The organism is Leptolyngbya sp. Heron Island J, assembly GCF_000482245.1.
Classification (GTDB): Bacteria; Cyanobacteriota; Cyanobacteriia; order Phormidesmidales; family Phormidesmidaceae; genus Leptothoe.
The window spans coordinates 1-42,306 of sequence record NZ_AWNH01000044.1 but is presented as its reverse complement, the minus strand read 5'-3'; the positions used below and the strand labels follow the sequence as shown (position 1 = coordinate 42,306).

Annotated in this window: 41 protein-coding genes and 1 pseudogene; 19 read left to right on the top strand and 23 right to left on the bottom strand. The window is 48.5% G+C overall.

Annotation, left to right across the window (positions count from 1 at the left end; all coding sequences use genetic code 11):
* Positions 1 to 45 precede the first annotated feature (45 nt).
* From N836_RS52675 to N836_RS52620, 14 genes are all read right to left on the bottom strand, one after another.
* Complete coding sequence (locus tag N836_RS52675; RefSeq protein ID WP_023072362.1) at positions 46 to 540, bottom strand: phycoerythrin alpha-2 chain; 495 nt, start codon at positions 538 to 540, stop codon at positions 46 to 48.
* A gap of 72 nt (positions 541 to 612) precedes the next feature.
* Positions 613 to 1,167: a C-phycoerythrin subunit beta gene (gene cpeB, locus N836_RS52670; protein ID WP_023072893.1), complete on the bottom strand. Its 555-nt coding sequence runs from the start codon at positions 1,165 to 1,167 to the stop codon at positions 613 to 615.
* 325 nt (positions 1,168 to 1,492) lie between these two features.
* A complete protein-coding gene (locus tag N836_RS0138100; protein ID WP_023072892.1) occupies positions 1,493 to 1,876 on the bottom strand; it encodes a hypothetical protein in 384 nt (127 codons plus the stop codon).
* Complete coding sequence (locus tag N836_RS52665) at positions 1,860 to 2,474, bottom strand: chromophore lyase CpcT/CpeT (protein ID WP_023072891.1); 615 nt, start codon at positions 2,472 to 2,474, stop codon at positions 1,860 to 1,862. Before N836_RS52665 ends, N836_RS0138100 begins: the two co-directional genes overlap by 17 nt.
* Before the next feature lie 341 nt (positions 2,475 to 2,815).
* Positions 2,816 to 3,154, bottom strand: a complete 339-nt coding sequence (locus N836_RS74165; RefSeq protein ID WP_023072890.1) for a phycobilisome-associated family protein — start codon at positions 3,152 to 3,154, stop codon at positions 2,816 to 2,818.
* A gap of 130 nt (positions 3,155 to 3,284) precedes the next feature.
* Positions 3,285 to 3,812: a phycobiliprotein lyase gene (locus N836_RS52660; RefSeq protein WP_023072889.1), complete on the bottom strand. Its 528-nt coding sequence runs from the start codon at positions 3,810 to 3,812 to the stop codon at positions 3,285 to 3,287.
* 225 nt (positions 3,813 to 4,037) lie between these two features.
* A complete protein-coding gene (locus N836_RS52655; protein ID WP_031292764.1) occupies positions 4,038 to 4,277 on the bottom strand; it encodes a phycobilisome linker polypeptide in 240 nt (79 codons plus the stop codon).
* A gap of 134 nt (positions 4,278 to 4,411) precedes the next feature.
* Complete coding sequence (locus tag N836_RS52650) at positions 4,412 to 5,164, bottom strand: phycobilisome rod-core linker polypeptide (protein WP_023072887.1); 753 nt, start codon at positions 5,162 to 5,164, stop codon at positions 4,412 to 4,414.
* Positions 5,165 to 5,284: 120 nt separating this feature from the next.
* Positions 5,285 to 6,046, bottom strand: a complete 762-nt coding sequence (locus tag N836_RS52645; RefSeq protein WP_023072886.1) for a phycobilisome rod-core linker polypeptide — start codon at positions 6,044 to 6,046, stop codon at positions 5,285 to 5,287.
* A 478-nt stretch (positions 6,047 to 6,524) separates the two neighbouring features.
* Entirely contained in the window at positions 6,525 to 9,479 is a 2,955-nt protein-coding gene (locus N836_RS52640; protein ID WP_023072885.1) for a phycobilisome rod-core linker polypeptide, read from the bottom strand.
* A gap of 280 nt (positions 9,480 to 9,759) precedes the next feature.
* Positions 9,760 to 10,500: a phycobilisome rod-core linker polypeptide gene (locus tag N836_RS52635; protein WP_023072884.1), complete on the bottom strand. Its 741-nt coding sequence runs from the start codon at positions 10,498 to 10,500 to the stop codon at positions 9,760 to 9,762.
* A gap of 117 nt (positions 10,501 to 10,617) precedes the next feature.
* On the bottom strand, positions 10,618 to 11,478 hold the full coding sequence (locus N836_RS52630; protein ID WP_023072883.1) for a phycobilisome linker polypeptide: 861 nt from the start codon (positions 11,476 to 11,478) through the stop codon (positions 10,618 to 10,620).
* A 506-nt stretch (positions 11,479 to 11,984) separates the two neighbouring features.
* Complete coding sequence (locus N836_RS52625) at positions 11,985 to 12,674, bottom strand: ankyrin repeat domain-containing protein (protein ID WP_023072882.1); 690 nt, start codon at positions 12,672 to 12,674, stop codon at positions 11,985 to 11,987.
* 24 nt (positions 12,675 to 12,698) lie between these two features.
* A complete protein-coding gene (locus N836_RS52620) occupies positions 12,699 to 13,274 on the bottom strand; it encodes a phycobilisome protein (RefSeq protein WP_023072881.1) in 576 nt (191 codons plus the stop codon).
* A gap of 111 nt (positions 13,275 to 13,385) precedes the next feature.
* Between N836_RS52620 and N836_RS52615 the strand changes: the two genes are divergently transcribed.
* A complete protein-coding gene (locus tag N836_RS52615; protein WP_023072880.1) occupies positions 13,386 to 14,045 on the top strand; it encodes a HEAT repeat domain-containing protein in 660 nt (219 codons plus the stop codon).
* Positions 14,046 to 14,412: 367 nt separating this feature from the next.
* Positions 14,413 to 14,946 (top strand): phycobiliprotein lyase, encoded by a 534-nt coding sequence (locus N836_RS52610; protein ID WP_023072879.1) that lies wholly within the window; start codon positions 14,413 to 14,415, stop codon positions 14,944 to 14,946.
* Between the two features lie 69 nt (positions 14,947 to 15,015).
* On the opposite strand, the gene N836_RS52605 is transcribed toward N836_RS52610, so the two are convergent.
* Positions 15,016 to 15,846: a pentapeptide repeat-containing protein gene (locus N836_RS52605; RefSeq protein ID WP_023072878.1), complete on the bottom strand. Its 831-nt coding sequence runs from the start codon at positions 15,844 to 15,846 to the stop codon at positions 15,016 to 15,018.
* Positions 15,847 to 15,949: 103 nt separating this feature from the next.
* Between N836_RS52605 and N836_RS52600 the strand changes: the two genes are divergently transcribed.
* The 7 genes from N836_RS52600 (at position 15,950) to N836_RS52570 (ending at position 21,580) form a co-directional block, all read left to right on the top strand.
* Entirely contained in the window at positions 15,950 to 16,540 is a 591-nt protein-coding gene (locus tag N836_RS52600) for a phycobiliprotein lyase (protein WP_023072877.1), read from the top strand.
* 114 nt (positions 16,541 to 16,654) lie between these two features.
* Positions 16,655 to 17,383: a 15,16-dihydrobiliverdin:ferredoxin oxidoreductase gene (locus tag N836_RS52595; RefSeq protein ID WP_023072876.1), complete on the top strand. Its 729-nt coding sequence runs from the start codon at positions 16,655 to 16,657 to the stop codon at positions 17,381 to 17,383.
* Between the two features lie 66 nt (positions 17,384 to 17,449).
* Positions 17,450 to 18,193, top strand: coding sequence for a phycoerythrobilin:ferredoxin oxidoreductase (locus N836_RS52590; protein WP_023072875.1), 744 nt, complete (start codon positions 17,450 to 17,452; stop codon positions 18,191 to 18,193).
* A gap of 577 nt (positions 18,194 to 18,770) precedes the next feature.
* Positions 18,771 to 19,289 (top strand): phycocyanin subunit beta, encoded by a 519-nt coding sequence (locus tag N836_RS52585; RefSeq protein WP_023072874.1) that lies wholly within the window; start codon positions 18,771 to 18,773, stop codon positions 19,287 to 19,289.
* Positions 19,290 to 19,406: 117 nt separating this feature from the next.
* Positions 19,407 to 19,895: a phycocyanin subunit alpha gene (gene cpcA / locus N836_RS52580; protein WP_023072873.1), complete on the top strand. Its 489-nt coding sequence runs from the start codon at positions 19,407 to 19,409 to the stop codon at positions 19,893 to 19,895.
* 195 nt (positions 19,896 to 20,090) lie between these two features.
* Positions 20,091 to 20,930, top strand: a complete 840-nt coding sequence (locus tag N836_RS52575) for a HEAT repeat domain-containing protein (RefSeq protein ID WP_023072872.1) — start codon at positions 20,091 to 20,093, stop codon at positions 20,928 to 20,930.
* On the top strand, positions 20,930 to 21,580 hold the full coding sequence (locus tag N836_RS52570) for a HEAT repeat domain-containing protein (RefSeq protein ID WP_023072871.1): 651 nt from the start codon (positions 20,930 to 20,932) through the stop codon (positions 21,578 to 21,580). The genes N836_RS52575 and N836_RS52570 overlap by 1 nt, the downstream gene beginning before the upstream one ends.
* A gap of 120 nt (positions 21,581 to 21,700) precedes the next feature.
* Here N836_RS52570 and cysC read toward each other — a convergent pair whose 3' ends face one another.
* The 5 genes from cysC to N836_RS52545 all read right to left on the bottom strand — a co-directional run bounded on the left by cysC (position 21,701) and on the right by N836_RS52545 (position 28,502).
* Positions 21,701 to 22,243, bottom strand: a complete 543-nt coding sequence (gene cysC / locus N836_RS52565; protein WP_023072870.1) for an adenylyl-sulfate kinase — start codon at positions 22,241 to 22,243, stop codon at positions 21,701 to 21,703.
* Positions 22,244 to 22,394: 151 nt separating this feature from the next.
* The gene (locus N836_RS52560; protein ID WP_023072869.1) at positions 22,395 to 24,194 is read right to left on the bottom strand and encodes an SLC13 family permease; all 1,800 of its coding nucleotides are present in this window, start codon (positions 24,192 to 24,194) and stop codon (positions 22,395 to 22,397) included.
* 314 nt (positions 24,195 to 24,508) lie between these two features.
* Positions 24,509 to 25,657: an AI-2E family transporter gene (locus N836_RS52555; protein WP_023072868.1), complete on the bottom strand. Its 1,149-nt coding sequence runs from the start codon at positions 25,655 to 25,657 to the stop codon at positions 24,509 to 24,511.
* A gap of 41 nt (positions 25,658 to 25,698) precedes the next feature.
* Entirely contained in the window at positions 25,699 to 27,066 is a 1,368-nt protein-coding gene (locus N836_RS52550) for a TldD/PmbA family protein (RefSeq protein ID WP_023072867.1), read from the bottom strand.
* Complete coding sequence (locus tag N836_RS52545) at positions 27,063 to 28,502, bottom strand: TldD/PmbA family protein (RefSeq protein WP_023072866.1); 1,440 nt, start codon at positions 28,500 to 28,502, stop codon at positions 27,063 to 27,065. The genes N836_RS52550 and N836_RS52545 overlap by 4 nt, the downstream gene beginning before the upstream one ends.
* A gap of 238 nt (positions 28,503 to 28,740) precedes the next feature.
* On the opposite strand from N836_RS52545, the gene N836_RS52540 reads away from it, so the two are divergent.
* The 5 genes from N836_RS52540 to N836_RS52520 all read left to right on the top strand — a co-directional run bounded on the left by N836_RS52540 (position 28,741) and on the right by N836_RS52520 (position 36,739).
* Positions 28,741 to 29,187: an Lrp/AsnC family transcriptional regulator gene (locus tag N836_RS52540; protein WP_023072865.1), complete on the top strand. Its 447-nt coding sequence runs from the start codon at positions 28,741 to 28,743 to the stop codon at positions 29,185 to 29,187.
* Positions 29,188 to 29,245: 58 nt separating this feature from the next.
* Positions 29,246 to 29,851, top strand: a complete 606-nt coding sequence (locus N836_RS52535) for a LysE family translocator (RefSeq protein ID WP_023072864.1) — start codon at positions 29,246 to 29,248, stop codon at positions 29,849 to 29,851.
* Positions 29,852 to 30,151: 300 nt separating this feature from the next.
* Positions 30,152 to 31,828: an AAA-like domain-containing protein gene (locus N836_RS52530; protein ID WP_023072863.1), complete on the top strand. Its 1,677-nt coding sequence runs from the start codon at positions 30,152 to 30,154 to the stop codon at positions 31,826 to 31,828.
* A 460-nt stretch (positions 31,829 to 32,288) separates the two neighbouring features.
* Positions 32,289 to 36,065 (top strand): tetratricopeptide repeat protein, encoded by a 3,777-nt coding sequence (locus tag N836_RS73330; RefSeq protein ID WP_023072862.1) that lies wholly within the window; start codon positions 32,289 to 32,291, stop codon positions 36,063 to 36,065.
* Positions 36,066 to 36,193: 128 nt separating this feature from the next.
* A complete protein-coding gene (locus N836_RS52520) occupies positions 36,194 to 36,739 on the top strand; it encodes an REP-associated tyrosine transposase (protein ID WP_023072861.1) in 546 nt (181 codons plus the stop codon).
* A 72-nt stretch (positions 36,740 to 36,811) separates the two neighbouring features.
* Here the strand turns inward: N836_RS52520 and N836_RS52515 are convergent, their stop codons facing one another.
* Positions 36,812 to 37,027, bottom strand: coding sequence for a hypothetical protein (locus tag N836_RS52515; RefSeq protein ID WP_023072860.1), 216 nt, complete (start codon positions 37,025 to 37,027; stop codon positions 36,812 to 36,814).
* Positions 37,028 to 37,187: 160 nt separating this feature from the next.
* Here N836_RS52515 and N836_RS52510 point away from each other — a divergent pair, with 160 nt between their 5' ends.
* The gene (locus N836_RS52510) at positions 37,188 to 37,445 is read left to right on the top strand and encodes a hypothetical protein (protein ID WP_023072859.1); all 258 of its coding nucleotides are present in this window, start codon (positions 37,188 to 37,190) and stop codon (positions 37,443 to 37,445) included.
* Positions 37,446 to 37,595: 150 nt separating this feature from the next.
* Here the strand turns inward: N836_RS52510 and N836_RS52505 are convergent, their stop codons facing one another.
* On the bottom strand, positions 37,596 to 37,955 hold the full coding sequence (locus N836_RS52505; protein ID WP_023072858.1) for a DUF952 domain-containing protein: 360 nt from the start codon (positions 37,953 to 37,955) through the stop codon (positions 37,596 to 37,598).
* A gap of 139 nt (positions 37,956 to 38,094) precedes the next feature.
* On the opposite strand from N836_RS52505, the gene N836_RS52500 reads away from it, so the two are divergent.
* The 3 genes from N836_RS52500 (at position 38,095) to N836_RS52490 (ending at position 40,876) form a co-directional block, all read left to right on the top strand.
* Positions 38,095 to 38,751, top strand: a complete 657-nt coding sequence (locus tag N836_RS52500; RefSeq protein ID WP_023072857.1) for an SOS response-associated peptidase — start codon at positions 38,095 to 38,097, stop codon at positions 38,749 to 38,751.
* A 232-nt stretch (positions 38,752 to 38,983) separates the two neighbouring features.
* The gene (locus N836_RS52495) at positions 38,984 to 40,138 is read left to right on the top strand and encodes a murein hydrolase activator EnvC family protein (protein ID WP_023072856.1); all 1,155 of its coding nucleotides are present in this window, start codon (positions 38,984 to 38,986) and stop codon (positions 40,136 to 40,138) included.
* Between the two features lie 21 nt (positions 40,139 to 40,159).
* Positions 40,160 to 40,876: a hypothetical protein gene (locus N836_RS52490; protein WP_023072855.1), complete on the top strand. Its 717-nt coding sequence runs from the start codon at positions 40,160 to 40,162 to the stop codon at positions 40,874 to 40,876.
* A gap of 38 nt (positions 40,877 to 40,914) precedes the next feature.
* On the opposite strand, the gene N836_RS52485 is transcribed toward N836_RS52490, so the two are convergent.
* On the bottom strand, positions 40,915 to 41,601 hold the full coding sequence (locus N836_RS52485) for a response regulator transcription factor (protein WP_023072854.1): 687 nt from the start codon (positions 41,599 to 41,601) through the stop codon (positions 40,915 to 40,917).
* Between the two features lie 166 nt (positions 41,602 to 41,767).
* Between N836_RS52485 and N836_RS52480 the strand changes: the two are divergent.
* A pseudogene (locus N836_RS52480) lies at positions 41,768 to 42,306 on the top strand (IS4 family transposase); the annotation flags it as partial.

Sequence of the window (42,306 nt, the reverse complement as noted above, 5' to 3'; positions counted from 1 at the left end):
TTTGACTAACTCAAGGTAGTCAAGCTCTTAATCGTAGTCAGATGACTAGGAAAGAGAGTTGATTACATAGTCAACCAGTGCGTTGTACTCAGTCAGAGCCTGAGCAGACATGTCACGAGGAGCGCAACCACGATTACGAGCAAAGCTTAGAGCCGCTACGTAAGGAGCAGTAGGCAGGTTCAGAGCACGGTATACTTCACGCTGACCGGCAATTCCCCACTCATCCAGAGGACCAGTACCACCCACAACTAGGCTGTAGCTGATCAGACGCATGTAGTGCTTCACGTCACGTAGGCACTTTGCCTTGAACGTGTCAGTGGAGTTAGCTTCACCCGCATTGTTCAAGTAGGGGTACTTGGAGATGCAAGCATCGTAAGCTTCTTTAGCCACGTTGTCCAAGTTGCCAGCTAGCTTCTCAGCGGCTTCCAAACGGGCAGCAGCACGCTGTAGGCTACCTTGTACGGACTCTAGGTCAGAAGTGGAAGGAAAACGACCAGCTGCATCTGCAGCAGCGATCACAGTAGTAACAACAGATTTCATTTCGTATTTTCTCCAGTAGTTAAATTGATCGTGATTCAGTTCAGAGCAATCTCGCTAAGTTGTCTAAAGAGACTAACCTAGAGCAGAGATAACGCGATCAAAGTAGCTAGAAGCTTCAGCAACCAAAGATGCACAACGATCTTCAGTTACAATGGAGCCCATCTTACGTAGACGAGCACCAGCACGAGCTTCGCTAGGCTCATCCTTAATGTGAGCAGCTGCTTGAGCCTTCATGATCTGTACCGCGCGTACAGTGGAAGTTGCAGGTACGCCTAGAGCCGCGTAAGTCTCTTTGAGACCGTTCAAGCAACGATCATCGAGAACAGACGCATCACCAGCTAGCAGAGCGTAGGTAACATAGCGCAAGATGATTTCGCCGTCACGTAGGCAAGCCGCCATACGACGGTTGGGGTAGCAGTTACCACCAGCTTGGATCAAACCCTGGTTCTCACAGATCATGCCAGCGATAGCATCGGATACCATGCAGCTAGCGTTGGATGCAATTGCGTTTACAGCATCTAGACGACGGTTGCCGCTAGCAACAAATGCCTTAAGAGCAGCTAGGTCACCTACGGGTGCAGTACTGGCATCAGCGGATACTACCGCTCTAGAAAAAGCGTCAAGCATTGAGCTCTCCTTGTTTTGTTAAAAACTTTTGTTGGTGACAACAAACTCGCTTCGTTTGCGTTTCTCACCATAGAAACAATAGGGAATTGTGGTGACACATGTCTCAATTAGTGAAAACAAAGCAACATTCCGTTACAAGAGACACAGTTTTCTAATTTACAAGCCTTTGCCAACAACCCGCTTCGTCGGTCAAGAGGAGCTGGCCACCTCCAAAAGGATATTGCTTCACGTGGGTAAACCCTGACTGGGAAAAGGGTAGAAGCTCAACTAATTACGAGTTAGCAACTGACTCGTTTGATTTTCAGGGCAGCGACTATCTCAGCCCCTATGCTCGTTCGTCAAATCGTGTATGAAAGCTACCGTACTTGATCCAATATTGCTGTAAGTCGTGATGGGGAGTGTGTAAACTGGCTTTTGCACGATACAAAACCACCCGCCGATGATCACCGATCCAGATCTTTTTGACAGGCTCAACGCAAATCAATGCCCCGCCCAAAGCTTTCAGACAGTCCTGAAACTTTTCCACCGTTGAATACTCAACCGTTTCAAAAATAAAGAAGTTGCCTGAACGAATGAGGTGGCGACTACGGATCCACGCCTTCATCTTTTTTTGTGCTTGGGGAGGCAGCATGGACATCCGAATCGTCTTAAGTTCTTTTTCTAAATCTACGTCCGTATCCGTTTCAACTTCTTCAGAAAGGTAATTCATTATCAAAACTGGCCCGCTTATGGAACTTTAAAATTCCCTCAGTCGAGCCCCATACATATTCATCGGTTTCAACATCCATGCCCTGGTCAATGCTCATCCATGTGCTTTCAGTGATTTCCACATGACTGGTGAGATAGGTCATCTTGCCTTTCTTGGGAATAATGCAAGCTTTACCAGGTTCTACGCTGCCAATAAACGCATCGCCCTCACGCTTAAACACCATCGAACAGCCTTCTCGTCGTTCGATACAGTCAGGGGTAATGGTCTTTAGAATATCTAGATTATGGCCAGCTCCGGCATAGAGTAACCGATCCTTGAGACCATAATTTTCAATGTAAACATGCTCCCCTTGATCAACAAGACGATGTACACCTTGTCGATAAGGACTCCATAGGTCATAGTCCTGAGTTTGCTCAGAATATAGCCCGACACCCGAAAAGAACTCGTAGGGAAGGGGACGAAAAAAGATCCGAATGTGGGCAAATTTTCTGGGATCGTCAAACGCTTGCTGTTGATTACTAAAGTCCCCGGACATCCAACGAGCAAGGGTTGTAAAATCCTGTGAGTAAGAGACGTCAGTATTGCCGGAAAGCACCATTTCTTAAAATTTCTTAAGTTTATTTAGTTCAGTTCTTTTTAATTTAGAGCAACATCGTTATTTTACGGACTGTTGCGATCGCAACAGTCCTAGCTTGGCAGCTCGAATTCGCTCTTATATACCCATTGATTGGTCTAATACCCCACTATTCTTTAGTGTAAGCAAGCAATGGGAATAGACGCCAGTCCAGTGGGTGTAATCGGCTGATAGATTATCAACATTTGATGACGCTGCTCAACACACTACCAAAAGAGATGGCCTCCATAGCTTTAACCTAGCAAACACAAGAAAAGCCGGGCTAGCCCGGCTTTTCTTGTGTTAATCAGAATACCTTACAGCCCCTAAGACGTTTTCTTAGACCGTCGCCCTTTCCGACCAGTTAAACGGGAGATTATATTTTTCGCCTTATGAGCAACTTTCTGATCGCTAGCTGGAGCAGCTGTTCCTGAAGCCGTCGGCTGAACAGCATCCTGTGATTGCCCCCCTTGAATGTCAACATTGACCACCTTGCCACCCTGGCACGAAATAGTATGAAGCGCTGCTGACAGCTGGCTAAAAGGAACCTTGACTTGGTAATTACTAACTCTGGAAATCGTCTGATTTGCCATGCCAGCTACCTCAATCACGACCGATCGTGAACGATAATCACTTAAGGCAGAGCCGCCGGTAATACCTACCATAGGAGTTTCCTCTGAATAGAAAGTGTCTCCAAGGATAGCGCCATTTGCAAAAATCGCAGGTCTACTTGACAAAACTGCAAGTCTCTCAGTAGTAAAGTAATTTCTGAGAAATTAACCATGCCACTAGTGGTCAGCTTTTAACCCCACGTCTGACTTCTGATGAGAAACTAGCTGTAGTCACCCCTTTGCCACTGCTAGTCTTAATTAAAGAAACCCGAAATCGTAGGTTCGGAGTCGCAAACCAAATCTTTTCTTCCGCCGCCGCCCGGTCGTAGGCCGTAGTCAAAATAAACGTCCCATCATCGGTCAGGCAATAGGAACCAACCGACTCCATGGTTTCTGCATAGCCCTGCTCGCGCAATAGCTTACCGGTCGTTGCACTATCGGGTACAGGTACTAGAATAGTCGATCCTTCGATCACCTGCTCTTCATCCCAGTCCGACTCCCCTTCCCAACTCATTTTGAAAGGACTGACAATCACCTCAGGAGAAACCTCATAACGCTGACACAGATCTATCACTCCGGGATCATCAATGGTTAGCGATTCAATATTGATAGTGGAGCGGACTTCTTCAAAATGACTAAATGCCAAGTGATGGGCACTACGCTGCGATCGCCATTCACCGAGTGAGCGTTCGACAAAGGTTTCAATATCCATTGAGGTAAAACATCTTTTGAATGAGCTTATAATTTTATCCCTTAAGGTAAAGCCTCCAACAGAAGGCTTGCCTAGAATGGCGTTTGTACATTAACCAGATACTGCCAACAATAAAACCTTCAGATGGGCAGCTTGCACAGCTACGCCTAACTTCTGAAGGCTTTGTAGTTATGATAAATCCACTGCTATCCAATCAATCGACAGACAACAGCCATAAATGGTGAACTAGCCGTCTGAGCTATCAGAACTCGCTGCAGCGCCACCGGCTACAGACACCCCTACAACCTTGCCACCCAGCTCAGCGATATTACGCATTGTGCGGGACATCTGGCTAAAGGGAACCTTCACCTGATAAGTACTAGACTTTGCTACATCTTGACGAGCAACGCTGGTTACATCGATTGTTACCGAACGGGCATTATAGTCACTGACGCCAACACAACCCGTTGTTGTCATTCCAGCCATGATCATTACCTCGTAATCAAACCTACTTTTTAAGACATATCAATTAGGCAAAGAACCTCCCACGATTAAGGGCTCAGATGCTGAAACCACCAAACCATGGGAGATATTTACACCTAAGGGTTCAGGGCGTTTGCTTATACCTCTGAAATGCTGACAATCTTGGCACCAGAACGCTGCATGTTCTGAATTCGGTTAGAGAGCTGGCTAAAACCAACTTCTACACTGTAGTTACTCTTAGTCACCCGAGCGCCAAAGTTGGCCTTAGTGGCAACAATGCGGAAACGCTTACCAGTATTGCTATAGGCACCTGAACCAGTAGCAGGTGACTTGATTTTAGTGCCTAAATTACCGGCAACATCACTAATCAGCTTGGCTCCCTTGCCAGTGTCATTGGCTGCGTAACCACGATCTAGAGCAAACAAGCGGTTAAAGGCAACGTTCTTAACACCAGTCTGGCTAGTACCACAGGCGTAGGGAACAACGTTCTCGCCAAAGGTAGACAGATATTCATCACTGTCTAAATAAGAATCGATTTCGGCATCATAGCCAGCCGTATTGTAAGTTTGTACATGCTCAGAAATTTCCGATTGATCCTGAGGAGCACGACCCAACAAGTGCTTAAAGTTCAGCTCAATAAAGCGGTAGGAAGAGGAGTTGTCAAAGCAGCGAGCTTTATAGATATCTGAGGTAGCCACTGCCCGCACGAAACCACGAACAGTAATTTCACCATTTTTGAGCATGGATTCTGCACTGGCTAGACGCTGACTATCTAGAACGTGTGCATTACCCAAAACCTGCTTATAGGTTGCCCGAATAATGACCTGAAAGTCCTCTTCAGTGGCATTGGGGCGCAGCTCAACTGCTTCGTTATTAATCCAGAGGGACATAACCGTTTCTCCTAAACAATAGTGATGATTAATGAATCCGTAGTTTGAAACATACGGAACTTTTGACAACACAACACCAGCAGAGAAGACGTTCTCTGCTGGTGCATCCGCAAGTTAAACCTAGTTGGTTTCGGTGACGCTCAGAATTTTTCCACCCGTCTTCAGAATGCTCTGAATACGTTGGGACATCTGGTTGTAAGAAACAACGTATTCCTGCTTACTAACGCGACCCAAGGCAGCTGAAGACTTGGATGTGCTTGCTGTGATCCGGAACCGCTTGTTAGTGCTGCTACGACCAGTACCTCCTTGGGGAGCGGTAATCTTAGTTGCCAAGTTACTGCCAATATCACTAATTAACTTGGCTTGGTTGCTACTATCGCTAGTAGCATCACCACGCATCAGAGCAAAGGTACGGTTAAAGCCAACGTTCTTTACACCGGTTTGGGTCTGGCTACCGCGCACAAATGGAACACGGTCTTCACCAAAGTTGGCAGTGTACTCATCACTGTCGATGTAAGAATTAATTTCGGCTACATAGCCATGCTCATTATAAAGAGCGACATGATTAGCAATTTCTGCTTGGTCCTGAGGAGCACGACCGAGTAGATGCTTAAAATTTAGCTCAATAAAGCGGTAAGCCGAAGAACTCTCAAAAAAGAGGGAGCGGTATAGCTCAGACTGGGCTACTGCCCGGACGAATCCTCTAACTGTGATATCGCCATCACGCAGTAGGGACTCAGCGCTCGTTAAACGCTGAGTCTCCATCACATGCTGGTTGCCTAAAACTTGCTTATATACAGCACGAATAACCGTTTGCAGGTCATCCTCAGTTGCATTAGGGCGAAGTTCAACGGGCACAGCATTGGTTACCCAAAGTGCCATGGAACAATCCTCCGAAAAATTAATTTGAGTTTGCTAAAGGGCTTACCGCTAGAGCCAATGGAGCAAACGGTGCTCATTAGATAACGGATAGCGGGCTAACTAAGTACTCGAACCATCAGTCTTGATAGGCATAGACCAGAGTTAGTCACGGGAAAAACCCCCGTTCGATCTGGGCATAGCTATAGCCACCAAAATCGACGTTCGATAACAGTGCCCTATTTAGACAGATATCGGATTTTGAGGGGCAAATGAGAACAACTTTTTTTTTCTTAATGATCTGGGTGATATATTTAGTGAGAAAAGGTAATACAAATAACAACTCAAAGGTAGATATCCATTTAGAGGATGCGATCGCACACACTGTCCTACCTCTGAAAAATCATGAATATCTCTAATCAGATTAACCCCCTAGACTTTCCAATTCTGAAAAGCTTAGGGGGTTAACAGTATCTATTACTTTTTCTCTGCGGATCTGCTGTTAAATTAGCCCAAACATCTTCTGAATCAAAAGATTACCGTCAGTGACAGGCTGAACTTTTGCAGGATTCTCATAGGAGAGGCGTTTTTCTACCCGAGCTTGATTAGAGCCTGCTTTATCACTAGTGGAAACGCTAGTGAGCATATCGAACATATTGATATAGCCCAACAGATTTTTGCCAGTCTGAGTTTTATAACCGCGATAGAAAGGAACAATATCCTCGCCAAAGGCGGTTCGATATTCTTCACTATCAATATAGGCATCAATGTCGGCATCATACCCCTGATTGTCGACAATAGCGCTGTGATAAACAGTCTCATCGTAGCTCTCGGGAGCACGGCCTAAAAGATGTTTGAAATTCAACTCATGGCAGCGATAGCGAGGTGAGTTCTCAATAAAGAGAGACTTGTACAGGTCTGATTTAGCTAACGTGCGCACAAATTCACGTACAGTCAAATCGCCATTGCGTAGCTGGGATTCAGCCTTGGTCAGTCGCTCACTTTCCATAACGTGAGCATTGCCTAAGACCTGTTTATAGACAGCTGCAATCACTAGTTCCACATCTTCGTCAGATGCGCCAGAGTTAAGCTTGACGGGAGCCGTATTGGCAAAGGCGCTATATTGTCCCTGCCAAATGGCTGTGCGCTCAACAGTCGATAGGGAACTGGTCGCCTCAAGGTTAAAGGAATAATCAGGACTGACCACTGGAACGGGGGGCTGGGTCTGTGGGCGCGTATCGGCTACTGGTACGGTCTGCTCAGAGATATTAGGAATCCGGCTGGACTTATTGCTAAGGATGGCCTGGTCCACAGCAGCACCACCATACTGACTCAGCTGCTTATCACTACTGGAAGCACCGCGCAGTAACTGGAAGGAATGGGTGTAGCTAGCCATGCCTTTGCCCATCTGCGTCTGATAGCCCCGGAAGTAGGGAACGATGCTAGCGCCAAAGGTCTGGAAATACTCATCGCTATCCAAATAGGAATCAATTTCAGCGTAGAAGCCTTGCTCAGCCAAGATTTGAATGTGTTTCGAGATTTCTGCACCACTCTCAGGAGCACGACCCAGCAAATGTTTGAAGTTCAACTCAACGGTTTTTAAGTTGGTGCATCGTTCATAGAATAGGGTGCGGTATCGGTCTGACTTTGCCAGAGAGCGCACAAACTCTAGAACAGTGATGTCACCGTTGCGTAGTTGTGATTCAGCAATGGGAAAACGCTCACTTTCCATCAAGTGGGCATTGCCAAACACCTGCTTATAGGCGGCTTCTATAACCAAATCGATCTGGCCAGTACTATCACCCGCAACCAGTTCAATAGGTTTTTGGTCAGCAAAGGAATCAGTATAGGCCGTAATGATAGAGGGCGAACCAGCATCCTGTTTGGCGACAATAACAGGTGCGCCAATGACTTTGGCCAACTGGAAACCCTTGGGGTTGAAAACGTTTTCTTGCTTTACTTTGAAGGTCTTAACTAGATCTTTTTGTAGCTGAGATCGCTGACTGGTCTGAATCGAATCAGAGATAGAGCGATCGCTACTGGACAGCCCTTTAACCAGCTCAAAGATGCGATTGTAACCGGCAACATTCTTACCCGTTTGCGTTGCATAGCTCACGTAGTAAGGCACCGTATCCGCACCAAAGTTCTGGTCATACTCTGGGCTGTCAAAGTAGGAATCAATTTCAGCTCCTAGACCACCTTCAGCAAGGATACCAAGATGCTTAGAGACTTCCTTAAAATTGTCAGGAGCACGACCCAGTAAATGCTTGAAGTTCAATTCAACCGCTCGAACATTAGAGCAGCTCTCAAAAAACAGAGCCCGATAAGCATCCGACTTAGCCAGGGCACGCACAAACTCCTTAACAGTCAAAGTCCCATCTTTAAACTGGGACTCAGCCGTGAGCAGGCGTTGGCTTTCCATCAGATGAACATTACCAAACACCTGTTTGTAGGCTGTGCGAATCAGAATCTCCTTATCTTCATTGCCAGCCCCTGCATAGAGCTTGACGGGCTGGCTAGAGCGAGCCGCAGGGAAGGTAGCCGCCGCCTGCTTAGCGTTATACTCTTTAACCCACTCGCTGGGGGTAACCGGCTTTGCCAAAAATGAAGCTGACTTATAAACAGGAATATAGTCTTCCTTAGTCAGTTCCTTCTCAGGCTGCTTATATTCCTGTGGTGGAATGACAGGTGTGGAGAATGGCAGTGTGGCCAGTGGCTTAATCTCAGTCGGCGTACCACCTAGCAGTCCAGCTTGAATTTGCGGCGCGGTATTACTCTCAATGGACTTATCGCTACTAGATGCCCCTTTAACCAGCTGGGAAGAATGGGTAAACCCAGAAACTGACTTACCCGTCTGCGTTTTATGGCCACGATAGTAGGGGACAATATCTGTGCCAAAAGCCTGAAAATATTCGTCGCTATCCAGATAAGCATCAATTTCGGCATCAAAACCGCCCTCGGCCAAAATTTGAATATGCTGAGAAATTTCGGCATTATTTTCAGGGGCACGCCCGAGCAGATGCTTAAAATTTAATTCCACCGCCCTGATGTTAGGGCAGTTTTCAAAAAATACAGCACGGTAGCGATCGGACTTGGCCAACTGGCGAACAAATTCTAATACTGTAATTTCGCCTTTACGTAGCTGAGATTCGGCGATGACAGCCCGCTCACTTTCCATCAGATGGGCATTGCCAAATACTTGCCTGTAGGCAGCACGAATGACTACATCTAGGTCTGAAACCGATGTCGTGCTGATACATTCTACAGGCTGAGTATCTGAAAACGATGTTATGTAGTTTTTCTGGACATCGAAGTCAGCCGTGGGAGGAGTCGCCGCTTTAACCGCTTCAGCTGCTTTTCGCTTCTTTAGAGCCGCGGCTAGATCAAAGCCTTCAGGATTAAACTTTTTTCGGTTAGCCTTGATGACTGTAGGGCGAAACAAAGTGTTATTAATCATGCGCTTGTCGGTACCTTCCTTCCTCTAAAACGGCAATGCCTTGATTAAGCGAACTCTATCTATATGAATTAGAACCATCCATGGATTCCATGGAAAATCACCTGAAGCTCGAAAATCCCTATATAGAAGACCCCATATAAGAGACTCCTGAGCTTCCAATCAGGAATAATAACGCCCGATGGATTCGTCCGGCCCGCTTAGACAACAACTTCAAAGAGCTAGTTAAAAAAGAGCCACCTCAATAAACAGGGTGGCCCTTTGGGACTCATTTCACGTAAGACTACACAATCTCAGTGATGCTAACGATCTTGGCACCTGTGCGGTGAATACGCTGAATCTGCGGCGTCATCTTATCAGCCGATACGATGTACTCGTTCATACTGACGCGACGAGGAGCATCAAACTTAGCTGCTGTCGTCTTAATCTTGAAGCGTTTGGTTGTTCCGGAATTCAAGTTAGTTGCCGCAGCCTTAACCTTGTTACCCTTCTCAGTACCAGCCACTTGAGCCACCAATTGAGCTGATTTAACAGCACTGCTCACCTGAGCGGGACCGCGGTCAATTGCAAAGATGCGGTTGTAGCTAACCTGGGACTGACCCACTTGAGTCAGATTCGCATTGTAGAACGGCACCACATTCTCACCAAAGCGAGCCTGGTACTCATCGCTATCGATGTAGGAATCAATTTCAGCATCGTAGCCTTCTTCTACACAGCGACGAATATGCTCAGAAAGCTCTGCTTGGCTCTCAGGAGCACGCCCCAAAAAGTGCATGAAGTTTAGCTCCACAAAGCGATAAGGAGCACACTTCTCAAAGTAGCGACTGCGGTAAAAATCAGACTTACCAACTGCACGAACAAAACCTCTAACAGAGATAGTGCCATCACAAAACTGAGACTCAGCGCTTACCAAGCGCTCACTGTCCATTACGTGGGGGTTACCCAAGACATGGCGATATACAGCACGAATAATTGCCTGCTTATCTTCGCTGCTGCTCGCAGGCCACAACTCATACGTTGTCATTGGAAATCTCCTACTGTTGTTTTGAAAAGATGTTCTCAACACATAAACGATCTGAAACAACGACCAGAGACAAGGGCAAATACAGCCCTGTCTCTGACCGATTCAGATCAGCTTGAGCTAGGAAACGAGAGTGATACTAGCAATCACACCACCCTGCTTATGGATCCGCTTATACTCATCAGACAATTTGTCAAAGGGAACCATATATACCTTATTGGCGCGACGGAACTTAGACACGCGGTTAAAGGCATTGGAGCGATAGCTAGTGACCTCGACTCGATAAATCTTCCCATTAGCACTAGCACCAACACCATGGCGAGTACGAGAAGAATCAGGAGGAGTCTGGAAGGTCCCACCAGCGGACAGCGGAGAGAGGACAGGTGCTGGTATAGCGTTGATTACCAATGAGTTCAGACGAGGCTTCTTACCATTGACACTCCCTTTCAAAGAGCTACTGGAAGCACCGCGTACTAATTCAAAGGTATGGGTGAAGCCAACCATATTGCTTGCTTCAGTCTTGTAGCCACGAATATAGGGGACAAAATCCTGTCCAAAGACATCCTGATACTCGTCACTATCAATGTAAGAATCAATGTCAGCCTCAAAGCCTTCTGTATCTAAAATGGCGCTATGAGCCTTCATTTCTTCAAAACCGTTCGGAGCCCGACCAAGCAAATGGCGGAAGTTAAGCTCAATATTGCGGTAACGGGGGCAGCTCTCAAAGAAGCGGGCGCGATACATGTCAGACTTAGCCACGGCACGCACAAAGTCCCGCACAGTCAGTTCACCACGCTTAAACTGGGATTCGGGTACAGCGAGGCGTTCGCTTTCCATCACATAGGCATTACCTAAAACCTGTCTATAGACGGCTTTGATAATAGACTCGAAGCCCTCACTATCAAGGCCAGGAACCCACTCGACTGGAGGGGTCTCGTCGAAAAGGCTCACGCCCAATCGTGAAGCTGGTCCAAAAGCCATTAATGCTATCTCCTAGATGACAACAATGGTCTAAATATTTTATCTCGGAATGTTAAGAAGCTTAGGGTTGACTGTGTCCATACAACACCGCTGACACTGCTAGCGAATTTAAATTTGCAAATGCAAATTAACTAGTTTAAGCAGGACAGCGCAAAAAAAGCCTTACCAAAACTGAGCATAAACACTCTCTGCCGTTCATCTTCGTATATAAAAGCGGCCTCTAATCATCAAGAATTATGAACCTAGTTGAGATGACGGTGTCAGTGCTACGGATCAGACATTTAGACGGCGACCAGAAATCGCTTAAGACCTTTCACAGCAAAACTTTCGGTCTATTTTCAGCAATCCATAACACTGTGGTCACACCACGTCAGACTGCAACCTTAAAGATACAAAACTATACAATTAGCTAATATGGCCGACAAAACTTACAAACGCAAATCCAAGGCTTTCAGACCATTTGTTTGCTTATCTTTACATTTGCAACTTATTTTCTCATTAAAACTCTATTCAGCCCCTGCCTGCCTTAACATGGCCACGGCTTGACTAGACCGAAATGACTGCTGGGCTTCGCTCAGAGCAGTGCCTCCCCAACGATTTGTGGGAGTCACATCAGCCCCCTGGGCCAGGAGCATTTCTATGATGTCAATATCGCCTCGGGCAGAAGCCATCATTAACGGTGTCCAGCCACCAATATTGGCCGTATTTACATTGGCTCCCAGCTTGATCAAACTGGCAACTGTGGGTGCATGGCCGTTGTTAACGGCCAAATATAAGGCAGTGTCACCAATTTTGTTGGTGTGATGCAGGTTGTCCCCCCGCTGAGCCAGTCGTTCCACGATATCAGCATGACCCTGCCGTGCCATTAACAGTAAAATCGTCTCTTCATAACGATTACAAACACTGGCATCCGTCTGCGCACCGTGATCAAGGAGGGTGAGTACAATATCGCGCTGATCGGTCTCAGCGGCGTAAAGGATGGCAGTGTAATTCACCTCATTACGCGTATTCACATTGGCTCCCACCTGCAGCAGTAGCTCTACGACCGGTAGATAACCTTCAGCCGCAGCCCACATTAACCCAGTGCAACTGCGCCAAATTCCTTCAACATCTGCACCATCCACTAGGTGTTGCTTGACTACAGCTAAATCACCACGGATACAGGCATTGACGAAGGATTCATGGATAGACGGCATCGGAAATATGGATTAAACAAAACATTAAGTAACTGCTTGAAAACGACTCAGGGCAATAATGAGATGCTCAAAGTAAGGCTCTATCTGCTCGTCAGTGATGGTAAATTCCAGCTTAGCGAGTTGCTCTTTACTAGCAGCTTGCAGAGCTTGAAGACCGTAAACCATGGCATCCAAAGGCACCTGGAGTTCTTGATAAAGCTGCTCCAGGTAGGATAGACCAGTGGCGCTAGTGTAATCGGTACGTTGAGCTGCTATGCCATAGGTGATACAGCGCAAAAAATGCCAGAAATCTCGCCAGCAGGCTTCCGCCCTTGCCACTGGATATAAGCCACCACCTGACTCGGTAATGCCAGGAAACTGAGCCAAAACCTGGGCTCGGGCAGTATCCACAATGGCATTCGCATGATCACGCAGATAACGGGAAATCTTGCCAGCTGGCATATCTTTTAAGCCCGCATCATCTAAGTAAACTCGTTCATCATCAGCCGACTGGAGTAGCGCGATCGCACCCTCTCCAAATTCATCCTGCCAGCCATCAAAACTGACAATCCGTGCCTTAACAATGAGTTCTTTGACCCGAGGACTGAGGGACGATGACATGATTGGTTTTACACTCTCTAATTATTGTTACACAATGTTACAATCGAGGTAAGCTCATGCTGATGTAACGCGTCATAAGTGGTCCGCTGCTAGCAGTTCGCACACTCAACTATGGAACTTTCCGAAATTCAAGCCATCCTTGAACACCCCGATTCACAGAAGCGCCTGAAGGGCATTGTCGCCCTCAAAGATTATGACTCTGAGACGGCCAGCCCGCTACTGCTAAGTAAAAAAAACGATTCTGAATTTTTAGTGCGTTCCTTTGTAGCCATGGGTTTGGGGCGTAAGCGTAGCAACACCGGCTTTGAGGCCCTACTGGCGATGATTGACAACGATCCAGACGCTAACGTGCGAGCAGAAGCGTCTAACTCTCTTGCCATGTATGGTGAAGCGTCGATTCCCCATCTGGTTGAGACATTTCACAGCAACAGCAACTGGCTGATTCGGCGTAGCATTCTTGCCGCCATGATCGACCTCAACAGTCCCACAAACATGCTCGACATTTGTTTGGCGGCCATCAATGACAGTGATCTGACCGTAATTAACGCAGGTATCGACCATTTGAGCACATTAGCAGACACCAACCAGGCAGAGGCCGCGCTAGCCGCAATATTGCCTCTAAAGACGGCAGAGAACTGGTATACACGTATGCATGTTGCCTATGCCCTCAAGCGCTTCGATGCACCAGAGGCAAAAGAGGCCTTGATAGAGCTGCGCCAGGATCAGCAGCATAAGGTTGTCGCCGCCGCTCTAGAAGGATTAGTGCCCTAAGCTCAGGGGTCTACCACCATCAGCCGCCCCTATGCTGACGAAACTGACGAAACTTGCGGCATCCCATCAACGTCATCGTAAGTACAGACAAGCCTATCCAGAAAAATGGGCAATCAGACTGCAGCCTCTACGACTAGCCAATCTAGATATGGAACGGTAGGTACGGCTACAGCTGCAAGCCCGCAGCTCTGTTAACTTTTCTATCGGTGGCAAACTAATCGTATCCACCCACTATAGGCACCAAATTTAATAAATGCTTTATTGCCGTTTACCTAGATTTTCGCTACCTTAAATGTAAATAAATATAAACTTGTTTGCTTATAGCTTGATTTCGAGTGCATCGCTTAAATTTAAGGTCCTAGATTTTATGTCATTGTCTGTGATTACCACCCCTGCTGAAAACCTGGAAACCTTGGCAGCTAATTTCTTTGCAAATTCTGCCGGTCGATGGACTTCCCAACGTCGTTACTACACTCTCCAGAATGGTCAAGCTCAGGAAGTTGTGAGCGAGCTAACTATTGAGCTTCTAGAGGCTAATCACCCAGAACTAGTGGCATTAGAAACGATGCACGGTTTGGACAAAGCCATTATTTGTGGTGTGAAATCTTCTTGGGAAAGTAACTACATCAGTCCCAGCCGGAAGCAAGCCACCGGCTCTACGGTTTTTGGAATTCAAGGCAATATCCTGTATCGCGATCGCGGATTTGCCACGACCAAGCCTGTGTTTGCCACCTATCAGCTGCGCGATCGCAACACCATGCAGCTCCACACTGAATACGGCGGTTCCGCTTTTGACGAAGAACTCAAGCTCGTCGGCGACAACCACCGCACCCGCCAGACCATCATTTCGAGAGCTGGTCAAGAAATGATGATCGGTCAATATTTGGAGACCCGGAAATAATAGAGGCCCAGCAATAATGTGGGCACCGCCCACTAAGTTTTGAGTCCTAAATTTCCCTAAATTTTCAATTTACTCAACCTCTAAACTGCGTCGTGTCGTGTTGCGGGTCAGCCCATTCCACACATCCAGTTCACTCGTCGAATGGCCCAGAAGCTGACCTCTTGAGTTTTTAGTTAGCCCCTGGGCCATAGTGAAATCTGCTCCGGCAATACTGCCCACCATGTCAAACTCGACGCCGGTTAAATCAGCCGCTCGCAGGTCAGCTCTTTGCAACTCGGTACCACTGACCCGAGCATTACGCAAACTGGCTCCGGTCAAAAATGCTCTCTGCAAATTAGCACCGCTCAAGCTAGCATCATCCAAAATCGCACCCGTTAAATCGGCACCACTGAGATAAGCCCCTAAAAGCTTTGCCCCCCGTAGGTTTGCCCCCCGCAAATAGGCCGTATTGAGAAACGCACCATTGAGTACGGCTTCTGGCCCAATAGCTCCAGAGCTTTTGTAGCGAAAGCCTTCTGGCCATTGGGTATGGTCATCGTAAAGGGCAATGTTTAACTTAGCCTCGGTCAGCACTGTATCGGCAAAGTTTGTTCCCCGTAGATCGGCACGGTGAATAAACGCTCCGGTGAGATCGGCCCCGGTCAGGTTCGCCCCAGTCAGTTCTACACCCCGCAAATCAGCTTTTTGCAATTGCGCCCGACTCAGGTTGGCTCCCGTGAGGTTAGCACCAATCAACGTCACCCCTTGCAGACAACTACCGGCTAAATTTGTCTCTGATAAATTAACTCGATACAAATCAAAGCCACGCAAATCTTTGCCTGAGAGATCGGCCCCTGACAAATCCTGTTGGACTGACAAGCGCTCTAACAAAGATGCGCTTGGAGTTTCGAGATGGCTCATAGATAGCTAAACTTTGTAATTAAAACCGTGTTCTTTAAGGCCAGTGTAACAGTGCCATTGGACACACTTCTTAGCAACCGACCCTTTAAAACGGAAAGATCCCATGCCATTTCAAACTCCCATGACCATGATGGATTTCTTTCGCAAAAGCGAAGGCATCTGGTTTATTCAGCGAGCCGTACATCATTTTGACTCGGTGGCCGATGAATCGGGAGAGTCTAATTTAATCGTGGATGTGATCGAGGCCCAGGACCCACGGATTGCAGAAATTTGTCAAAGTCAGGGCGTGGACCCCAGTAAAGCGTCTGGAGGAGCCCAGTTTTCCTGGCAGTCAAATACCAAAGAATTTACCTACGACTCTAAGTACGCCGCTATTCTTGTCGATATTCCCAATAACGATCAAGGACGAACAGGCCAGATTCTGCGGGACCGAGGCTATGTGGAAAATATGCCTGTGGTCGGACGATATGGCTTTGCTGACGATGGTGTCCTCACCATTGACAATGAATATGATAAAAACCAGGGCCAAGAACGCTGTTGGTTCCTCTCTGATGACTTCCGCGTACGTGTGAGTACAGCCCGTTTAGCTAATGGGATCAACCTGATGACCTACTGCTCAGAACGGCGATTTGTCACTGAAGATGACCTCACAACCATGGTCGAGGCCAATGCTGCTCGATTGCGAACAGCATGATGTAACGGAATGTGTCTTTGTTTTTAAGAATAGGGACATGGCCCTCAGATATCTCCTATGCTGCAAATGGCAGAAGGTATCTGTCGTAACCGTTATTAATTAAGGCGAAGACACATGTACCGCCCTTTTCTAGAGCATTTAGAAACCTCCTTAAAAGAGAGATTTGAACTACAACCACGGGCTATTCCAGAGGGACTAGAGTGCAAAATTAGTGAGCGAGGGCGGATCCCAGCATCGATTCAAAGTTGGTGTTATCAGTCACCTGAACTCAGAAAAATTCGCTACACATATATTGACGCTGGCAAAGGCGCACAGATATTTAATGGCGTCCTTTACCCTAACCACTGCTACGACGTTCCTCTACTAGGAATTGACTTTTTGTCCTTTGGTAAGGTTAAGAACTTAATTGTTCTCGACTTTCAACCCTTGTTCCAGGATGAGGCTTACGAAGCTAAGTACCTGATGCCGCTTAAGACGCTACGGGACAACTACGCTGAGCTGGCCCAGGGTTTGGAAATGAAGTTCTATGATGCTAATCAGTACTTCTCAAAGTATTTATTATTTGCTAAGACAGATACTGAAACTATCTCTACGCGAGTTTTGTCTGCATTTAAAGACTATCTCGATCTTTATTGGAAGATCTTAGGTGATACAGAACCGCTAACAAACGAGGTAGAAATTGCCCGGGTTAAAAAGGCTCAGATTGACTACGATCAATACAGTGCTGAGCGTGACCCGGCCCACGGTCTATTTACCAGCTATTTTGGTTCAGAATGGGCCGATCGATTTCTGTATGAGTTTTTGTTTGAGGATGCTGTTCCTCTAGCCGTTCAGACCCATTAGGTATTTAGACCACGTTCATTACGCAGTTATAGGGCACCCACATGCGGTGCCCATACCCTTTTTTATATGACGTTGTATCAGCCGTTTTTAGACTATGCGATCGCAACTCTCCAAGATCGCCTAGACCTTTCTCCCTACCCAATTCCTGCGGGGTTTGAGAGCAACACAGCCACCACCGGCAAGGGCAAGCGTGAAGTCACCGTGCTCACCACTAGCCACGGCTACTGTTCTCCCAAGCTGCGACAGATTCGGGCAGCCCATGTGCAAGCAGGCGACAGTTTGCAAGTCCTTAACTTTGTCATCTTCCCTCGGCTAGAGTATGATCTGCCCTTTTTTGGTGGAGACTTGGTGACCTTACCTGGTGGCCACCTGATCGCCATTGACATGCAACCCCTCTTCCGCAATAGCAAGGACTATCAGGCTCGCTATAGCGAGCCCATTATGCCTATGTTTGAGCGCTATCAGCAGAAGCTCCCTTGGGGAGGTGACTTTCCAGAAGAAGCACAACCATTCTTTTCCCCTGCATTTTTGTGGACCCGACCCACTGAATTAGAAGACGTTACCACCCATGTGTTTAACGCCTTTAAAGACTATTTGGACGCCTACCTAGGCTTTGTGGAAGCCGCTCAACCCATCACTGACCCAGAGCGGCTTAAGGCCATTGAAGATGCCCAACTTAGCTATATTCGCTATCGTGCTGAGAAAGATCCGGCACGAGGCATGCTAACCCGCTATTACGGCGCTGAATGGACTGAAGAATATATCCATGGTTTTCTGTTTGACTTAGAGCGCCATCTACAAGTCGCTTAAGCAACACAAGCCCTTGTAAGCAGAGGGTTTTGACCATTACTGAAGAGTGGGCGAGACCTACAGGTACTTCTGTCGTATCTAATCTTTTCTCTTAGAATGATTAGATTGACAGAGTAACGACATCATGCGTCATAGAGAGCCACTGATTCTCTAGACAAGCTGGCTTAGGTTAAGTCAGTAAATCTATCGCATTTTTGATTGTTATATCTGTTACCAACTCCCCACAACCCTTATAATTCGTAATATATTGCGCCCCCATCGCGGTATATAAAATAGACTGATGGCTTGTGCTAGACAGGTTTACAGCTATTTTCTATAGATGGTCAGCAGTATCACATTGCATGAGGTAAAGTTTCTTTAACTTTCTTAGATTCGTACCTTATTCGCTTTAATCTTCAAGTTGGGGATAGCGAAGTTTGCTGAGATGATTGCTGACTTCTGTGAAAGATGTTTCAGATTGTCTGCACTCGCCTATCTATAGTTTGAAACTGTTTTTGATGCAGTTGCTTGACGGGTTCTCGTCCCCACTTTTTTTTGGAAACTTATTTCGACGAATCAAATTTAGGAGAGTCAATCTATGTTTGATGCGTTTGCTAAGGTCGTCTCCCAGGCTGATGCAAGAGGCGAATATCTCAGCAGTGCTCAATTGGACGCTTTATCGGCAATGGTTGCTGACAGCAACAAGCGTATGGATGCGGTTAACCGTATTACCAGCAATGCGTCCGCTATCGTAACTAACGCCGCTCGCGCTTTGTTTGCCGAGCAGCCTTCACTAATTGCTCCTGGTGGTAACGCTTACACTAGCCGTCGTAACGCTGCTTGCCTACGCGACATGGAGATCATCCTCCGCTATGTGACTTACTCTGTTTTCACTGGTGACGCTAGCGTACTGGATGATCGCTGCTTGAACGGTCTTCGTGAGACTTATCTGGCTCTTGGTACTCCTGGTGCTTCAGTTGCTGTTGGTGTTCAGAAGATGAAGGAAGCTGCCATTGCGATCGCTAATGATTCCAATGGTATTACTTCGGGTGACTGTTCCAGCCTGATGGCTGAGATTGCCGGTTACTTTGACCGCGCAGCAGCAGCAGTTGCTTAAGCTAATTCTCTAAATAGCTTTTAGCGAGTTTGGTAATTGGCAGATAATGGGAGTTCTCTAATCAATACCTCTCTTTCTGTCCATCGATTTAGAAAACTTTGGGAGATATCTCAAGCAATGAAAACCCCTCTGACTGAAGCAGTATCCGCTGCTGATTCGCAAGGTCGTTTCCTGAGTTCCACCGAAATCCAGTCTGCTTTTGGTCGTTTCCAGCGTGCTAGCGCTTGCTTGGAAGCTGCTAAGGCACTGTCTGGAAAGGCTGATAGCCTCTGCTCTGGAGCTGCTCAAGCGGTCTACAGCAAGTTTCCTTTCACAACTACTACGCCCGGACCTAGCTTTGCTTCAGACCAGCGTGGTAAGGATAAGTGCGTTCGTGACATTGGTTACTACCTCCGCATGGTCACCTACTGCTTGGTAACAGGTGGCACTGGCCCCATGGACGAGTATCTGGTTGCTGGTCTAGATGAGATTAACCGTTCCTACGAGTTGTCTCCTAGCTGGTACATTGAAGCACTCAAGTACATTAAGTCTAGCCATGGTTTAAGTGGTCAGCCTGCTACTGAGGCGAATGCTTACCTTGACTATGCAATCAACGCTCTTAGCTAGTTGAATCTTTAGCCTCGCAGCAGCAGGCTGCGATGGTTGAGTTTCAATGCTTTCCCAGGGGTATTTGGAGACGTTAGGATGACTGGCGTTTTCTCCTACTCCTGGGATTTGTTGTATTTAGCCCTTGAAGAGACGTTCCATGGAACGTTTGTATATCAAGTCAGCAGACATTCTGTCTATTCTTGAGGTTACGTTGTGAGTGGAATTCCCCACAATCCAGATGGCCAACCGCTAACAACCGAGCAAGCCCTGGTCAATATTAATCAAACTGCTGATCCAGGGTTGCGATATTACGCCGCCTGGTGGTTGGGTAAGATGCGTGTACGCCAGCCTGAGGCCATCGATGCCTTACTTCTGGCCTTAGAGGATGATACCGATCGCTCACCCGACGGTGGCTATCCACTACGTCGTAATGCCGTCACGGCGCTGGGAAAAATTGGCCAGGGCGATGACAGGGTGGTGCCTGCCCTGACTAATTGTCTCCGTTGCGATGACTATTATGTGAGAGAAAAAGCTGCCCAGTCCCTTGAAAGTTTAGGTAACTCGGTTGCTGTCCCTCCTCTGGTCAATCTGCTGGATGGCGGTGTGGCAGCAGCGGTGCAGGTTGACGGTAAGCCCCATCTGGTGCAGCCCTACAATGCCATTTTGGAAGCATTAGGTACCCTGGGCACAGCAGAACTGGTCTCAACCATTGCCCCTTTTTTGACCCATGGGGTGCCTCAAGTCTGTAATGCGGCGGCCCGAGCCATGTATCAAATTACTGGGGAATCTCAGTATGCTGAGCAATTGGTTAAGGTTTTGCAGCATGACCAGCTGCAGCTACGTCGGGCTGCGCTGATGGATTTAGGGGCCGTTGGCTATCTGCCAGGAGCAGATGCGATCGCAAATACCCTGGCAGAAAATAGCATGAAGCTGATCGCCCTTAAAGGCGTGCTTGAGCACCACATTAATCTTGAGCCTCCATCCGCATCAGAGGCCCTTACCCTTTCTGCCGACAGCCGTCGGATAATGGAATTAATGGATAGTTTGTTGTAATGGTCGCCTCACTAGATACGTTCGACAAATATTTGCAGGCTGTTAACGATGCCGATTCTGCCCAAGGATTATTGGATGCCGTTGAGGATTTGAGTAGCCTTGAGGATGAACGGTCAATCCCCACGCTAATTCAAGTGTTGGGATTTAACAATCCGGGAGCCGCTGTCGCCGCTGTCGAAGGATTAATTGGCATTGGCATTCCGGCGGTATCTCCCCTCTTAGAAAAATTAGATAACTATAACTATGGTGCGAGGGCCTGGGCGATTCGAGCCCTGGCTGGCATTGGTGACCCACGAGGTCAGGAATTGCTGTTAGATGCCGCAGCTAATGATTTTTCCTTAAGCGTTCGGCGGGCAGCGGCGCGGGGGTTAGGCACAATTCGGTGGGCCGACATCGCCGACCATGAACGTCAGGATGCCATGGTGCGATCGCAAACAGCACTGTTGCAAGTGACCCATGATGAAGAATGGGTAGTACGCTATGCCGCCACAGTAGGGCTTGAAGCCCTTGCTCTACAGCTCAGCGAAACAACAAAAATCATCCAGTGCCTTACACAGCTAGTTCACCATGACGACACATCTGTTGTACAAGCCAGAGCTCAGTGGGCTTTAGAGAACCTCAGCCAACAACAGTCAGGGATAAAAAAGTAATAAACATCAAGGCACCAACAACAAGATACAAGCCACAAAATACAAGCAACAAGAAAGGGATAAAAAGACACACGGTCTTTCTATCCCTAATATCCCAAAGAAGACAATTTATGAGTTGCGTTAAACCGCTACAGGGGTGATGTAGCCAAGCTCTTCCAGCTTTGCCATCACCTTATTAACCGACTCTTCAAGAGTCTCTTGTTCAGTCTCACAATTTACCTCGGGGGTTAGGGGTTCTTCGTAAGGATCGCTAATGCCCGTAAAGTTTTTGATTTCACCACTCCGTGCCTTCTTATAAAGCCCCTTCACATCACGGCTTTCACACACTTCCACCGATGCATTAGCATAGACCTCAACAAAATCCCCAATCCGCTGACGCACCTGGTCACGGACGTCACGATAAGGAGAAATGGCCGACACCAGAACAATCACACCGTTGCGAGTCAGCAGGTTGGCGACAAATCCGATCCGACGTACATTTTCATCGCGGTCTTCTTTGCTAAATCCCAACCCTTTCGTGAGATTAGTGCGAACAATATCCCCATCTAAAATTTCAAGTTTGGCACCTGCCGCCCGTAGTTTTTTCTCTAAGGCCTGACTAATAGTCGTTTTACCCGAGCCACTCAGACCCGTAAACCAAACGGTTACTCCACGATGTTGCATATAAAAAATACTCCTAAAAGCTATAGTTGAACGCTACCCATATTTACATGGAAGCATTATACGTTACCAATCTTTATAAGCTGCCAGCATTGGGAACGTTGATCAAGTGGCCACCCAGTGGTCACCCAGTAGCCAACACCAGGCTCAGCCCCTAAAGACCATACAGCCAAATGGCTAATGGGGGTGTGACCAAGGCTAACACCAAGCTCAGCGGACCGCCCACCCTCACAAAATCTAAAAACCGATAGCCCCCGGCCGTGTAGACCATAGTATTGGTCTGATAGCCGATGGGGGTCATAAAACTGTTAGAGGCAGCAAAGGTAATCACAAACATCACTGTAAACACATTTAGTCCCAGTTCGGATGCCACCCTTAAACCCACTGGCAACAGTAATATTACCGCCGCACTATTGGACAGGATGCTAGATAACACTGTTGTCAGCACATACAGCATACTCAGCAAACCATAGCCTGATAGGCTGCCACCAATGGCAATTAGCTGCTGTGCCAGTAATGCCGTTGCGCCAGAGCTTTCCATGGCCGTGCCGAGGGGAATCAGACAGGCAAGTAGAAAGATCACATCCCAACGCACCGCCTGATACAGTTCTCCAGGCTTAAGACAGCCGGTCAGGATCATCAGCAGCACACCCGCTAAGGCTGAGACCAAAATATTGATTGGGGTGAAGGCTGCGATCGCAACCACACCCACGCCAATTCCCATGGCCACATTCGCCCGATCCGACCGCAGACTTTCCAGATCGCGCTGTTCGAGTACCAGCAAATCACGACTCGTTTGCAATCCCAGCAAACTCTGTTTTGGCCCCTGCACCAGCAGCAAATCACCAAACTTTAGCCGCACCTTACCCATGCGTTCACGCACCAGATCTTGACCGCGACGAATCGCCAACACCGTGACGTTATACCTTTGCCGAAACCGTAATTCCTTTAACGTAGACCCCACCAAGTTTGAATTAGCGATAACCAGTGCCTCGGCCACCCCCTCCTGACCCGAACTCAAATCCGCCTGCCAGGACTTTTGGCCAAATTGCACATCCGGCAAAATCTCAATGCCCTCACCGTCTCGAATTTTTAGCAAGTCATCCCGACGACTCCGCACCAGCAAAATATCGCCAGCACATAGCGACTTGTCCCCTAGGGGCTGAGGAAAATGGTTACCATTGCGAATAATTTCCAGCACATCCAGGTCAAATCGACGCTGCAGCTGACTATTCTGCAACGTCTGTCCCACCAAACTAGAGCGCGGCGTCACTACCACCTCACTGACATACTCCTTGAGACCATACTCCTGGCTCAGCGTACTCCCAGACACATCCCGATTGGGCAACAGCACCGGAGCAATAAACATCAGATATAGCAGACCCACCACAAAGATGGCCGCCCCCAGCTCCACAAACTGAAACAAAGAAAACTCACCGTAGCCGAGCTGATCCGACAGACCGCTGGCCAAGACACTGGTGGAAGTCCCCACCACTGTCAGCATACCGCCCAAAATTGTGGCAAACGATAGGGGCATCAACAGCTTTGAAGGCGACAACCGATGCTGCTGACAGAAGTCTTCAATGATGGGCAAAAACACCGAAACCACCGCTGTGTTATTGATCAACCCAGAGATGGGGCCAACGATCAAACCCAGAGCAAAAATTTGACGACGACAGGTTTTGCCTCCCCACTGCATCAGCCAGGTGCTTGCCTGTTGCAAGGCTCCCGTGCGGGCAATGCCAGCACTGAGAATAAACATTGCCATCACCGTAATCGTAGCCGAATTACTAAAGCCAGCAATGCCTTCCTGGGGACTGACCAGCCCTAGCAGCATCAGCGTCACCATTACCCCCAGGGCCGTGATATCCGCAGGTAGCCATTCCACCACAAATAGAATTAGAGCAACTAGAGTCACCCCAAAGGTCATAAGTATTTCAATATCGATAGCCATACGTCGCTAGTCAGACTGATCAAAAAGCCGTAGCGTCAAAATTAATCTCTCAACTATAAAAAGCCTGCAATAGAAGGCCAGCAGCCCATTAGAAGATCCATCAGAGCTGGTCCCCAAAAACATTAAAGACATTAGAAAATATATCCGTATCCATCGTTTGGATACACCGCAGAGCTGTGGGTAGATGTTGCCCAAAGTTGCCCAACCTCAGGGTAGGGGCTTGAGTTAACCTACGGCAAGACACACACAGAATTACCTGGGTCTGAGCACATTACCCAGACATCTGATGCTCGCCATTCTTACAACGGGTTGAGTTAACTATCCGTCTGAAAACCGGCCAACTCGGGTAAGCCCCCATTGCGCCGCTGCTGTCGTTCCATGATTAATTTTGGACGCAGATACAGATTTTCCAATAGCACAGCACTGCCTGCTACCCAGGGCGGCACAATTAGCGCCCCAATGATCCCCAACACCTGGGCTCCCCCCAAAACCGCCAGCAGCTGATACAGCGGATGTACACCCACTGAAGACCCCACCAGCAGGGGGTCCAGAATATAGGTTTCAAGATTTTGAGCGATGACATAGAGCAGCAGCACCCAGAGAAATGTCCACCCGCCCTGGGGAATGGACACCAGCAAGGCTGGAACTGCCCCCAAAATTGGCCCTAAAAACGGAATTAAATTAGTCACCCCCGCAATTGCCCCCAGACCCACTGCCAAGTCTTTTAACCCTAGTAGGCTCAATCCAACGCTAGTGGCCACTGAGAGCAGGGCAGACACCAAAATACGCCCCCGCAAATAGCCGCCAATACGCTGACCCATGTAGGGCATCTGCGCCAGAATCTTTTCATCCCAGGGACTGGGCAACAATCGGGTTAAATTTTTGACCAGGGTGCGACTGTCAGTCACCATATAGCCAGACACAAACAATGACAGGACCAAACTCAGCACCCCACCTAAAATGCCTGTTGTTACCCCATAGGAGCGTACAAGCAACTGCTGGCTAGATTTAATCACCCAGCTGATCAACCCCTGGACATCAATCAGCTGAGTAAAGAGTTCGTTAGTGGTCAAGGAGCGCGTATCGGTAAAGGCCGTCAGCCAGGCATCCGCTTCATTGAGCAAACCGCGTAGCGATACGGGCACCCGACGAATAATCCGTTCTATCTGCTCAAATACTGTGGGCCCAATCAGCACACCCAACAGTACCAGCCCCCCAATCAGCGTTAAATACACCAAGATGACGCCGAGCCAGCGGGGTACGCGATATTGCTCAGCCCAATCGACAACTGGGGCAATGGAGCACGCTAACACCACCGCAATCATCACCAGCAGCAATAAGCTCTTTAGCTGCCAAAGCAGGACCAGTAGAGGGATAGCCGCTATTAGCAACAAAACACTGCCGATTGAAATAGTCAATCGCTGTGATGAGTCCGACGTTTCGACCCAGGATTCTTTGGCCATACAGGCAATAAAGGAGAATTTTCTCTTTAGTCTACTGGCCTTTATAGCGTATAGGTAAAGCCCTCTGCCAAAATCCCTGGCACTCGGCAGTCGCCAAGCCCCCGTCGATCATAGGTATCAATGTTGGGAATGGTGTCCTGAAAGTCAGTCAGCTCTAGCAGTCTCTCGCCAAAGCAGTCGTACAGGCTTTCATCGAAACGCAGGTTTTCAATCGGAGCGACAATTTCCCCATGTTCCACCCAAAAGCAAGCATAGCGGGTCATCCCAGTCACTCGACCATTGGGGTGATCGCTCCAGTTGAGATAGTGCAAGTTGGACAGATATAGGCCCCGGTCTAAGCTGGACAAAATGCGATCCGCTGCCAGTGTCCCTGGCAAAACTTCGGGAGCCCGCAGATGCTCGCCTCGACTGGCATAGTTAGAGGGCACCTGATATTCCTTGGCACTGCGCGAACTGACCAGGCTGTTGACGAGCTGACCTTGCTGAATAATCGGTAACCGCATTGGGGCGACCTCGCCGTAAGTATTAAACCGGGGCATATTCGCCTGCTCAAAATTTTCCTGCAGGGTAAATTTAGGTGATAGCTGGCGTTTGCCCTGGCGGAGCAGGCCAAAGGCGCTGTTGCCCTGCTGCAGATCGGCCTCGCCCACCCCGCCCCAGGAAAACATATGCAGTAATTCGGCTACAGCTGCCGGGGCCAAATAGGTACGATATTGCCCCCGTTCAATAGTTTTAGCAGGACGGCCCATCAGTGCCAGCTGCTGTTTAGCTTGGTTGATTTTGTCGAGAAATTTAGCCTGCTGCCACTGATTACCGGCAAAGGTGCCTTTAACAGCCCGGTTTTGGGGATCAAACAAAGAGAAATCCAGGCTGTAGTTGCTACTTTCAAACCAGTGGCGCTGACCGGCTGAGTCGGCATAGCCACGGAAAATCAGCCCACCGGAGTAGATACCCGTAAAGTCAAGGGTTTGTAAGGGTTCAAGCAGAGTGGCTGCGATCGCATCCGCTGCCAACAGGGTCCCCTGATTAACCGTCCGACTGGTGGCCGCTCCCGTCGGCAGGACGACAAACGGATCTACTGGCAGTTGGGGTACCATCGCCTGCAGCTGATCCCAGGCTGTTTTTAACAGCGACCAATCAACCTCAAAATTTCCCACAAACGGCACCGTCGCCGCCGCCGTGCGCTCATCCTGCATCAGGGTCAGGGTCAGGTTACCATCACTTACCTGCCCCGTTTGCCGTACACGGGCGCGATTAAACCGAGTAAACTGGCTATCTTCGCCGCTCAAGGTGAGGGTGAAATGGGTGGATGAACTCAGCACAGCCGCGATCGCATCCGCTAGCTGACCAAAGATCGCCTCCTTATCCGTCACCGTCGCTTGTATCTTTGCTGCTATGGCACTGCTCATACCGCACCCCCAAATACTTCAATATCTTTAAACGCACAGACCGGAGAACCATGCCCCACCCGAATCAGCTGATTGGGTTCTCCCTTGCCGCAAAAGGGCGTGCCATACATTTCCCAAGTGCTGCCATCGCCCACCTGGGATAGGCTATGCCAAAACTGGGGAGTAACAGATCGATAATTAGGATTCTTCAGTGTGCGGGTAAGTTTGCCATTTTCGATCAGCTTGCCGTATTCACAGCCAAATTGAAACTTGTGGCGCTGATCGTCAATAGACCAGGAGCGATTGGTCTCCATGTAAACACCATGCTCAATGTTGGCAATGATTTGCTCAAAGCTGCGATCGCCTGCCTCTAAATTAATATTCGCCATCCGGTCAATCGCCGGTCGATTCCATGAAGACGCCCGAGAATTTGCCACCCCTGGCACCTGCGATCGCTGCTGACTTTCCAACCCTCCTAGACCTCGCTCCAGCTTGCCCTCACGGATCAAATACTCACGGGTAGCCGGAGTACCCACATCATCAAAGCTATAGCTAGCTAGCTCGCCTGGCACCGTGGGATCAAACGTGACATTCATCAGCGGTGAACCATACTCCAGGGTGCCAAAATCGTCCAGCTTAATAAAGCTACCCCCGGCATAATTACGCTCATCCCCCAAAATCCGATCCAGCTCCAGGGGGTGACCAATGCTCTCATGGATTTGCAGCATCATCTGGTCGGGAGCCAGCACCAGTGTTGTCGCCAGATCGGGACAGTTATCCGCATCCAGCAGTTCCACCGCCTGTTCCCCCACCTGCTGCACCCGCTGCCATAGATCCAGACCGGGAAATAACTCCCAGCCCCCCTGATAGCTATTGGCCAAATACCCATGATCGGTGCGTAGCTGTGTCGTCGGTCCATCCTGAGCGATGGTGCCAAAGTGGGTCTCCACTAAATAATCACGCTGATAAATCTCCGACCCGTTGCTGCTAACAAACCAGGTTTCAATCTCATGGCTGCTAGCTGACGCACTGGTCTGCGCAATGTTGTCAGACACCTTAAGCCGGTCACACACCTGTAGCAGAATCTGATTTAATTCAGCTGGCGATAGGACATCTAACCCCTTGCGATGGGGAGAAATATAGTTGCCTGTAGCCTTTGGTCGAGCAGCGGTAGTAAACCCATGCACCGCCCAGGTACTGGCAGCCACCGCCTGGTCATAGGCTGCCACAATCGCCTGAGCCAGGGATGTCGCACTGAGATTATTGGTGGCGCTATAGCCAAACTGACCGTGGGCCAATACTTCCACCATGGCCCCATGGCTAAACTGCTGAGAATTACGCTCCGGATGAGCATCCCGGATAGCACAGGCTTTAGTGATGTCTTTAACGGCTCGAATACCGATCCAGTCGGCCGATACCGCTGCAGCTGTGACGACGTCAGAAAGAAGTTTAAACATAAAATTTTCGGTAGTGCAGACCAAGCGTATAGCAATCCTGCGTGCAGCACCCTGTCTTGATAGTAGTAATTCTCACCGATCATTCCCCCGAATGGGGGGGATGACCCTACACAGGGAAATAGTGCTTATTTTAATTCGAAGCTTAATTCAGTATTTTTATTTTTATTTTTATCTAAAAACACTTTTTTCTTTAAAAGGAAAGCTAGAATTGACTTAAAGGTTATTAAAAATAATTTTTATGGATGACCTTGATAGCAAAATTCTAGAGACGCTGATGACAGATGGGCGGATCACCTGGTCTGACCTGGCCAGTCAGTGTGGGGTATCATCCCCAGCCATTGGTGAACGGGTACGACGCTTAGAGAAGCGCGGCATTATTCAAGGCTATGGGGTGGTGGTTGATCCCGTGCAGCTGGGCTACGACATCACGGCATTTGTGACGGTGGTGTTAGAGCATCCCAACTATCGCCAGGATTTTTTGGACTATGTGCAGATCACATCAGCCATTCAGGAATGCCATCACGTGGCCGGTGATGGAGACTATTTGCTCAAGGTGCGGTGCAGCAGAATGGCGGATTTGGAACGGATTCTTAGCGAGGAAATTAAGGGGCTGCCGGGGATCTTGCAGACGAAAACATCGATTGCGCTATCGACGGTGAAGGAGACAACGGCGCTGGCGGTTTGAGAGGAGTGGATGGAGGGGTAGAGGGGTAGAGGGGTGAGTTTATAGGGATGTTTTTGCCATGATTTCTTTGTTTTTTCGGGGGTTGATTTTGGGGGTATCGATTGCTGCCCCTGTTGGCCCGATTGGGTTGTTGTGTATTCGGCGAAGTTTGTCCTATGGGGCAGTTGCAGGATTGCTGTCAGGGTTAGGCGCGGCGACGGCGGATGGGGTGTATGGTGCGATCGCAGCTTTTGGTCTTGCCTTTGTGTCAAGTTTCCTTAGGGAACAGGCCCGGTGGCTTGGCATTATCGGCGGTTTATTTCTCTGTTATCTCGGGATCACCACATTTTTAAGCAAGCCTGCCAAAAAATCAGCTGAAATAAGCAGAACGGGTTTGGCCGGGGCCTATCTGTCTACCCTGGGTTTAACCTTGACCAATCCAGCGACGATCTTGTCCTTTGTGTTTCTGTTTGCTGGCTTTGCGCCAACAGGGTTGGCCTATGGTCAGGCGGTGGTAATGGTCGGTGGTGTGTTTTTGGGCTCAGCGCTGTGGTGGTTGCTGTTGAGTAGTGGGGTATCGCGATTGCGCCATTGGTTAACGCCGGGGCGATTGGTTTGGGTGAATCGGGTGTTTGGATTGTTGATTACGGGGTTTGGTGTCGTAGCGCTGAGTTGGCGGGGATGAGTTTTAGAGTGGATGGGTAGATAGTACGGTTAGATCAGCAGCGGATTCAGGCATTAGAGGAAAAATTGCGGGAGCTGGGCGTTAATCCAGAAGCACTTTAGATTAGGCAAAAATGGAGGATTGAGCGAAGTCGAAACCCGGTTTGTGGCAAAGCTCACCCTGATGGGTAATAGACGCTCAGCAGCAAGCTATATCAAGATATTTAGTTAAGCTGCCGATAATATCTTGTCGTCAGAAACTAGAGTAAAAACAGGCTTTCGCATCACCCGACTTATTAGCCCCCCAATTTTGCCAAGCACCATGGCAGCCAAAACGATCCTAATCTTGACGGCTAATCCTTCAGATACCAGCCGTTTACGTTTAGACGAAGAAGTTCGTGAAATCCAAGAAGGGTTGAACCTGTCAGCAGAACGCGACAGCTTTAAGGTAGTGTCACAGTGGGCAACTCGACCAGACGACTTACGCCGTGCCCTACTCAAATACAAACCCGAAATCGTCCACTTCTCAGGTCACGGAGCTGGCACCGAGGGACTGCTTCTAGAAAGCGATACCGGTTCAGCCAAACCTGTAAGCGGGATCGCCTTATCACGTCTATTTAGTCTTTTTCCAAAGGTAGAATGCGTCCTTTTTAATGCCTGTTATTCCCAGGTACAGGCAGAAGCTGTTGTCGAGCACGTCGACTATGTAGTCGGCATGACCGACGCCATGGGGGATAGAGCAGCCATTGAATTTGCCGTCGGATTTTACGATGCCCTGGGCTATGGCCATCCAGTACCGTTTGCCTACAAAGTTGGCCTCTCAGCCATTGCCCTCGAAGGAATTGATGAAGTCAGCCCGCCTATTCTGAAAGTGCGTAAAGGGTTAGCAGAAGAACCTGACATATCGCAAAAGCTACCTAAATCAGAATCTGCCGCCACAGAAGCAACGGACATAGATAAAAGCCCAGCTCCTGCTGAAAAGTCCGTAACACTTGAAGAACCAGAAGGCTTAGTACCGTTAGACTCACCCTTCTACATAGAACGGTTACCGATTGAAACCGACTGCTATGAAACCGTATTGCGACCCGGTTCGTTAATTCGGATTAAAGCCCCCCGACAGCTAGGTAAAACATCGCTATTGGTCAGAACGTTATCCCATGCCAGATCTCAGGGGTTTGAAACCGTACGTCTGAGTTTTCAAACCTCCGACAACGAAACCCTCAATGACCTGGATGAATTTCTACAGTGGTTTTGCTGCAGCGTCACCGAGGAACTAGACCTAGAAGATCGACTAGCAGACTATTGGAAAGGAGCACGGGGCATTGTACGTCGCTGTCAGCGGTACTTTGAAAAGTACTTGCTACAGGAGCTAGACCAGCCCCTGGTGCTGGGTCTAGATGAAGTAGACCAGGTATTTGAGCATCCTCAAATCGCCACAGACTTTTTTGGCATGTTGCGGGTATGGCACGAAGAAGGCAAAACCAACCCGATCTGGCGCAAGCTAAATCTGGTCATTGTCCATTCCAAAGAGGTTTACGTTCCCCTCAGTATCAACCGCTCACCGTTTAATGTAGGTCTACCGATTGAGCTGCGGGAGTTAAATACGGACGAAATCGAAACACTGATTTCGCGTCATCAGATGAGCCTGACCTCCTATCAAAAACAACAGCTAGTAGAACTGGTGGGAGGACATCCTTATCTACTGCGAGCAGCCCTTTACCAGCTGGCACGAGGACGCATAAGTCTGACCCAGCTGATGGAAGAAGCACCCACCGAAGGAGGTTTGTACAGCGATCATCTGCGGCGACATTTGCTCAATCTAGAAGCTGATTCGGATTTGCTTAATGCTTTTAAGCAGGTTATTCCCAGCTATCAGCCAGTGCAAATTGGCTCAACGGAAGCGTTTAAGCTGCACAGCATGGGCCTGGTGAAGTATGACGGCAATGCTGTAGTCCCTTTATGTGGTTTGTACCGGCAATATTTCCAATCTCGTTTGTGAGGTTAAGTAATTGAACGTTAATCAAATCCGTAATAAAAACTCTTTGAGTAACATCCTCCCCTTAGTAAGGGGAGGTGCCGAAGGCGGAGGGTTCCTCGATCATTGGTGCAAGCTCTCCAGACCCCTCCCTAACGGTTCCCCTTGGCAAGGCTACCGTGTACACACATCTCGGACTCAAGCTCAAAATCCTGCATTGGCCCCCCTTAGTCCCCCCAATTCTGGGGGGGAATCCAACTCAAAGTCCCCCAGAATTGGGGGATTTAGGGGGCTTTCAGAAGCTAAGCGACTTTCCGATGACTTGTGTGTAAACCGTAGCCTTGGCAAGGGGAACCAAATATCGCTGAACCTCACAACGCAGTTCTTATTCTCGCGCACATCCCTAAACGATCCCTTAGACTCCGCTCAAGGGAAAACGTTTGTAAGACGGTTACTTTCCTGATGCAAACACCCTGAAAAGACCATGGCTGAGTATCGATATCAAGTGGGCGGTAGCCTCCCGCCAGATGCACAAACCTACGTTAAGCGTGCGGCAGACGAAGAATTTTACCAGGCGCTAAAAGCAGGGGAGTTTTGCTATGTACTCAACTCTCGACAAATGGGCAAGTCGAGTCTGCGGGTGCGCACCTCTAATCGATTACAAGCAGAAGGAGTAGCCTGCGCATCGTTGGATATCAGCGGCCTGGGCACCACGACTATCGAACCAGCAGAATGGTATTTCGGTGTGATCGACAGTCTGGTGGATCGATTACAGATCGACCAGCTGACTCCAGACTTTGACCTGGATGACTGGTGGGAAGTAAACCATCATCTGCCACCAGTGCGTCGATTTGGGAAATTCCTGAGCAACGTGTTACTGCAGACAATTGCTCAGCCCATTGTTATTTTTCTAGATGAGATCGACAGCGTTCTCAGTCTGGAATTTGACGCCGATGATTTCTTTGCCGTGATTCGGGAGTGTTACAACAATCGAGCTGATCATCCTGAATTCAATCGGCTAACGTTTGCGCTGATCGGTGTAGCCACACCCACAGATTTGATCCGAGCCAAAGAACGAACTCCGTTTAACGTTGGTCGAGCCATCCAACTGACAGGGTTTAAGTTTAATGAGGCCGCACCGCTGCTGCCAGGATTAGCAACAGTGAGCAATCCAGAAGCAGTGCTACAGGCGGTGCTGCATTGGACTGGAGGACAACCCTTTTTGACCCAGAAAGTTTGCCAGCTGGTGATTCAAGCAGCACAACGGCAGCAACATAGCCAGCTCAATGCTGATGAGTTGGTGGCCCAGGTGGTGCATACCCACATTATTGATAACTGGGAAATACAGGATGAACCGCCTCACTTAAAAACCATTCGAGACCGATTACGAAACAATGCACGGGCAGGCCAGTTACTGAGCCTGTATCAAGAGATTATTCAGCAAGGTCAGATTCCTCAGGATGGTAGCTCAAAGCAAATGGCACTGCGGTTATCCGGCTTGGTGGTGGAACAGCACGGGGCCTTACAAGTGTATAACCCCATTTACAAGGCAGTCTTTACCCAGGATTGGATACAGGATGCGTTAACCAGTATTCGGCCCTATGGGGAAAAGTTAAACGCCTGGGTGGCAGCCCCGCAGGATAGTTTGTTGTTGCAGGGAGAAGAACTGACTGACGCGCTGGATTGGTCGGAATCTCGTAGTTTGGGTAAGCAGGACTATGAGTATTTGGTAGAGAGCCAGAAGCTGGGATTACGGGCTGAACTGGCGGCGGTGCAGACAACAGTGGCGCAGCAGACGCAGTTGTTGAATACGAAGAATAAAGCAATTCAGCGGGCTGATGATGAGTTAGCGGATGCTAAAGCAGACCTCAAGCGTATTAATCGACAAGCTCGCTGGACTACTGGAATAGGAATAAGCCTAGTAAGTATGGCTTTAGCAGGAGCATTTTGGTCTGGGAACCATGCACTTGCCCAGGGAGAGGAAGCCCGTAGAGCGAGGGAAATTGCTAAAGACTCAGAATTAGAGTTGTTAACAACTCAAAAATCACTCGAAAGATTAGAGATACGAAATACTGATCTGCTTGAAAATAACGAAGATCTTTCAGAAGTAAATGAGCAGTTAACTGAAGTAAATGCAGAGGTTACTGAAGAGGCAACAATAGCATTAGCAGACGCAGAAACAGCCAAACAACAAGCTGAAACTATTCGTGAACAGGTTACGGGGCTTAATCAGAATTTAGACGCTAAAAATAGCCAGTTGGGACATATTCAAATCCAGCTAGCAGGAGCTCAGTCTGAACTTGATTCACTAGAACAAAATGTCAACGACTTAGAACAAGAGAGAATTATCCAGGAGGATAATCTACAAGAAACCAACAGGCTACTTAATACGACGGTTAGGCGTAGAAATGAAGTTCAAGAAGCGTTACGGTTTTCTATTGGTACGTTGGGATTACAACGGTTTAGAAATACTTTTTATGAACTGGGTGGCCTGAGAGATGCAATTGATTATCTAGAGGAGGGATTAGAAAAAACTCAAAAGACCCAGAATAAGAGAGGAGAGGCCTACTCCCATGGCAATCTGGGAGAAGTGCATAACATTCTTGGTCGTTATCCCGAAGCACTAGAGGCTCATGAGAAGCACTTAATTATTGCAACGCAAATTCAAGATCGACAAGGAGAGGCGCAAGCTCTAGGAAACAAGGGTGAGGTGCTGTATAACCAAGGTAAATATCCACAAGCTTTGGAGTTTCATCAACAGCATTTAGAAATCACACGAGAGATTAAAGATAAATTAGGAGAGAGTCAGGCTCTGATGAATTTGGGGCGTGTTTATTTAGCCACAGGAAAGCCAAAGCAAGCTTTAGAGACCCATCAGGAGAGTTTAGAGATTGCCATAGCTATCAAAGATCGAATTGGGGAAGGCCAAATCCTCAGTTACATGGGGGATGTGTATGACTTTCAGGGGCAGACAGATAGGGCTCTAGAGCATTATAGACAGGCAGTAGAAATTGCTGAGGCTATTGAAGATAGTTTTGGAGAAGCCGAACTGCTTAGAAAAATAGCTGATATTAAAAGACATCAGGGTGATGATAATGAGGCTCTAGGTATCTATGAATATACTCAAGAATTGTCTAGAGTGATTCAGGATACTAAAGGTCAAAGTGACAGTTTGCGAGGTGTTGGACAAATCAGAGCTGGACAGTATGACTATGATGCAGCCCTGAATAACTATCGTTTGGCTTTAGATCTTTTGTATGAATTAGGAGATAAAGCGGGCGAGGGCGACATGCGTCTGACCATTGGTCAATTATATGAGGATCAAGGCCAACCTTTGGAAGCTTTAGGCTATTACGAGCAAGCACTGGATATTCATCAGACGATCAGTAACCGTAGTGGAGAAGCTGTTAGCCTGAACCAGATTGGAGACACATATCTAAATCGATCTCTATATTCAGAGGCCCTAAGCTATTACCAACAGTCCTTAGCCATTCGTCGCGAGGTCGGCGATCGCGCTGGCGAAGGTAACACTCTTAACAATATTGGCTTAGTCTATGACAATCAAGGAAACTATGGCGAGGCCCTCAGGTATTACGAACAGTCCTTGGCAATTCTTCGTCAGGTAGGCGATCGCGCCAGCGAAGGAATCATCCTCAACAACATTGGCAGCATCTATCGTGCTCCAGGAAACTATGGCGAGGCCCTCAGGTATCTCGAAGAGTCCTTGGCAATTCTTCGTCAGGTAGGCGATCGCGCCGGCGAAGGCGTCACTCTCCAGAACATTGGCAAAGTGTATAACAATCAAGGGAAGTATGGTGAGGCATTGGCCTATTACGAAGAGTCCTTGGCAATTCTTCGTGAGGTGGGCGATCGTGCTGGCGAAGGAATCACCCTCAACAATATTGGAGGTATCTATCGTGCTCAAGAAAACTATGATGAGGCTCTGAGTCATTACAAACAGGCCTTAGCAATTCATCGTGAGGTGGGTAATCGCACAGAAGAAGGGACCACACTTTGGAATATCGGAGATACTTTGGCTAGGCAAAAGAATAGTATTCAAGCTCTATCTCCTCTGTACGATGCTTTCAATGTTTATGAGTCCCTGGGCCTTACATTCAGAAGTGATAGTGTAATTGAATGGATTCAAGGTGTGCTTAGAGATATTAGAAACACTGCACCAGAAGCCGAGTACCAACAACAATGTCGTAATTCTTCTCAAGCGACCAGCATCCCTTTAGCCGAGCTTTGTCCAGCAGAGTAGCCTGGGAGATCCCCGGTTTCTAGTCGAATTCCGAAGCTTAGGCAATAGGGCAAATCTAGAAACCGGGGATCTATGCAGAATCCTCGTCTAAAGGGAACTCTAGACCTATAAATTCATCAGGGTCGACGATGCCACGGCGCAAGACAGCATTCTTACCAGGGCAACACTATCACCTATACAATCGAGGTAACAATCGACAAAAGATCTTCTTTGAGCGAGAGAACTATCTCTTTTTCCTGAGACGATTTCGCTATTACCTCGTGGATAGCACCTTGGATGTCAACGCCTATTGTCTGATGCCGAACCACTATCACTTTTTAGTGTATTTACGCCAGAGTGACTTTTCCAAAAAAATGCAGGCATTTACATTGTCCTACACTAAGGCGATGAATAAACGCTATGGACGCTGCGGCTCAATCTTTCAAGGTAGATTTCAAGCAATCTTGGTAGATAGTGATGCCTACTTGCTACATTTATCTCGGTATATTCATTTGAACCCAGTGAAGGCAGGCTTAACAGAACGCCCTGAAGAATGGGAATTTTCCAGTTATTCGGACTATTTGGGATTACGGCAGGGAACTTTGCCAAAAACAGGCAACGTGCTGAAACAGGTTGGCTCAGCTCGGGCCTATCAGCGTTTTGTCAGCGCGGAACACACTTTGATGCTGGATTAATCGAGAACCCCGGCTTCTACAAATCCCGTATTGCTGAGATCCTGATTTTGAAAGAAACCGGGGTTCTTTGCGTTAAGTTTCTTCGATGACTTCAACTAATTCTTCGACGGAGACGCCTAATACTTCGGCGATGCGCATGACGGCTGGGATATCTGCTGTGGCCATGCCAGGAGAACCAGCATAGGTTGCTACTGTCGAATACGGTACATTTGCCTGTCTAGATATCGCACGGAGAGCTAGCCCTTGCTGCTTAGCCAATTCTCGAATACGTAATCTAAACAGACCCATCGCAGGCTTGACAAAATCAAATGCACGTCCATATGCTATCGATAGGTGTTTGGTCGACTATTCGACCAAACACCTATCTAACCAAAAACAATCGCCCCCCGGCCTCAGAAACTGAAGGGCGACTGTCCAATTCAACCGAAACAAATTCGGAGATACCCCAATGATATCAGTCCAACCGCCGCCTGGTGCGGCCATGGTTCAACCTGCCTGTTTACAACCTGCCAGCCTCAATGGCTATCAAGCCAGGCTGCATCCCTGGTGCATTGTGCGGCGGCTGCCAAAAATGCAGCGCATCGTCGTCGGGCGATTTCGTAAAGGCAATGATGCGGATGAGCATGTGAGGTCTTTAAGGAAATTGATTCCTCAGGGAGAGTTTATTGTTATGTTTGACCCTGGTGATTTAGCCTCCAATCCGTAACTTTCCCCTCCAGGGAGGGGCTCCGGGGCGGGTTGACCGATGGCGCTAGAGGATGAGACCCACCCCGCCTACGGCACCCCTCCCGAGAGGGGATGAACTTAGGCTGATCAGATAGTAGGGAAATTGTTGGCTGGTGAAGTGCGATCGCGTCTATCGTAACTCTACTGGCAAGGTAAACATCCCCGCCTGATCATAAGTATCCTCATACACTTGCTTCACTGCCGCCCAGGGCACTCGCCCATAAATATGGGGATATAACTCCGTTCCACCGGATGTATTTTCCACCCGAATCTCACAATCCACCGCTGCCGGGTCAATGCTAAACAACACCAATCCCTGCTGTCCCGCATAATGACGACGGCTTACCCCTATCACCTGATGCAAAAACGAACAGTGGATAAAGCCTTCTGCTGCCAGGTCTGCTGACTCAAAATATCCTTGTGCTTTTGCCGCGTGAACATCCGCCACTGGAGCAATACGATACAGCAGTTCCATCGTGATAGCTTCCATAGAATTCTTCAGTACAATTGTCTTAGTCCATAGTAAAGGGCCACACCCATGACCGCCCTAGTCACCAAACCCATTAGTCAACTCCTTCTTGCCCCTGGCAGTGTTGTCGCTATTCTTAGTTCAAAACTCAAAACATTCCATGTGTGGCCGTTATACTCAAACCCATTCTGGTGCAGATCTGGCAGCAGCTTTCCAACTCACCACAGAGCCAGCCCCACCGCCGCGCTACAATATCGCTCCGTCCCAGCCTATTTCTGCCATTATTGCTGGTCGCGAATATCGTATCTTTCAGTGGGGGCTAGTGCCTTCCTGGGCTAAGGATTATAAAATTGGTTATCGGCTAATTAACGCTCGGTCAGAAACTGCGGCTGAAAAGCCGTCATTCCGAGCAGCGTTCAAGCGCCGTCGCTGCTTGATTCCGGCTGATGGCTTTTATGAATGGCAACGAACGGCGAGCAATAAAAAGAAGCAGCCTTTCTATATTCACCTGAGAGAACGCCCAGTGTTTGCCTTTGCTGGACTGTGGGAGCAGTGGGAGGGCGGCGATGGTAGCTATCTGGAGACTTGTACGATCTTAACAACAGAGCCTAATGAGCTGATGGAGCCTATTCATAATCGGATGCCGGTGATTATTCCGAAGACTGAGTATGATCGCTGGCTGACGGCGGCTCCACGCCAGGTGCAGGGGTTGATGAGGCCCTATGATGCTGATGAAATGGAGGCTTACCCGGTGAGTACGTTGGTGAATAGCCCACGGAATGAAAGTGCTGATTGTATTGTGCCGCTTGGGGGTTGATGGGTGGAGGGGTTCGGGGGGTGGATGTTGGGTTTCGGGGGTTGAGAAATTGGCGAAGGGGGGGGTGGTGGGAAGCTCAACCCAACCTACGGTGTCTCGGTCTTGATGGGTGAGGATTGTGGGCTTTAATCAAATGTTGTTATAGATGAATTTCTTTTTTGAAATTGCAAAGTCGTTTTATTATGTCCTTCGTGTGTTCTGGTGGCGATAACGTGAGCACTTGACAAAACGAATGACTGCAAAGCGAACACAGCGATTTCTATCTATCTTTGCCAGTGTGGTAATTTGCACGTTTATTTTGGTGCCAATTGCTTGGGGTCAGGCTCAAAATAATGCACCGCTGGAAGAGCTCCAGCAGCAGCAAGAAAATATTCAGCAGCAGCAGCAAGATTTGGAAGCAGAGCAAAATCGGCTGCAAAATTTAGAACGACAGGCGGCTGATCAACTCGACGGTTTGCAGGACAGTATTACAGTTACTAACCTCAAAATTGAGGAAACTGATTTCCAAATTCAAGAGGCACAAAAGCGGCTGCAGCGGTTAGAAAATCGGCTGACTATGGCGCAGGACGAGTATGAAACTGTGCGCATTGGCGCGGTGAGACGGCTGCAGTTTATGCAACGGCAAAAGGATGCGGAAGGCTGGGCCGTGTTGCTAAAAAGTAAAAACTTGAATGAGTTTATGGAGCGACGCTACTTGCTTGGAAAAATCTATCAGGCGGACAGTAGCTTTATGGCAGAACTGCAGGAAAAGGCTAATCTGATCGTTCGCCAGCAGCAAGGGGTGGAAGCGCAGAAAAATTCGATTGCTTTATTGCGGCAGCAGCTACTGGCTCGGCGGGATCAGTATGAAGCCCAGGCCGGTCAGCAAACTCAGCTGATTACTCGGCTGAAGGATAATCGCAATGCGCTAGAAGCGGCTCAGGCTCAGCTGGTGCGCGACTCTGAAAGTTTGGCGAATCTGATTCGGCGGCGGATTGCAGCGGCTGGCGGGATTGTATTGGGTACGGGGCAGATGAGTTTGCCGTCAGCGGGCCAGATTACCAGTGGGTTTGGTCCCCGAGTGCATCCGGTGTTGGGCTATCGACGGTTTCATGCTGGGGTGGACTTTGGCGCACCCTACGGTACTCGGATCACAGCGGCTGATTCGGGTAAGGTGATTTTTGCGGGTTGGTACGGTGGCTATGGTAATTCAGTGATTATTGACCACGGGGATGGATTAACGACTCTGTATGCCCATGCCAGCCGTCTCAATGTGCGTGAGGGCCAAACGGTGACAAAAGGGCAGTCTATAGCAGCAATTGGGTCAACCGGGCTTTCCACTGGGCCACATTTACACTTTGAGGTGCGTCGTAATGGTAATCCGGTAAACCCGATGGGATTTTTGTAAACATGATGGACTTGATACACCATGGCTGATATCTGCAGCAGGATCAGCCGACTATTTGCCCTGGTCACTGTTGGATATTGTTTTTCGGCCCAAGTGGCTTGTGCGGAGCCTACCTTAAATCAGCAATTGGATAGTCAGCTGGAGCTGCCGCCGGGTACGGTGGACAATAGCCCGGTGCTGCAAGAATGGCTAGAGGAAACGCCGGATATATTGAGCACTATTCGCACTGAGCCGAGTTTTCCGACGCGGCTACAGATGAGCTATGCTCTGTTTCCGTCTAGTCGGGATGAGGGCGGTCTGGCTATTGGTATTGAAGATGTGTTTATTGGCGAGCTGCCGCTGACGGTGAATGCGGACTATGCGGCTAATTTTGATGATGGGGATACTGACCGGGAGGCTTATGGGGCACACCTACGCTACTATGTGCTGCCGGTCGGTGGCTATGTGAATGTGGCTCCGATTGTAGGTTATCGCCATGTGGAAGCGGTGGATTATAGGGAAAGCGGTGTCCAGGTTGGGTTTCAAGTTAAGCTGATTCCTGCGCGGGGTGGGGGGGCTGATTTTGCCTACACCCAGACCTGGGTAAGCCCGACAGAGGATGATTCGGTGATGATTACTCAGCTGGAGTTTGGCTATGGGTTGACTGACCAGCTACGCCTGGCGACGGATGTGGAATGGCAGTTTGCACCGGGGGCAACGGATAGTCGGTTGGGAATTGGGGTGGAGTGGATGCTGTAGGGGCATCGCCTGTCGTAGGGGCATTGCATGCAATGCCCCTACGACAGTTTGGCGGCAAGTTTGGCGGCGAGCAGGGCGGCCTGGGTGCGATCGCGAACGCCCAATCGTCCCAACAGCCGGGTGACATGGTTTTTCACGGTCCCTTCGGATAGAAATAACGCCTCGGCAATTTCGCGATTATTGGCCCCGGTCCCAATCAGGCGGAGTACGTCTTTTTCACGGGGTGTCAGTTCGTCAAATCCTTCAGGCACATCGATCTGAGGTTCCTGCGGATTCGCTAGCATTTTTTCTAAAATGCCGGGACCAAACTGGCTATAGCCCTTGGCTACTGTACGAATGGCCTGGGCTAGTTCTTCAGATGGGGTGTCCTTGAGTAGATAGCCTTTGGCTCCAACTGCCATGGCCTGGGCAATCAGGTCGTCATCGTCAAAGGTGGTAAGCACTAGCACTTGAATTGATGGGTAGCGGGCTGCGATCGCACCTGTTGCTGCCACCCCATCCATCACCGGCATGCGCATATCCATTAGAACTACCGCTGGTAGCTGTCCTGTTTGTTTTAATTGGTCTAATCGGGCCAGGGCAGTCTCACCATTGTCAGCATCTCCCACAATAGTGATGTCGTCTTCCAACTCCAGCAGTGTTCTTAATCCTTGTCGAATAATCTGCTGATCGTCCACCAGCATGATGGGGATCGGCGGCTGGTGATTGTGTTCTGGCGGTTTCATAATTTTATTCTCTGGTATGGTGGGTGCAGTTTGGGGTGAGTGGCAGTGCCCACCCTACAAATCTCCTTAGAGGGTGACAAGGAACTTCAAGCCTATAGTTGGCAATGATTTGGGAAAATAAAACGGCAAAAAAATAGGGGACTATGGATCCCCCACAAAAAATAAAATGTTGCCTCAAGTATACCAAACGATTTGCCGTAAGCATCTGAACGAGCAGCAGTATCTAACGCTGGAATTAGTGTTACTTTTGATACAAGCGCATCGTCAAGTCACTCTTGGAGCCTTAGCCAGTCTATTTCCTCAACCGATCAAATATGCGAGTCGAAAACGGAACCTGCAACGGTTTTTAGTCCTGCCTCGTTTGAGCCTTAAAGTGTTGTGGTTTCCGTTGCTCAAATATTGGATTCGACAAGCTCAAACGGGGCATCGTCTCAATCGAGAGCATCGTCGTCAGCTAAAAAAAAGACGCATCAGAAGTATGGGTATTGGTTGATTGCGATAGACCGAACGCAATGGAAAGGACGTAATCTGTTTATGGTGACCCTGGTATGGGGGACTCATGCATTACCGCTCTATTGGGAGCTATTAGACCATATAGGCAACAGTAATCTGAGGACCCAAAAACGAGTCTTAAAAATCGCTCTAAAATTATTGAAACCCTATCCAACATTGGTGATAGGAGACCGAGAATTTCATAGTCCCAAA

Bases quoted from the DNA above. Each gene is read 5' to 3' on its own strand.
- N836_RS52585 (WP_023072874.1), top strand. From the start codon at position 18,771: ATGTTTGATGCGTTTGCTAAGGTCGTCTCCCAGGCTGATGCAAGAGGC.
- N836_RS52640 (WP_023072885.1), bottom strand. From the start codon at position 9,479: ATGATTAATAACACTTTGTTTCGCCCTACAGTCATCAAGGCTAACCGA.
- N836_RS52540 (WP_023072865.1), top strand. From the start codon at position 28,741: ATGGATGACCTTGATAGCAAAATTCTAGAGACGCTGATGACAGATGGG.
- cpeB (WP_023072893.1), bottom strand. From the start codon at position 1,167: ATGCTTGACGCTTTTTCTAGAGCGGTAGTATCCGCTGATGCCAGTACT.
- N836_RS52495 (WP_023072856.1), top strand. From the start codon at position 38,984: ATGACTGCAAAGCGAACACAGCGATTTCTATCTATCTTTGCCAGTGTG.
- N836_RS52665 (WP_023072891.1), bottom strand. From the start codon at position 2,474: ATGGTGCTTTCCGGCAATACTGACGTCTCTTACTCACAGGATTTTACA.
- N836_RS52595 (WP_023072876.1), top strand. From the start codon at position 16,655: ATGTACCGCCCTTTTCTAGAGCATTTAGAAACCTCCTTAAAAGAGAGA.
- cpcA (WP_023072873.1), top strand. From the start codon at position 19,407: ATGAAAACCCCTCTGACTGAAGCAGTATCCGCTGCTGATTCGCAAGGT.
- N836_RS52635 (WP_023072884.1), bottom strand. From the start codon at position 10,500: ATGACAACGTATGAGTTGTGGCCTGCGAGCAGCAGCGAAGATAAGCAG.
- N836_RS73330 (WP_023072862.1), top strand. From the start codon at position 32,289: ATGGCTGAGTATCGATATCAAGTGGGCGGTAGCCTCCCGCCAGATGCA.
- N836_RS52625 (WP_023072882.1), bottom strand. From the start codon at position 12,674: ATGCCGTCTATCCATGAATCCTTCGTCAATGCCTGTATCCGTGGTGAT.
- N836_RS52520 (WP_023072861.1), top strand. From the start codon at position 36,194: ATGCCACGGCGCAAGACAGCATTCTTACCAGGGCAACACTATCACCTA.
- N836_RS52655 (WP_031292764.1), bottom strand. From the start codon at position 4,277: ATGGCTGGAATGACAACAACGGGTTGTGTTGGCGTCAGTGACTATAAT.
- N836_RS52535 (WP_023072864.1), top strand. From the start codon at position 29,246: ATGATTTCTTTGTTTTTTCGGGGGTTGATTTTGGGGGTATCGATTGCT.
- N836_RS52650 (WP_023072887.1), bottom strand. From the start codon at position 5,164: ATGTCCCTCTGGATTAATAACGAAGCAGTTGAGCTGCGCCCCAATGCC.
- N836_RS52605 (WP_023072878.1), bottom strand. From the start codon at position 15,846: ATGAGCCATCTCGAAACTCCAAGCGCATCTTTGTTAGAGCGCTTGTCA.
- N836_RS52530 (WP_023072863.1), top strand. From the start codon at position 30,152: ATGGCAGCCAAAACGATCCTAATCTTGACGGCTAATCCTTCAGATACC.
- N836_RS74165 (WP_023072890.1), bottom strand. From the start codon at position 3,154: ATGGTAGGTATTACCGGCGGCTCTGCCTTAAGTGATTATCGTTCACGA.
- N836_RS52500 (WP_023072857.1), top strand. From the start codon at position 38,095: ATGTGTGGCCGTTATACTCAAACCCATTCTGGTGCAGATCTGGCAGCA.
- N836_RS52570 (WP_023072871.1), top strand. From the start codon at position 20,930: ATGGTCGCCTCACTAGATACGTTCGACAAATATTTGCAGGCTGTTAAC.
- N836_RS0138100 (WP_023072892.1), bottom strand. From the start codon at position 1,876: ATGAATTACCTTTCTGAAGAAGTTGAAACGGATACGGACGTAGATTTA.
- N836_RS52610 (WP_023072879.1), top strand. From the start codon at position 14,413: ATGTCATTGTCTGTGATTACCACCCCTGCTGAAAACCTGGAAACCTTG.
- N836_RS52620 (WP_023072881.1), bottom strand. From the start codon at position 13,274: ATGTCATCGTCCCTCAGTCCTCGGGTCAAAGAACTCATTGTTAAGGCA.
- N836_RS52545 (WP_023072866.1), bottom strand. From the start codon at position 28,502: ATGTTTAAACTTCTTTCTGACGTCGTCACAGCTGCAGCGGTATCGGCC.
- N836_RS52505 (WP_023072858.1), bottom strand. From the start codon at position 37,955: ATGGAAGCTATCACGATGGAACTGCTGTATCGTATTGCTCCAGTGGCG.
- N836_RS52555 (WP_023072868.1), bottom strand. From the start codon at position 25,657: ATGGCCAAAGAATCCTGGGTCGAAACGTCGGACTCATCACAGCGATTG.
- N836_RS52490 (WP_023072855.1), top strand. From the start codon at position 40,160: ATGGCTGATATCTGCAGCAGGATCAGCCGACTATTTGCCCTGGTCACT.
- cysC (WP_023072870.1), bottom strand. From the start codon at position 22,243: ATGCAACATCGTGGAGTAACCGTTTGGTTTACGGGTCTGAGTGGCTCG.
- N836_RS52660 (WP_023072889.1), bottom strand. From the start codon at position 3,812: ATGGATATTGAAACCTTTGTCGAACGCTCACTCGGTGAATGGCGATCG.
- N836_RS52510 (WP_023072859.1), top strand. From the start codon at position 37,188: ATGATATCAGTCCAACCGCCGCCTGGTGCGGCCATGGTTCAACCTGCC.
- N836_RS52675 (WP_023072362.1), bottom strand. From the start codon at position 540: ATGAAATCTGTTGTTACTACTGTGATCGCTGCTGCAGATGCAGCTGGT.
- N836_RS52590 (WP_023072875.1), top strand. From the start codon at position 17,450: ATGACGTTGTATCAGCCGTTTTTAGACTATGCGATCGCAACTCTCCAA.
- N836_RS52600 (WP_023072877.1), top strand. From the start codon at position 15,950: ATGCCATTTCAAACTCCCATGACCATGATGGATTTCTTTCGCAAAAGC.
- N836_RS52630 (WP_023072883.1), bottom strand. From the start codon at position 11,478: ATGGCTTTTGGACCAGCTTCACGATTGGGCGTGAGCCTTTTCGACGAG.
- N836_RS52615 (WP_023072880.1), top strand. From the start codon at position 13,386: ATGGAACTTTCCGAAATTCAAGCCATCCTTGAACACCCCGATTCACAG.
- N836_RS52515 (WP_023072860.1), bottom strand. From the start codon at position 37,027: ATGGGTCTGTTTAGATTACGTATTCGAGAATTGGCTAAGCAGCAAGGG.
- N836_RS52485 (WP_023072854.1), bottom strand. From the start codon at position 41,601: ATGAAACCGCCAGAACACAATCACCAGCCGCCGATCCCCATCATGCTG.
- N836_RS52550 (WP_023072867.1), bottom strand. From the start codon at position 27,066: ATGAGCAGTGCCATAGCAGCAAAGATACAAGCGACGGTGACGGATAAG.
- N836_RS52560 (WP_023072869.1), bottom strand. From the start codon at position 24,194: ATGGCTATCGATATTGAAATACTTATGACCTTTGGGGTGACTCTAGTT.
- N836_RS52645 (WP_023072886.1), bottom strand. From the start codon at position 6,046: ATGGCACTTTGGGTAACCAATGCTGTGCCCGTTGAACTTCGCCCTAAT.